The following is a 55,865-nucleotide window of genomic DNA, read 5'->3' on the forward strand; positions in this document are numbered from 1 at the left end:
CAAGCGATGCTTCATGCGCCCATTGCCCCCACGCTGGCCCGCCTGGCCTGGCCGAATATCCTGATGATGTCGGCCCAGTCCGCCACCGGCCTGATCGAAACCTGGTTCCTGGCGCGGCTGGGCACATCGGTGCTGGCGGGCGTGGCGCTGGTCGTGCCGGTGCTGTTCCTGATGGGCAATATGTCGCAAGGCGCGATGGGCGGCGGCATCTCGGCCGCCGTGGCGCGCGCGCTGGGCGGTGGGCGCCAGGAAGAGGCCAACCAGTTGGTGCTGCACGCCGTCGTACTGAACGCGCTGCTGGGCCTGCTGTTCTGTGTACTGTTGCTGGTCTTCGGCCCGCAACTGTATCGCGCACTGGGCGCGCAGGGCGAAGCGCTGGACGCGGCGCTGGCGTATTCCAATGTCATCTTCGGCGGCATCATCCTGATGTGGTTGATGAACGCCTTTGCCAGCGTCATACGCGGCACCGGCAACATGCTGGTGCCGGGCGCGGTGATCTGCGGCGGCGCGCTGTTGCTGGTGCCCTTGTCGCCCTGCCTGATCTTCGGATGGGGGCCGTTTCCCGCGCTGGGCGTGGCGGGTGGCGGCTGGGCGCTGGTCATCTACTACGGCGTGGGCGCGCTGATCCTGGGCGTCTACTGCGCCAGCGGCCGCAACCCCGCGCGGCTGGTCATCAGCCGATTGCACCTGTCCCTGATGCGCAGCATTCTTAACGTGGGCGCGCTGGCCACGTTGAATCCACTGCTGACAAACGCCCAGGTAGCGCTGATTGCCGCGTTGGTCGGCGCCTATGCCGGCACGGCGGCGGTGGCCGGCTACGGCATTGCCGTGCGGCTGGAATACCTGCTGATGCCCATCGCGTTCGGGCTGGGCGCGCCCATGGTGGCGATGGTGGCCTCCAACATCGGCGCGGGGCAGCCCGAGCGCGCCGTGCGCATCGCGTTGACGGGCGGTGCGATGGCGTTCGTGCTGGCCGAATCCATCGGCCTGGCAGCGGCGTTTTTTCCGGAAGCCTGGCTGCGATTGTTCGGCGCCGAAGACCACATGCTGCAAGCCGGCGCCCTTTACCTGCAAACGGTCGGGCCGGTGTATGGATTCTTTGCGTTGGGATTTTCGATGTACTTTGCCTCGCAGGGCGCGGGCCGGTTGAAGTGGCCGCTGTTGGCCGGTTGCCTGCGCCTGGTCACCGCCGTGGGCGCGGGCGGCCTCGCGCTGCACCTGACGGGGTCACTGACGGTTTTCTTCCTGGTGGCGGCCGTGGCAATGTGCCTGTACGGGCTGATCATCCTGGTCGCGATCGCGTCAGGCTCGTGGTTTCAGCGCGGCCATCTGCCAAAGGCTCGCCCGCTGGCGGGGTCTTGACCGGCGCATCGCGCAACGCGTAGGACACCAGCGCATCCGCGTACGCCGGCAGGGTGTCGCGCACGCACAGCACCAGATCGCGCGTGGCCCAATCGTCCGCCAGCGCCACGCGTTGCACGCCGGCCGTCCTGCCCAGGCGCACGGCGGCGGCCCGCGGCACGATGGCAATGCCCACGCCCCACCCCACCATCTTGCACACGTCGTCAACGCCGCGCAGGCGCACGCGGTACGACAGCATCTTGCCGCCACGGCGCGCGTGATGCGCCAAATGTTCTTGCAGCGCGCTGCCTTCAATCAGCCCCACGAAATCCGCGTCAGCCACCTCGGCCAGCGTGACCGAACGCCGGTTCGCCAGCGCATGGCCGCGCGGCACCACCAGGGTCAGCGGATCGTGGCGGAAGACGCGCGTGTGCAGGCCCTGCAAGTCAGCCGAATCGGCCAGCACGCCGATGTCGCAAGCGCCCGCGCGCAGCGCATCGGCAATTTCCACGCTGGTGCGTTCTTGCAGGTCCACCGAGACACGCGGATGGTCGCGCAGAAAATCGCCCAGCACCGGCGGCAGGTGCTCGGTAAGCGCCGTGGTATTGCACAGCACGCGCACGTGCCCTTTCAAGCCCTGGCCGTAGTGGTCAAGTTCGCCCCGCATGCGGTCGATTTGCCCCAGCACGACACGCGCGTGATGCGCCAGCGTGCGTCCGGCGGGCGTGGACTCGACCCCGCGATGCGCGCGCAGCAACAGGGCGACGCCCAACGTGCCTTCCATGCCACGAATGCGCTCGCTGGCCGACGCCAGCGTCATATGCGTACGCTGCGCGCCGGCGGTAATGGAGCCGGTTTCGTATACGTTCAGGAATAGACGAAGGTCGGTCAGGTCGAATCGCATTCGGGCAGCGTAGCACGCGCTGGCTATGGGGCAGCCATAGGCAGGCTATGCAATTTCCCGATCGCGTGGCGGTACGTGGCGGCGCAAAATCGAAGCCTGCTTACCTGCGCCACTTACGCTGCCTTCGACTCCAATGCCGACCGTTACACCATGACTTCCCGCCGTATCAATCGCCTCGTTCCAGCGTCCCCGCCCGCGTGTTTCTTCTCGGCTGATCGGAGGCTGCGCATCCGGGCCAGCCATGGCCATGGCCATGGCCATAGCCACAGTCATAGCCATAGTCATAGCCATAGCCATAGCCATAGCCACAGCCATAGGACCAGCCATAGCCTGGACGCCAATGGAGCAACGCCATGAACGCCGCCGACCTGGTGCCCGGCGGCACCCCGGCGATGCTGACCGCCGTCATCGCGGTGTTTGTCCTGGCCGGCGTGGTGAAGGGCGTCGTGGGCTTGGGCCTGCCCACCATTTCGATGGCGATGCTGGCATTGGTGATGGCGCCGGCGCAGGCGGCCGCCTTGCTGATCGTGCCGTCACTGGTGACCAATCTTTGGCAAGCGCGCCCCTGGCCCACACTGCCGCACAGCTTGCGCCGCATCGGCGCCATGCAGGTCGGCATCTGCGTGGGTACGGTGGCCGGCTCGCTGTGGCTGGGCGCGCCCAGCGGGCAGTGGGCCGGCGTCGCCCTGGGGCTGGCGCTGATCGCCTATGCCGCGTGGGGCCTGTTCGGCTCGCCGCCCAGCGTGCCACGCCGCCACGAGCACGCGCTGGGCGCGCTGGTGGGCGCGGTGACCGGCGTCATCACGGCGGCTACCGGCGTGTTCGTCATCCCGGCCGTGCCGTTCCTGCAAGCATTGAACCTGGGCAAGGACGGGCTGATCCAGGCCATGGGCATCTCTTTCACGGTGTCCACCGTGGCGTTGGCGCTTGGCCTGTGGATCAACGGCGGCTATAGCCCGAACGCGGCCGGGTCGTCGGTAATGATGCTGTTGCCCGCGCTGGCGGGCATGGCGCTGGGGCAGTGGCTGCGCAACAAACTGTCGGCGCGGATGTTCAAGCTGTGCTTCATGATCAGCCTTGCCGTGCTGGGCGCCTGGCAGGTTGCGCGCGGCTGGGGCGGATGACGGGTACGCGAACGGGCGGGCAATCAAGTCCGCCTTGCCGCCGCAGCGCTCATGCGGCCAGACGCCGTTCGTCGACAAAGCCGATGGACACCGACATCTCGCGCCATCGCGCCAGTTCCTGCTGCACCGACTGGATCTTGCCGCGCGCTTGATCGAAGGCGTCGCGGCCCAGGAACAGGTGCAGCGGCGCGTATTGCGCGTGGGCCGCCTGGATCAGCGCCTGCGCGGCCTTGGCCACGTCGCCCCCCTCTTGCGCGTGCGCCCCACGCGCGGCACGTTCCGGCGAACCGCCGCCGTCTTGCGGCGAGCCCGCCCGCATCGCGCCCGGGTACACCAGCGACACGCGCACGCCCCACGCGGCAGCCTCGGCGGCCAGCGCCTCGGTCAGGCCACATACCGCGAACTTCGCCGCGCTGTATGCGCCCCATTCGGCATGGCCACCGTCAAAGCCCAGAATCGACGACACGTTGATAATGTGGCCGCCTGCCTGCGCCCGCATGCGCGGCAGCACGGCGCGTATCACGTTCAGCGTGCCGAAGACGTTGATGTCGAAGGCGGCCCGCACCTGCGCATCGGACAGCTCGGCCAACGACCCCGGGCAGGCCGCCCGCGCATTGTTCACCACCACATCAACGCGGCCAAACGCGGCCACCGTCGCGTCCACCGCGCGGCGCACATTGCGATCGTTGGCCAGATCCACCGTCAACGGCAGGAACTGGCCCTCAAGCTTGGCCCCGACCGCATCCAACAACGCATCGCCATCGCGCGACGTTGCCGCCACCTTGTGACCTTGGCCCAGCAGCATCTTCACCAACACCAGGCCCAAGCCCGTGGATGCGCCCGTCACCAGCCAGATTTTTTCGGAGTTCATGCGATTTTCTTCCCTTGCTTGCGTGCTTGCTTGCGTGCTTGCGGCCCCCGGCAAGATGCCTGGCGGCCGGCTCCGAGCGCCGCGCTTTCCGTGAAAAGCACCGCCCCTTAGCCTGAAGAGAATGTTAGAAATCGAGCGCCCGTGCGTACAGGCTCGTTCTTGCGTGAAACCTGCCTATTTCTACGTTGATGACCTGTCCGGCCGCATCGGGCGGCCTGCGCCCTGTGACATCGCCTTCCGCTCGCCGCGCCCGGCTCGCTGCGCTTGCAGCAGCCCCAGGAAGGCCCGGTCTGGGCATCCCGACGCGGAATGTCGGATAATTCGGGTGTTTCCCGCCGCTGCATGCGGCGGATTTTTGTGGGCGCGCGTCGCCCGCCAGCATTCGGAGTCAACTATGCATCGCGGTATTCAGGCGATTGAACAATTCATGGAATCCATCGGCCTGACCTGGCGCCCCGGCTCGACAGAAAGCGCCGAGCTGCGCGTCAGCTACCGCATTGGCAACACGCGTCCGCTGGGCATCGACCGCACGCTGGTTGAATTCCACTGCGACGCCAAGCGCCCCAAAGTCTGGGTGCCCGAGTTCTCGCGCACCAGCTTTCACCAATGGTTTGAAGTGCCGTTTCAGGAATTCGAGTTCACCCCCGGCGGCTCGATGCTGAAGATCAAAGCCCCCGCCCGCGGCAACGCGCCCCCGTACAGCGTGGGTATCAAGCCGCTGGCTTGATGGCATAACGTCCCTGCCTGCGGTAAGCGGCCAGGCTAGCGGGCCAGATTTGACTCGACCGGGTCAAATCTGGCCCGTTTTTATTGTGGACCTTCTTGCGTTTCTACCGCGATTGGGCTGACAGGTACCGCAGCGACCTTGCCAGCCCAAAAGGGAAGCGGTGGGCGCCATTGTGAGCGCCCGCAAAAATCCTCTGGTCGGTCTTGATAGGGATCCCCGAAAGCCTCGCCGAATTCATCGAATACAACGTGCCCTACACCTCATTCCCCAAAGAGATCGACGAACTCCGCGGCTTTGCCGAGCCCGTCAAACCCGCTTGTACATGATCGTTGTCGCGTCCAGCTTGCCCGGATCGTGCGGGTCGCGGCTGAAGCCGGGGATCTGGCCTACCGTGGCGTAGCCCAGCGATGCGTATAGCGGTTCGGCGTTGTCGCCGCTGCGGGTGTCCAGGGTAAGCAGGGTGCGGCCCAGGTGGATGGCATGGGCTTCCGCGGCTCGCATCAGGTCGCGGGCGATGCCGCGGCGGCGGAAGTCGGGGTGGACCAGCAGTTTGCGGATCTCGGCGCGGTGCGGTTGGTTGGGCGGGGTGTCGGTATCCAGTTGCACCGATCCGGCGATGCGGCCGTTCTGGCGGGCGACCCACAGCGACAGACGGCCGCCTTCTACCGCCGGCAGCACCTTGTTGCGCCAGAATGCTTGGGCGTCGTCGGTGGAATACGGCAGGACGAAGCTGACGCTGGCGCCGCCGTGCACGCAGGCATGCAGCACGTCGCCCAGCTCGTTCAGGCAGGCGCGGGCGGCGTCAGCGGTCAACAGGGTTACGTCGGCATTGGCGCGGTCTAGTGTCATGGGTGACATGGGTGGCATGGGTGGCATGGGTGGCATGGACTTCATGGTGGGCTCAGACGATGAACAACAGGTAGCGGGCGCCGCGTTGCGGCGGGGTCACGAACAGGCTGGCGCCGAACAGTTGGTAGCGCAGGCAGTCGCCCGGCGCCAACGTGTACGTTTGCCCGTCGACGGTGATGGTCAGTTCGCCCTCCAGCATCAACAGGTGGTGCTCCAGGCCGGGCCGGGGCGATCGGTCGTAGGCGATGCGGGCGCCGGGCGCCAGTTCGCAGGCCAGCACTTCGCCGGCCAGTTGCTGCGCGGGCGGGGACACCGAGCGCCGGCGAAATCCCGCGCTGTCGTCCACCCACACGGCTTGAGCGCTTTCTGGGACGAGCGGCGCGAAGTCGTCTTCCACCATCATCATCAGGCGCGACATGGTCATGCCGTGCGCGGCGCACAGCTTGCCCAGCACAGACGCCGTGGGGCTGACCTCGGCGTTTTCCAGGCGTGAGAGCGTGGCGCGGCTGACGCCCGCCAGGCCGGCAAGCTCGTCCAGCGACCAGCCGCGTTCCTGCCTCAGTGCGCGCAGCCGGTGGGCGATGCGGCGGTCCAGATCAAGATCGTTGCTTGCATTTTCCATATTCGGGAATTTATCTCAGATACGGAAACCCCACAAGGCGCCGATGGCGCGAGGAAATTCGGCACAATACGGCATGCTTTTGGCCCGAACCCTACTCATGCCCCTCCTTTGCCTATCGTTTCTGGGTGGTTGCAGCCTGCCCCCGCTGGACAAGCGCCATGAATCACAGGCGCTGACGCCCGAGGACGCAGCGGCCACCGCGCTGGGCCGTGGCATCACGCCGCTGGCCGCCGCGCACCCCGGCAAGTCGGGCATCCACCCCTTGGGCGATGCGCATGACGCTTTCGCCGCCCGGATGATGCTGGCCCGCGCCGCCGAGCGCAGCCTGGATGTGCAGTACTACATCTGGCACAACGACATGACGGGCACCATGCTGCTGGAAGCGCTGCACGCCGCGGCAGACCGGGGCGTGCGCGTGCGCCTGCTGCTGGACGACAACGGCACGGCCGGGCTGGACAAAGTGTTGGCCGCGCTGGACGCCCACCCAATGATCGAGGTGCGGCTGTACAACCCGTTTGTGTTGCGCTGGCCCAAGCCATTGGGCTACGTCACGGATTTCAGCCGCCTGAACCGGCGCATGCACAACAAGTCGTTTACCGCCGACAACCAGGCCACCATCATCGGCGGCCGCAACATCGGCGACGAGTACTTTGGGGCCACCAGCGGCGTGCTGTTCACCGATCTGGACGTGTTGGCAATCGGCGCGGCGGTGAACGACGTGTCCAAGGATTTTGACCGCTACTGGAGCAGCGATTCGGCTTACCCGGTCGACCGGATACTGAAACCGGCCGGCCCCGGCGAGCTGGACGCGCTGGAAGAGCAGGCCAGCAAAGTCGAGGGCTCGCCCGAGGCCGCGGCGTACGCGCGTGCCATGAAGCGGCTGCCTTTCATCCGGCAGTTGCTGGCCGGCGATCTGACGCTGGAATGGGCCGATACCCGGATGGTCAGCGACGACCCGCGCAAGACACTGGGCACCGCGCCACCCGAAGCCATGCTGCCGCATCAGTTGCACGACATCATCGGCGCGCCCACGCAGGATCTGTACTTGGTGTCGCCCTACTTCGTGCCCACCGCCCGTGGCACGGAGGCATTCGGAAAGCTGGCGCAAAGCGGGGTCAAGGTGCAGGTGCTGACCAACGCGCTGGAAGCGACCGACGTGGCGGTGGTGCATTCCGGTTATGCCCGGCGCCGCAAGGACTTGCTGGCCAGTGGTGTGGAACTGTTCGAGATGAAGCGGCAGGCGCGCGGCGCGGATCGCAACAAAAGCTTGGGGCCCTTTGGCAGCTCGGGTTCCAGCTTGCATGCCAAGACCTTTGCCGTGGACGGCCGGCGCGTGTTCGTCGGATCGTTCAACTTTGATCCACGATCCGCCACCCTGAATACCGAGCTGGGCTTTGTCATCGACAGCCCCACGCTCGCGGCCGGCATCGCCAACGCCTTCCAGCAAGAGTTGCCCAAGCTGGCCTACCGCGTATGCCTGAACGAGCAGGGCGACGTGATCTGGGAGGAGCAACGCGATGGCAAGACGGTGCGCCACGATACCGAGCCCGGCACGTCGGCGTGGAAGCGGTTCTCGGTATGGTTCGTTTCCCTGCTGCCATTGGAATCGCTGCTGTGACGGGTGACTTGCGGCGGCGATTGGTGGCTGTAGCCCCGCGCCCTGGCACGCTGCCCTGGCACGCTGCCTTTGCACGCTGCCTTTGCACGCTGCCTTTGCACGCTGCCTTTGCACGCTGCCTTTGCACGCTGCCTTTGCACGCTGCCTTTGCCCGCTGCCCCCGGCCCGCTCCCGTGGCACGCGGCTGTGGCAGGTCTTGAGACGCGCTGCTATAACGTTCGTAATGTCCCATTTGCCGGGCTTATCGCCATCGCAACAAGCGGAGTTCGCCGCCACCCCTGCCGGACGTAGATTCACCGTTTTGTTTCACCGCACTTGCCGATCGCCATGGATGCCCCGCCCTGCCCCGCTTTTCCCGACCTGGACTGGACCGCCATCACGCACTCGTTGGACGCGCACGGCAATGCCATCGTGCCCGGCCTGTTGACGCCCGCGCAATGCGACGACTTCGCAAACCGGTACGACGAACCCGACCGCTACCGCAGCCGTATCGTGATGGCGCGGCATGGCTTCGGGCGGGGCGAATACAAGTATTTTTCCTACCCTTTGCCGCCCTTGCTGCATGAGCTGCGTACCGCGCTGTATCCGCGCCTGGCTCCCATTGCCAACCGCTGGAACCGGCAGTTGGGCATTGCGGTGCAATACCCAGACGACCACGCCGCCTTCCTGCAACGTTGCCACGACGCCGGCCAGCGCCGCCCCACGCCGTTGATCCTGCAATACGGCCCGGGCGACTACAACTGCTTGCATCAGGACCTGTATGGCGAACACGTGTTCCCGCTGCAAGTGGCCATCCTGTTGTCGCGCCCCGGCCACGATTTCACGGGCGGAGAATTCGTCATGCAGGAGACCAGCAGCCGCGAGCAACGCATCGACGTGCTGCCCTTGCAACAGGGCGACGCGCTGATCTTCACCGTCAACCTGCGTCCCGTGCCGGGCGTGCGCGGCTGGCGCAAGACGGCAATGCGGCACGGCGTCAGCGCGCTGCACACGGGCCGACGCCACACGCTGGGGCTGATCTTTCATGACGCACAATAGGCCGCCGCACGATAGGCCGCCGCACCATGGGTCGCCGCACAACAGGCCGCCGCACCATTGGCCACCGCACAATAGGCCGCAACACAATAGGCCCACCGCGAATTAGGCCCGCCACACGATAGGCCCCGCCATGACCCTGAACCTGTTCGACGACGAAGACACCGCGCAGCACGGCCGGGACCAGATCGGCCCTCAGTCTTATGTGCTTCGCGGCTTTGCGCTGGCGCACGCCGACGCGCTGCTGCAAGGCGTGGACACCGTGACCGCGCAGTCGCCCTTTCGCCACATGCGCACGCCGGGCGGCTACACCATGTCGGTAGCGCTGACCAATTGCGGCGAATGGGGGTGGACGACGGACGCGCACGGGTACCGCTATACGCGCATTGATCCCCTGTCCGGCCAACCCTGGCCGGCGCTGCCCGCCGCGTTTTTGCAACTGGCGCAAGCCGCCGCGCTGGAAGCCGGCTTTCCCGGCTTTACGCCCGACGCCTGCCTGGTAAACCGCTACGAACCGGGGTCTCGCTTGTCCTTGCACCAGGACAAGAATGAACGCGATTTCGACGCGCCTATCGTGTCGGTGTCGTTGGGCATGCCCGCGCTGTTCCTGTTCGGCGGCAACGACCGCGCCGACAAGGCGGCGCGCGTGCCCTTGTTTCATGGCGACGTGGTGGTGTGGGGCGGCGTGGATCGCCTGCGCTATCACGGCGTGATGCCGATGAAGGAAGCGCCGCACCCCCGGCTGGGCAGCCGACGCATCAACTTCACGCTGCGCAAGGCGGGCTGACAGCGCTAGCTGTGCAGCCGCGAGCCGACACTAGGGTTGACCGCGTCTGGCCGTGTCCGAACGGCCGCCCTACACTTTCGCACCCCTGCCCGCGCCCCCATCGGGCGCACTTCGCCCCCGCCCTATTGCGCCCCTTGCGCCTTCTTGCGCCTATGCCGCCGACAATCATGCGTACCCGCCTTCGCCCGCTACTTGCCCGCCTGCTGTCACCCCGCCTGCTGTCACCCTGTCTGCTGTCACCCTGCCTGCCCGTTGCCGTCCTGTGCCTGGCCGGCGCGGCGCTGTCCTTGCCCGCACCGGCGGCTGAGCCGCCCGCGCTGCTCGTCAATTCGCTAGACATGACATTCGTGGCCATACCCGCCGGGACGTTCCAGATGGGCAGCGACGAATCGGCCGAGACGCTCGCCCGTGACTACCCCCAATATCCCAAAGACCGTTTCACCCAGCTGTTCGACGAAGCGCCCGTGCACACGGTGCGCATCACCCGGCCCTTCTACCTGGAACGCACCGAGGTCACGGTCGGGCAGTTCAGACGTTTTATCGAGGCATCCGGCTACGTGCCCGAGTCCGAGGCGGACGGCACGGGAGGCTACGGCTACAACGCCGCGTATGACCCCGACAAATCCGAACGCGGCGATGCCTTTGAAGGCCGCGACCGCCGCTATTCCTGGCGCAATCCCGGCTTTGTGCAGACCGACGAGCACCCGGTGGTGAACATCAGCTGGAACGACGCCACCGCCCTGGCGCGCTGGCTGACCCAGCAAGAAGGCCACGTCTACCGCCTGCCCACCGAAGCGGAATGGGAATACGCCTGCCGCGCCGGCACCCGCACGCGCTATCAGAATGGCGACGACCCGGCCGGCATGGCGGACGTGGGCAACGGCTTTGACGCCGACACCGCGCCCCTGTGGCCAAAATGGCACGCATTTTCCACCCCGCGCCACGACGGCAACACCTTTACCGCGCCGGTGGCCAGCTATGCGCCCAACGCCTTCGGCTTGTATGACATGCACGGCAACGCCTGGGAATGGGTGTCGGACTGGTATGGCGAAGACTATTACGCGCAGTCGCCCACCGACGACCCCACCGGCCCGGCCAGCGGCAACGTACGCGTGCGCCGGGGCGGGTCCTGGCATACCTGGGCGCTGTACACGCGCTCGTCGTATCGCAACTGGAATACGCAGGAAACGCGCTACCCCCTGGTCGGCCTGCGGCTGGTGCGCGAGGCCGATTAAACAAAAAAGGGGCCTGGGCGGGTTAGCATAGCCGCACGCTTAACCTCAAAGAGAGTCCTGACATGCATTCGCTGGGCCGTCTCGTCCTTCTCGTGAACGACTACGACACCGCCATTTCCTTCTATCAAGACAAGCTGGGCATGGAGGTATTCGCAGATATGCCCGTGGGCCAGCAGCGCTATGTGCACCTGCGCCTGCCCGCCCAACCGGCGGTGGGTGTCTGGCTGCTGCAAGCGCTGACGCAGGCGCAACGCGACCGCGTCGGCGACCAGACCGGCGGCCAGCCGGTGGGCGTGTTCTACACCGACGACGTCATGCGCGACCACGGCAGCTTTGTCGCGCGCGGCGTGCGCTTCACCAAAGAACCCGTCCATGACGACAGCACCGTCTACGCCCACTTCATCGACCTGTACGGCAACGAGTTCGTACTGGTGCAGGTGAAGGCGTAACCCGTACCCCCTGGGGCAGCGCATGCGGCTCCGCTAGCGGGCGGCGACAAAAGCTCTGCCAATCTGGAAAACCCGCACAAGCCCGCCGAACCCGCGAAACCTGCAAGAACTTACAAGACGCGGGGTTCGGCGCGGCTCTAAGCTTGCGGCATCACCCTCCATCCAGGTTTGAAAAATGCCCCCGGCCTCCCCTACCGATATTTCTCCCACCCCTATTCCCGCCATCAACATTGCCGGCAAGCTTGCCCTGTTCAACGAACACTGGCGGCCCAAGGTCATCGCGCAGATGAACGACTACCAGTTCAAGGTGGTCAAGGTGCAAGGCGAATTCGTCTGGCACAGCCATGCCGACACCGACGAAACCTTCATCGTGATCAGCGGCCGCCTGCGCATCGACCTGCGTGATGGGCAGACCGACCTGGGCCACATCGACCTGGGTCCGGGCGACATGACCGTCATCCCCAAAGGCGTGGAGCACAAACCCTGCGCCACCGAAGAGGCCCACCTGATGCTGGTGGAACCCTGTGGCGTACCCAATACCGGCGACCACGGCGGCGAGCGCAGCGCGCCCAACGACGTCTGGATTTGACGCCCCCGGTTCTGCTACCGTGAATCGCATCCAGGAGAACACCATGCCGAAAGTCATACTCGTTACCGGCGGCAGCCGGGGTATCGGCGCCGCCGTCGCCAAGCTGGCCGCGCGCCGGGGTTACGCGGTAGGCATCAATTACCGCACCCATTCCGACGCCGCCGACGCCGTGGTGGCCGACATCCAGCAAGACGGCGGCACCGCGCTGGCCATCCAGGCGGACGTGTCGCAAGAGGATGACGTGCTGCACATGTTCCGCACGCTGGACGAGCGCCTGGGCCGCATCGATGCGCTGGTCAACAACGCGGGCATTCTGGAAACGCAGATGCGGCTGGACGAAATGGAAGCCGACCGCCTGCTGCGCGTGCTGTCCACGAACGTCATCGGCGCTTTTCTGTGCGCGCGCGAAGCCGTGCGCAGGATGTCGACGCGGCACGGCGGCCAGGGCGGCGCCATCGTCAACGTGTCCTCGGCCGCCGCGCGCTTGGGCTCGCCCAACGAATACGTGGACTACGCGGCATCCAAGGGCGCGCTGGACACGATGACCATCGGCCTGTCCAAGGAAGTGGCGCCCGAAGGCATCCGCGTCAATGGCGTGCGCCCGGGCACTATCTACACCGACATGCACGCCAGCGGCGGCGAACCCGGCCGCGTCGACCGGCTGAAAAGCGTCATCCCGCTACGGCGCGGCGGCTCGGTGGAGGAAGTAGCCGGCGCCGTCATGTGGCTGTGTTCCGAAGAAGCCGGCTACACCAGCGGCTCGTTCATCGACGTGTCCGGCGGCAGCTGAACGCCGTTGTTCAACCGTTGTTCAAACGTTACGCGCCGGCTTGTCGTCGGTGGCGATCACGCTGTTTTGTTCCTTGCGTTCCCAGATGCGGGCCTCGACGCGGCGCAGCACGGCCAGGACGAACAGCGCCAGCAAGGTGCTGACCAGCGCCGTGGCCTCGCGCCCCATCCCCGCCGCCACGCCGATGGCCGCCGTCATCCAGATGCTGGCAGAGGTGGTCAACCCATGGATTTCTCGTTCATCGCTTAGCTTGATGATGGCGCCCGCGCCCAGGAAGCCGATGCCGGCGATCACGCCTTGCAGCACCCGGCTGATGTCGCCCACTTCCATGCCGCCTTGCAAGGGCACCAGCACGAAGATTGCCGCGCCCAGCGCCACCAGCATGTGCGTGCGCAGGCCCGCGGCCTTGCCGCTGCGTTCGCGTTCATAGCCCAGCAGCCCGCCCAGAAACACCGCCATCCCCAAGCGCAGCACAATGCGCGTGGCTTCGCCGACGTCGGGGATATCCGCGAATTCGCTGCGTACCGTGGACCAGATTTCCAGCCAGACTTGCGCCATCTTTCGCTTCCTGCAAGACAAGGGTGAAGCAGCATAGCAGGCGCGCCGGTGCCCGCGCCATGCTGCGTTTTCTTACTGGTTTGGCCCACGCAACTGGTTTACAACCATGGCTTGCGCCACGTGTGCGGGCGCGAATTCACAGGAGGCAGACATGGACTTGCAGCTGGCCGGAAAACGCGTGCTGATCACGGGCGCGTCAAAGGGTATCGGCCTGGCGTGCGCCGTGGCGTTCGCGCGCGAAGGCGCGGACCCCATCCTGGTGGCGCGCGACGATGCGGCGCTGCATGCGGCCACCGCGTCCATCCGCGAGCAGACCGGGCGCGCGGCCCAGGCCGTGACGCTGGACCTGGCACAGCCCGGCGCGGCGCAACGGCTGGCGCAAGACACCGGCCCCATCGACATCCTGGTGAACAACGCGGGCGCGGTGCCCGGCGGCGCGCTGGACCAGGTGCAGGACGAACGCTGGCGCGCGGGCTGGGAATTGAAGGTGCATGGCTATATCAGCCTGGCGCGCTGCTATTACCCGCACATGCGCGAGGCGGGCGCGGGGGTCATCGCCAACATCATCGGCATGGCGGGCGCCGCGCCGCGTGCCGACTACATCTGCGGCGCGGCGGCCAATGCGTCGCTGATCGCCTTTACCCGCGCGCTGGGCGGTGAAGCGCCGCGCCACGGGGTGCGAGTCTTTGGCGTGAACCCGTCGCGCACGCGGACCGACCGCGTGCTGACCCTGGCGCGGCAACGCGCGCAAGCCCGCTGGGGCGACGAGGAACGGTGGCAGGAAACGCTATCGGACCTGCCGTTCAACCGGCTGATGGAGCCGGCCGAAGTGGCCGACATGATCGTGTTCGGCGCATCGCCGCGCGCGGGCTACCTGAGCGGCACCGTCATCGACCTGGACGGCGGCGAGCAGTACGCGAATTACGGGAAATAGCCGGCGCAGGCAGGACTGCGGCAAGGCCGGTCAGCGTGCCCCGGCCTGCCAGCCCGCCAGCAGCGCGGGCAACTGGTTCATGTCGGTAAACACGTGGGCCACGCCCACATTGCGCAAGGCCTCGGCGCCGCTGTGGCCGTTGGCGTCGGGGCTGTAGCCGAACACCGTGGCGCCCGCGGCCACGCCGGCCGTGGCGCCGGTGACCGTGTCTTCCACGATGGCGCAACGCTTGGGGTCCACGCCCAGCGCCTGCGCGGCGGCCAGATAGACGTCGGGAAACGGCTTGCTGCGCGGCATTTCGTGGCCACTGAAAACGCGTCCATCAAAGCAGTCCGCAATGCCGACCTTGACCAGTTGCAGCTCGACCTTGCGGCGGTCGGCGCCGGACGCCACGGCGATGCGGCCGTCCAGCGTGCGGTGCAGGGCGCGCACGGCGTCGGGCGCGCCGGGAATTTCAAGCAGGTCGCGGTCCAGCGCGGCGTTGCGACGCTGGCGGAATTCGTCAAACCATAGCGGCCCCAGCTTGGCGCCGGTGCGCGCTTCGATCAGCGGCAGCTCGTCCCGCACGGCCTTGCCGGTGAAGATGCGCATGGCTTCTTCGTGGGTGATGTCCCAGCCCAGCTCGTTCAACATCTGGGTCAGCACATGGCTGGTGATGGGTTCGGAATCGACCAGCACGCCGTCACAGTCGAACAACACGGCGTCAAAGGGAAAATCAGTCATTGCGGGCGGGATGGGGGCGGTTCATGAAGCGGGTAAGCATACTGCATGGCCCGCAAAGCAAACTTCGGCAGCAAACGTCGATAGCAAACCTTGATTGCAAACTTCGATAGCAAACTTCGGAGTGACGCCGGCCGGCGCGCGAGCCTATGCTGAGTCACGCACAAAACACCCGCCACGCCACGATGCCCGACCCGACACCGCCAGAACGCTTCACCGACGCCCGGCCCGACACCCGACCTGATAGCCGGCAAGCCCTGCACCGCGCCCTGGACCACACGGACTGGGACCAGGTATTCCGGGACCTGGACGCGCAAGGCTGGGCGCTGTTGCCCGGCTTGTTCGCGCCGGACGCCGCGCGTCGGCTGGGCGGCGCCACAGTGCCCCCCGCGCTGGCTGCCATGCGGCCGGTTCTGTACCGGCATCTGCTGCCCATCGCGCGCGCGTGGGCAGCCGCCTTGCAGTTGCCCGCTGCCGACCCCGACGTCCACCCCAACGTCCAACCCAACGTCCAACCCAACGTCCAACCCGACGCCTACCCCGACGACTTCACGGCATGGACCCAGCGCAACCGCGACGCGGGCCAGACGCGGCCGCTGTCCGCCGTGCGCACGCTGACGCAGGGCGACTATCAAGCGTTGACGCATCACGACAACGGGCAAGCCGTGTTCGGGCTGCAACTGGTCGCGCTATTGTCCGAGCCCGATGTGGATTTCACGGGCGGGGAATTCGTGATGACCGAGCAGCGCCCGCGCATGCAGTCCCGCCCCATGGTGCTGCCCTTGAAGTTGGGCGACGCGGCGGTGATCGCGGTGTCGCACCGGCCGGTACAAGGGGCGCAAGGGGTCTACCGCGTGACAGCCCGGCACGCCATCAGCCGGGTGCGGTCGGGACAGCGCGTGGGGTTGGAACTGCTGCTGCACGACGCGAGCCAGGGCTAGTTGTCCGCCGTGATATTGCCGTCCGCCACCACCTTGGCGAACACCGCTGTCTGCGCCTTGATGAAGGCGCGGAATTCGTCCTGACTCATCGGCTGCACCTCGCCGCCCAGGTCGCGGATGCTGGCCACGAATTTTTCGTCACGCAGGCTGCGGTCGATGGCGGCGGCCAACTTCTGCTGCACGGCTGGCGGGGTGCCGGCCGCCACGAACACGCCGAACCAGTTTTCCAGCGCATAGTCCTTCAGAGATGGCGTTTCAGCCACGGCCGGAATGTCCGGCGCGAACGAGGCCCGCTTGGCCGACGTGACGGCCAGCGGCTTGACCTTGCCGCTCTTGATGAAAGGCAAGGCGCCCGCCAGGCTGACAAACGTCAGGTCGACGCTGCCGGCCGCCACGTCCACCAGCTGTGCCGACGCGCCCTTGTACGGCACGTGCACCATCTTGATTCCGGCCAGCGATTGCAGCAGTTCACCGTTCAGGTGCTGCGGATTGCCTACGCCGCTGGTGGCGTACGTCAGCTTGTCGGGATGCGCACGGCCATACGCGACCAGCTGCTCCACATTACTGACGGGCAGCTTGGGGTTGGCCACCAGCACATTGGGCACCCGCGCGATCAGCGCAATCGGCACCAGATCCTTTTCCGGCTGATATTGCATCTTGCTCTTGAACACCAGCGGGTTGATGGCGGTTTCGCCCGCCGACCCCAGCAGCAAGGTGGTGCCGTCCGGGGCGGAACGCACCACCGTCTGCGCGCCCAGCATGCCGCTGGCGCCGGGCTTGTTTTCCACCACGACGCCCTGCGGCATTTCGCTGCGCAGGCGTTCGGCCAGCAAACGGCCCATGCCGTCGACGCCGCCCCCTGCCGCAAACGGCACGATCAAGCTGATGGGCCGGCCGGTATCGGCCGCCACGGCCGAGGCGGCGGGCAGGACGGCGGCGCCCAGGCCGAAGGCCACGGGCAGCAAGAGCGCCGGCCGCAAAGCCGTCCGTAAAGCTGCCCGTAAAGCCGTCCGCAAAGTCAGCCTCAAAGGCAGACGCAATGGCAGACGCAATGGCAGACGCAATGGCAGATGCAAAGGCAGCCGCAATGGCAGGGCGCGCGCCGTCGCGGCGGCGGGCAGTCGGATCGGGGGCATGGCAAGTCTCCTGTTTGGCCTTCCGCTTGCTGGGCGTTCGGCCGTTTCGGCCTGTTCGAAACGACGGCCGGGTTTTTACTTAATTGCATTTTATATGTGCAATATGCAAAACTTGCAGCTATGGAAAACACCAATGCCTTGCCGCCGCGCCACGTTCGCTTCACGCTGAACGGCGTCGCGCACACCTGCCTGGACCTGCCCGCGATGGTCGGCGCGGATTACTGGCGCTTGCCCGTGGTGCTGCGCCTGCTGCTGGAAAACGCGCTGCGCAACATGCAGGGCAACGAACGCGACGCCGCCGTGTCCGCCCTGCTGCGCTGGCTGGACCAGGGCACCAGCGATGCCGAGATTGCCTTTCAGCCCGGCCGCGTACTGATGCACGACACCACCAGCACCCCCGCGCTGGTCGACATCGCCGCCATGCGCGACGCCTTGGCCGAAGCCGGCACCGACCCCGCCGTGCTCAACCCCGTGCTGCCCGTGGACGTGTCGGTGGACCATTCGCTGGCCGTCGAGGCCTATGCGCGGGCGGACGCCGCCGCGCTGAACCTGGACCTGGAATTGCGCCGCAACGCCGAGCGCTACCGCTTTCTGCGCTGGGCGTCCAAGGCCTTGTCCAACGTGCGCATCCACCCGCCGGGCACCGGCATCATGCACACCATCAACCTGGAACAGCTGGCCACCGTGGTCTGCCAGGGCGATGACGGCCTGCTGTTTCCGGACATGATGATCGGCACCGACAGCCACACGCCCATGATCAACGGCATCGGCGTGCTGGGCTGGGGCGTGGGCGGGCTGGAGGCGCAGACAGTGATGTTCGGCATGCCGACATTGCTGCGCATTCCCGATGTGATCGGCGTGCGCCTGACCGGCGCGCTGGCCCCCGGCGTTACCGCCACCGATCTGGCCCTGACCGTAACGCAACGGCTGCGCGCCATCGAGGTGTCGGGCGAATTCGTGGAATTCTTCGGCCCGGGCGTCAGCGGCCTGTCGGCGGGCAGCCGCTGCGTGGTGGCCAACATGGCGCCCGAATACGGCGCCACCACCGGCTACTTTCCCATCGATGCCGCCACGCTGGACTACCTGCGCCAGACCGGCCGCACCGAGGCCCACATCGCGCGCGTGGCCGCCTACGCCGAACACGCCGGCATCGCGCTGGACCCGCACGCCAGTCCGCGCTACACGCGCGTGATCGAGATCGCGCTGGACCAGGTCGGCATGCACGTGGCCGGCCCGAAGCGGCCGCAGGACCTGCACCCTTACGGCCACACCAAGCCCATCCTGGCCGCGCTGAATTTCCAGCCCGCGGCGCCCGCCGTGGGCGGCTTGCCGCGCTACCCGGTCGCCATCGCGGCCATCACCAGTTGCACCAACACGTCCGACCCGCGCCTGTTGATGGCGGCCGGGCTGCTGGCCCGCAAGGCGCGCCAGGCCGGCCTGCGCGTGCCGGCCTGGGTGAAGACGTCGCTGGGCCCGGGCTCGCCCGCCGCCGCCGACTACCTGGCGCGCGCCGGCCTGCTGGACGATCTGGCGGCGGTGGGTTTTGACATCGTGGGGTATGGCTGCACCACCTGCATCGGCAATTCCGGGTCGCTGCCCGGCCCGGTGCGCGACGCCATGGCCGTCGGCGCGGTCCACCCCGTTGCCGTGCTGTCGGGCAATCGCAACTTCACCGGCCGCATCCACCCGGACCTGGACCTGGGCTTCCTGATGTCGCCACCGCTGGTCATTGCCTTTGCGCTGGCCGGCGATGCCGAACGCGACCTGTCGCAAGAGCCCGTACAGACCGCAGCGGACGGGCGCCCCGTGCCCTTGCACGAGCTTTGGCCCAGCGATGCCGACATCGACGCCGCGATGGCGCGGGGTTTGCAGCCGGACGACTACCGCGCCGCGTTCAAGATCGCCAGCGCCAACCCGGCGTGGCAGGCGCTGCAATCGCCGGACACGGCGCGTTTTCCGTGGGACCCCGCGTCGACCGCGCTGCGCCGCCCGCCCTTTGCCGCAACCGAACAGGCCGGGCAGTTGGGCCACTACGTCGCCCACCCGCTGCTGGTGCTGGGCGACGACATCACCACCGACCACCTGTCGCCCGCCAGTGCCATCCCGCCCGACAGCCTGGTGGCCGACTTCCTGGTGGCGCGCGGCGACAACCGCCACGACCTGAACGTGTTCGCCTCGCGCCGGGGCAATTGGGAAGTGATGATGCGCGCGGCGTTCTACAGCAAAAGCCTGGTCAACCGGCTATGCCCGGATGCCCCCGTCGGCCACACGCGCCACGCGCCCAGCGGGCGCGTCGAACCCATCTGGGAAGCGGCCGAACACTACCGCCAGGACGGGCAGCCCGTGGTGCTGTTGGCCGGCGCGCGCTTTGGCACGGGCTCATCGCGCGACTGGGCCGCCAAGGGCCAGCGGCTGCTGGGCATCCGCGCCGTGCTGGCCGTGAGTTTTGAACGCATCCACCGGTCCAACCTGATCGGCATGGGCATCCTGCCGCTGCGGCTTGCCGGACGGGGTGACGCCGGACACGCTGGCCATGCAGTCCGGCGACCGGATTGAAATCGATGCGCCGGCCGCCAGGCTGGCCCCGCGCCTGTCGGTGCTGGTGCGCATCTTGCGCGCCAATGGCGCCGTGCAAGCGTTGCACGCCACGGCGGCCGTCGAGACCCAGTTGGACGTGCGTTTGTTGCGGATGGGCGGCGTCATTCCCGCTATCCTAGCGGACACACTCCGACCCGCCACGACCCCATGAGCGCGCAAACCAATACCGTCACCAAAATTCTTGAAGTCATCCGGCAAGACCGCCTGCCGGGCGGCGCGCACCTGACCGCGCAAAAGCTGGCCGACCGGCTGCGCCTGTCGCGTTCGCCCGTCAACGACGCGCTGGGCGTGCTGGAGCGCCACGGCATCGTGGCGCGCAAACCCAACCGTGGTTACTTCTTGCAGCAGGACTTCGACGCCCTGCCCGACGACCCGGACCATCTGGCCGAACTGGCGCCGCCCTCGGCTAACGACATCGTCACGCAAAGCTATTTCAAGCTGGCCGATGACCTGTTGCGTGGCCAGTTGCCCATGCAATGCAGCGAAGCGCAGTTGCGGGTGCGCTATGCGCTGACCAACGCGCAAACGCAGGCGTTGCTGGCGCGCGTGTCGCAAGAAGGCTGGGCGCAGCGCCGGCCCGGCTATGGCTGGGAATTCTCGTCCATGATGACCACGCCGGACAGCCTGTTGCAGTCGTACCGCTTGCGTCTTGCGCTGGAACCGGCCGCGTTGCTGGAGCCCACGTTCCGTATCGAAAAAAGTGTCATCGAACGCTGCCGCGCCGCCGAGAAACACCTGCTGGACGGCGGCATCGCCACCGACACGGCCGACCAGCTGCACGAGCGCGGCGTGCGCTTTCATGAATCGCTGGTTGAAGCCTCGGGCAACCCGTTCTTTATCGACACCATCAAGCGCGTGAACCGCGTGCGCCGCTTGCTGTCGTACCGGTCCATGCAGGACCGCAGCCGCTACCAACAGCACTGCGATCAGCACCTGGCCATACTTGATTTGCTGGAACGCGAGCGCAACGATGAAGCCGCCGCCGCGCTGTCCAGCCACCTGCGCAGCACGCTGGACAACCTGTCGCGCATCAGCGGCATCCTGACTTCCCCGGCCTGACGCGCGATGACGTGCCCGGCCGCCTGTTTTTTTGTAAAGAAGGCAAGCCCATGCACGTCTATATCGGCTCGCGCACCACGCGCGAACGCAATGCCCGCGGCGATGGCATCAGCGTCTTTGACTACGCCCGCGACACCGGCGCCTTGACGTTGACACAGGTAGTGGGGGGACTGCTGAACCCCTCTTATCTGCTGCCGCATCCCGCGCTGCCCGTGCTCTACACCGTGCACGGCGACAGCCACGAAGTCAGCGCGCTGCATCGCGACCCGCATCAAGGCGCGCTGACCCCCTGGCACCAGCAGGACTGCCAGGGCCGCAACCCCGTGCACCTGGCGCTGGCGCCGTCGGGCCGCTTCCTGATGGTGTCCAACCACCTGAGCGGCACGCTGGCCGTGTTGCCCGTGGCGGATGACGGCGCCCTGGGTCCGGTGGCGCAACGCATCTCCATGCCCGGCCAGCCCGGCCCGCACCGCAAAGAGCAGCCCTTTGCCAAGCCGCACTACAACGTGGTCGATCCGTCGGGACACTTCGTTGCCGTGCCCGACAAGGGGCTGGATCGCGTGTTCGTCTTCGCGCTGGACCAACACGGCGCGGGCGATGCGCCCCACAGCGTGGCCGATACGCGCGAAGGCGCCGGCCCGCGGCATGCCGCGTTTCATCCCACCGGTCGCTGGCTGTATGTGGTGAACGAGCTGGACAACACCGTGGCCGCCTACACGGTCACGGCAGGCGCGTTGCAGCCCTTTCAGGTGCTGCCGTCATTGCCAGACACCTGTACCGGCAACAGCCGCGCCGCCGGCATTGCCGTGGACGCCCACGGCCGCCACCTGTACGTGTCCAACCGGGGCGACGACAGCATCGCCGTGTTTCGGGTGGACCCGTCCAGTGGCCGCCTGACGCCCGTGCAGCACGTGCCGTCCGGCGGCAAGACGCCCCGCTTCTTTACGCTATCGCCCGACGGCCGCTTCTGCTTCGTGCTGAACGAAGACAGCGACACGCTGGTGCGCATGCGCGTCAACGCGCATGACGGCACGCTGGCGCACGACGGCTACGAAGTGCGCGTGGGCAGCCCGGTGTGCATGGTGTTCGCGCGCAGCCGGGCTTGAGGCTTGAGGCCAGCAGCAGCCGGCATGCGCGGGCAGGAACGCGCCTGCTCCGCGCATGGGCCTTACTGTGGGCCCGCCGATCTGTGGACACGCCGATCAGAAATCCATCGACGCCGACAGCATCAGCGTGCGCGGCACGCCTTGCGAAATCGTGCCATAGGACGCCACGCCGGACCAGTACGCGCGGTTGGTCACGTTGACCACATTGGCGCGCAACGTCACGTCCTTGCCCTGCACGCGCATCGCGTAACGCGCGCCCACGTCGAACGTGGTCCACGACGGCACTGACTGCGTGTTGGCCTGATTGATGTATTCGCGCCCGGTATAGACCATGCCGCCGGTCAGCGTCAGCCCGGCGACCCACGGCGTGTCCCATTCCGCGCCCAGGTTGGCCGAGAATGTCGGCACGCCCACCGGCCGGTTGCCGACCGTGGCGGCGCTGTTGGTGCGCGTCAGCTCGGCGTCCAGCCAGGTCACCCCGCCCAACAGGCGCAAGCCGCGCAGCGGTTCGCCGGACAGGCCCAGCTCCAGTCCGCGATTGCGTTGTTCGCTGTCCGCGCCGTACACGCCGTTGGTCAACTGGCCGCTGGGCTTGGTGATTTCAAACGCGCTCAAGGTCAGCATCGCGTTGTCCAGCTCCACCTTTACGCCCACTTCCTTTTGCTTGGCCTTGTAGGGCTTGAACACCTGCCCGGCGTTGGACGCAGTGGCCGGCGCCACGTCGCCTTTGCTCAAGCCTTCAATGTAGTTGGCATACAGCGACACGTTGCTCCACGGTTTCACGACCAGGCCCGCCAGCGGCGTGGTGGCGCTTTCGTCATAGCTGACGGTGCGCACGCCGGTCGTGGCGTTGAAGTTGCGCGATTCGATGCGCTGCTGGCGCACGCCCAGCGTCAACTGCGCGCGCTCGTCCAGGATGCTCATCGTGTCGGCCAGAGCCAGCCCGGTCAGGTCCGACGAGGACACCTTGGGCACGTTGCGCGGCGCGGGTATGTTCTGCTCGGGGCGTGTGATGGGGTGATAGATGTTGGACGTCAGCGGGGTGCCCGACACGCTGGCCTGAAGGTTGCGGTCGCTGTACAGGCTGCCCATGAAGCTGATGGCGTGGCGCACCGGCCCGGTGTCCAGCTTGGCGCGCAGGCCCGCGTTATAGGTGCTGCGTTCAACCTTGAAACGGAAGTTGTTGGGCGTGACCAGCGTGTCGCCCGCGCTGTTGACGATGGTGGGCGTCTGGTCGGACAGGCGCGACACGTCGGTGTCCGATCCGCCCGCATCGGCGAACACGGTCAGGCGGTCGCTGATGTCGTATTCCACTCGCAGCAGCGCGGATTGGCCATCGGACTTCCACCAGCCCCAGGGCTGCGTGGCGTTGCGGCGGCCATCGGCGGCATGCGGCACGTCGATGCCGGAAGCCACCAGGAACGGGCGCGTGGGCGCGTCGACTTTTTCATGTTGGGTCAACAGGTCCAGCGAGGCGCGCAGGCGTTCGCCCTGATAGTCCAGCGACAAGGCGCCGATGTCGGTGCGCGATGACAGGTTGTCCAGCGGCGTGTCGCCCTGGCGATGCATGCCGTTGACACGCACGCCCCATTCGCCGTCATTGCCGAAGCGGCGGCTCAGGTCCACGCGGCCGCCAAACTGCGAATCGCCAACGTAGTCGGCCGACAGGCGCGTCAGGTCCTGCGGCAACGAGCGCTTGGGCACCATGTTGATCACGCCCCCCACGCCGCTATTGGGCGACATGCCGTACAGCAGCGCGGCCGGGCCTTTCAACACTTCGACGCGTTCGATGTAGTCGGTGAAGACGTGATAGTTGGGGGCCACGCCGTACACGCCGTCGAACGCGATTTCGCCCAGGTTGCCTTCGCCGATGGGAAAGCCGCGGATATAAAAAGAATCGGTCACGCCGCCGATCTGCCCGGTAAAGCGTACCGAGGGCTCGGCGTTCAGCGCGTCGGCCAGCGTGACGGACTGGCGGTTGGTCAACATTTCAGAGGTGTAGCTGGTGACGTTGAACGGCGTGTCCATGACGTCGCGATTGCCCAGCAGGCCCATGCGCGCGCCGCGTGCCACCTGGCCGCCCGCGAACTCGGGCGGCAGGGCCGACGGGGTCACGCCCGATCCGGCCACGGTGATGCTGGGCAGCAGCGTCGCCGCGCCGGCGTCGCCGGCCGGCAGCTTGCGCAGCGAATAGGCGCCCGCGCCCTGCTCGGCCACGGTATAGCCGGACCCGTCCAGCAAGCGCGCAAAGCCTTCGCGCACGGTGTAGGCGCCCACGATGCCGCGGCTTTGCTGTCCGGCCAGCAAGGTCGAGTCAAACGACAGCGGCACGCCCGCCGCCGCCGCGTACTGCGCCAGCACGTCGCCCAGCGGACCGGCGCCAATGGCGTAAGACTGGCGCAGCGCCGGAGCGGCTGCGGAAGGCGCGGCGGCGCCCGACGCAGCGGCGCTTGCCTCCGGCGCTGCCGTGGCGGCCACTGGCGCGCCCGCCACGGCCAGCAGCATCAGGCCCGTACCGGTGGTTTGCCTCATCGTCGCCCAGGACGACGGGGTGGCGATGCCACGGGGCAGGCGCGGCGTACGGGTATTTCGGAAAACCATGAAACGATCCTTCGTAAGGGACGGGGTGGCGCTCGCGTGTCGCGACGATTCACCCGGTACACCGGACGAAGCGAAAAAAAGGCTCAGCCAAAACGCAATTAGTTTGTAACGTCGGGGCGGCCGGCCACCGTGATCCAGAACGGCGTGACGCGGCTGATGCGCACCGGCAGGGTTTTTTCCAGCAGGCGCAGGCTGCCGTCGGTATCGGCCAAGGAAAAGGCGCCCGATACTCGCAGCCCCGCCACGGCCGGATCGCAACGCAACACGCCGCGCCGGTACCGGCCCAGTTCGTCCACCAGATCGGCCAGGCGCCAGTCGCGCACCGTCAACATGCCCCGTTCCCAAGAGGCGGACGCGGTATCGGCGGCGGACGCGGGCGCCACGTCGTCGGCAGTGAACACGGTTTGCTGCCCCGCGTGCAAAAGCATCGAAGCCGGCTCCGAATGCCCGCCGCGACCTTGCGGCTGTATCCGCACCGAGCCATCGAACACCGCCACGCGTATGCCCGCGCCGTCATCGCGCACCATGAAGCGCGTGCCCAGCGCGCGTATCGTCCCCTGCGCCGTGCGCACGATAAAAGGGCGGTACACGGGCGACGGATCGCGCCCGGTGGTCAGCAGGATTTCGCCGGCGCGCAGCCACAGCACGCGCTCATCGGCCGTGTACTGGATGTCGACGGCGGTGGCCGTGTTCAACACCAGTTGCGTCCCGTCGGCCAGGTCCAGCCGGCGGCGTTCGCCCGTGGCGGTGCGCGCATCGGCCACCCATTCGCGCCAGGACAGACCGCGCCAGGGCAGGCCGCGCCAACCGGCCACGGCAGCCGGGCCCAGCACCAGCAGCGCGCCCAGCGCGCGTATCGCCTGGCGTCGGCCGGGCCGGTCCAGTCGGCGCAGCGTGTGGCTGCCAATGGCGGGCGGCACCTGGCCGAAACCGCGCAACATGTCCTCCACCCGCGCCCAGGCCGCGCGATGCGATGCGCTGCGGTCGCGCCACCGATCAAAGGCGGCGCGGTCAGCGGCGGACAGGGTTTCGGACTGCAAGCGCACCAGCCAGCCGGCGGCTTCTTGCAGGATGGCGGGATCGATGGCGCCGCCCGTGTTGCCGCCTGCGTTGCCGCGTGCGTTGCCGCCCGTGTTGCCTCCCGCGTTGCCGCCCGTGTTGCTTCCCGTGTTGCCGCCCACGACGCCGCTCATGGCGCGTGCCCGGCAAAGGCGATCAGGCAGGCCGTCAGCGCGCGCTGCATGTGGCGTTTGACGGTGGCCAGCGACACGCGCTCGCGCGTGGCGATGTCGGCATACGTCATGCCATCGAATTGCGACAACAAAAAAACCTCGCGGGTCTTGACCGGCAAGGTGCGTAGCGTGGTGTCGATGGCGTGCAGCGTTTCAAGGATCTGCGCGCTCTGCTCCGGCGATGGCGCCTCGCGCGGGGGCAGTTGCGCCACCACGGCCAGGTAGGCGTCCTCGATCGCGCGGCGGCGCCAGTGGTCCACGACCAGGCCCTTGGCAATGTGCGTCAACAGCGCGCGCGGCTCGGGACCGGCGCCGTCATGGCGGCGCCCCGACATCAAGCGCACAAAGGTGTCGTGCGCCAGATCGGCCGCGTCAAAGGAATTGCCGAGCTTTTTGCGCAGCCACATTGACAGCCAGCCGTGATGATCACGATAGAGCTTCGTGACGTTGTCAAAGGTGGATAAATGGGAAGCAGGCAAGGCGCACCTGATGCGATATCGCAAATGGGAACGATTTTTATTTTATATCAATCGCCGTTGTACCGCGCACGCGACTACCGGAAATGGGGTGCGCGAACTTTGATATTGAGCAAGGCGCGCGGCTTAACTTCACCCATGCCGTCAGATAGAATCAAGCACCCGTTCTCTCGCCAATACCACCATGCAGAACCTTCCGACGTTCCCCTCTTTTCTTGCCGGCGGCGGCGAGATGGGCAGGAAGGTGGCTGACTTCGATTGGGCCGCCACGCCGCTTGGCCCCATCAGCGAATGGCCCACGGCGCTGCGTGTGGCGGCGGGCATGGTGCTGTCGTCCCGCTTTCCGTCATGCCTGGTCTGGGGCCGGGAACTCATCACCATCTACAACGACGCGTTCCGGCCCATCCTGGGCGCCAAGCCCGAGGCGCTGGGCCGCTCGTTCAGCGATGTCTGGAGCGAAGCCTGGGCCATGATCGGCCCCATTGCCGACCGCGCCTTCGCCGGCGAAGCCACCTTTATCGAAGATTACCCGCTGGTCATCGAACGATTCGACCAGGCCGAGGAAGCCGCCTTCACCTTCTGCTACAGCCCCGTTCGCGACGAAACCGGCGCGGTGGTCGGCATGATCGACACCGTGATCGAAACCACGTCGCGGGTACAGGCCGAACGCGCGCAGGCCGAAGCCCTGCGGCAAGCTGAAGACACCTTGCGCCAAAGCCAGAAGATGGAAGCCGTGGGCCAACTGGCCGGCGGACTGGCGCACGATTTCAACAATTTGCTGATGGGCATCGCGGGCAGCCTGGAGCTGATCAGCCTGCGGCTGGCGCAGCAACGGTTGGGCGAGCTTGAACGCCACATTGAAGTGGCGCAGCGTGGCACCGAACGGGCCGCCGCGCTGACGCACCGGCTGCTGGTGTTTTCGCGCAACCAGCCCCTGTCGCCGCAAGCGGTGGATGTGAACCACCTGGTGCGCGGCATGGAAGACTTGATCCGCCGCAGCGTGGGCCCCGGCATCGCGCTGGACCTGGCGTGCGAGCCCAAGCTGTGGGCCGCCTGGGTTGACCCGCACCAGTTTGAAAACGCGCTGCTGAACCTGTGCCTGAACGCGCGCGACGCCATGGAAGGGCAAGGCCGGCTGGGCATCGAAACGGCCAAGGTCACGCTGACCGAGCAGACCTCGCGCGAACGCGGGCTGCCCATGGGCGACTACCTGCGCCTGACGGTCACGGACACCGGCTGCGGCATGACGCCGCAAACCATGCAGCGCATTTTTGAACCGTTCTACACCACCAAGTCGCCCGGCCAGGGCACGGGGCTGGGCCTGTCGATGCTGTATGGCTTCGTGCGGCAATCCGGCGGTCAGGTGCAAGTCAATTCGCGGCCGGGCCAAGGCACGGCCATGAGCCTGTACTTCCCGCGTTTTGACGGGGCGCTGGCGCCCGTCGAAATGTCCGCGCGCCTGGAACCGCCGCGCGCCTCCACCGGCGCGACCGTGCTGGTCGCCGAGGACGACGTCTCGGTGCGCGCCGTGGTCGTGGAAACGCTGTCCGAACTGGGCTACGCCGTGATCCAGGCCAACGACGGTTCCAGCGCGTTGCGCGCGCTATCGGCGCCGGGCCAGATCGATCTGCTGATTTGCGACCTGGGCCTGCCCGGCCGCATGGACGGGCGCCAGGTGGTGGACGCCGGCCGAATGTTGCGGCCCGGCCTGAAGGTGCTTTTCATCACCGGTTCGGGTTCACAGACGCTGGCCGAATCCGGCGCTCCCACGCTGGCGAAACCTTTTGCGCTGGATGAGCTGGCGCGCAAGGTTCATGCATTGATGGGGGCCTAGCGCCGGCCGCCGGAGCGCCGGCCGCCGGATCGCCGGCCGCCAGTCCTGACCGGGTTCCCTTACAGCTTGGGCGCGTAGCGGAACGTCAGCATGACGTTGCGCGGCTGGCCGTAGTAGTTGTTGCTATTCAACGTGTTGTAGGACGGCACGTAGTATTTCTTGTCGAACACGTTATTGACGTTCAGGCCGATGCTCATTTCCGGCGTGGCCTGATAACCCACGCGCGCATTCCAGATGGTGAAGCCGGCCAGCTTGAAGGCGCGGTCCGAACTGACGGTGTCGGTCTGCGTGTTGACGCCCGCGCCCACGCTCAGGCGGTTCATCATGCCTGGCAGCTTGTAGTTGGCCCACAGGCGCAGCATGTGCTTGGGCGTCCACGTGTTGAAGACCTGACCCTTGTTGTCGGGGTCTTCCAGGTACTTGGTGGTGTTGTAGGTGTACCCCGCATACAGCTCCAGCCCGCGCAGCACTTCACCCGACACCTCTGCTTCCACGCCCTGACTGCGCACCTTGCCCGACGCGCGCGAGCAGTACCAGCCGTCGCACGCGAAGCCGGCAGCGTAATCGTTGACGGCGCGGTTCTTGTGGTCGTAGCGGAATAGCGCCAGCAGCGTGTTGATGCGGCCGTCCGCCAGTTCGCCCTTGATGCCGACTTCGTAGTTGTTGCCTTCGATGGGCTTGAGCAGGCTGCCTTCCTGCGTGCGCTGCGTCTGCGGTTCGAACACCGTGGTGTAGCTGGTGTAGGCGGACCAGTTATCCGTCAGCGAATAGACGATGCCGGCGTACGGGATGAATTTGCCGGATGTGCTGGATGTTGTGGTGCCGCCGCCGCCGCTGTAGGAATAGTCATACCAGCCGACGCGGCCGCCGCCGATCAGCGCCAGCGACTCGGTGGGCTTGACGCGCCAGGTGCCATAGATGCCCTTTTGGCGGATGTCGTAGCTGCTGCGCGAGTCATAGCCGCTGGCCGCCGCGATCGAATCGATGTCCTGCCAGGGGCGATGGTGGTCCAGGTCGAAGATATTGCCGTTCTCTTCCCACACCCGCGTGAAGCGGTCGTTCGTGGTCAGCTTGGAATAGTTGGCGCCCAGCACCACTTCCTGCTCCATGCCCAGCGCGTTGAAGCTGCCGCTGATGGACATGTCCGCGCCGCGCTGCTTGCTGTTGAAGTCCACGCCGAAATCGCCATACGACAAGCCACTGCCGTCGCGCTGCACGGCGTCGGCCACGCGCTGGTGCACCGTGGTGTTCTTTTCATTCATGGCCACGCCGGCAAGCTTGAAACGCCAGGCGTCGTTGAAGCGATGCGTGAGGTCGGCGTTGAAGATCGTCTGGTCGTTCTTGGCGCGGTTCCAGGTGGATCCCGTGAACGTCGAACGCGGCAGATCGATGGCGCCGCCGTCCTGGTAGCGCGGGTAGCCCACAATCATCGGACGCGAGCGGCTGTAGCGGTTGCTGATGCCGATGCCGACCGTGGTGTCCTCGGTCACGTCGACGTCCAACGCGGCGTACAGGTTGCGCGTCTTGTCCCACACGTAGTCGATATACGAATGGCTTTGGTCTTCGTCCACCACCACGCGGCCGCGCAGCGTGCCCGCGGCGTTCAGCGGCCCGCCCGCATCCAGCGTCAGGCCGTAGTGGTCCCACGAGCCGGCCTTGCCGGACAGCACCACCGACGGCTCGGCGTCGCCGCGCTTGCGCACCAGGTTGATCGCCCCGCCCGGGCTGCCCGCGCCTTGCAGCAGGCCGGCCGCGCCGCGCAGGATCTCCACGCGGTCGTAGAACACCAGCGAGTCCTGCTCCCAGTTGCCCAGGCTGTAGCTGTTGCGCAGCAGGGACACACCGTCGTATTGCAGCAGGTCGACCGGAAAGCCCCGCGAATTGATCGCCACGCCCGCCCCCACGCCTTGCACGCCGACCATGCCGGCTGTGTTGTTGATGGCGTCCGGCAGGCTGGTCATCACCTGGTCGTCCATGCGCTGGCGGGTCAACACGGTGATGGACTGCGGAATGTCCTTGAGCGCCTGTGTGGTTTTGCCGATGGTGACGGCGGGCGTGGTGTACGACCCCGTGCCGTCCGTCGTGGGGTTGTAGCTGCCCGTCACCGTCACGGGCGCCAGCGTTGCCGCCTGCCCGGCGGCCGGCGCGGGTTGCAGACGGTAGCCGCCGCCGGCGCGGCCCACGGCCTGCAAACCGGTGCCCGCCAGCAGTTCGGACAACGCCGTGTCCACGGCAAGCGTGCCAGACACGCCGCGTGTACGGGCGTTGGCGGTCAGCGCCGGGTCCGAGGCCACCATCACGCCCGCCTGCACGCCAAACGCGCCCAACGCCGTGCTTAACGGTCCGGCCGGTATGTTGAGGTTCACGGTGCGCGGCTTCGACGCCGACGCGTCCTGCGCGTCCTGCGCATACACCGCGGATGGCCACGGAGCCGCAAGCGCGATGGCGGGCAACGCCAGATGCAGGGCAACGCTGAGACGAGTGCGCGGCAAACGTTGGCGACGCGGCGTGGACAAGTGGGCGGCGGTGGCCACGCGGGCAGGACGAGAAGACATGAAGGGGGATTCCTGGCTCATGAAGGACGGGCGCAGCGTGCCGCGCGAGAGCGCGATGGGGCTGCTTTCCTTACATGACGCGCGGGAGGATGCGTTACGCCGTTCCGGTTACAACTTTCTATGCCAAGCCCACCGACACCCAATAACGGGTATAGCGGCGCACGCGCACGGGCAGCACGTCTTGCAGCATGTCCAGCACGCGCTCGGTGTCGGCCAGCGGAAACGCGCCAACCACGCGCAGCGCGGCCGCCTCGGTCGAGCAGGCCAGCCGACCCGGGCGATAGCGGCCAAGCTCTTGCAGGAACTGCGCCAGCGGCAGTTCGTCGGCGATCAGCATGCCGTGGGTCCAGGCCGATGCCGCCGCTTCAAGCGGGCGCGGCGCATAGCCGCCCGCCGTTGAAAATTCTGCCTGGTTGCCCGCCTGCACGCGACGCGGCGCATCGGCGGCGTTCAGGCTGCGCACATCGACCGCGCCTTGCAGCACCGCCACGCGCAGCGCGCGGCCATCGTCCAGATCGCGCACGACAAAGCGTGTGCCGACCGGCGTGAGGATGCCGCTGCGCGTGCGCACCTGAAACGGCCGGCCCTTTGCGTCTTGCGCCGTCGTCACCAGGATTTCGCCTTCGTGCAGCACGACCTCGCGCAAGGTCGCGGTGTAGCGCAGGTCCACCGCGCTGGCCGTGTTCAGTTCCAGCCGCGTGCCGTCGGGCAAAGTCAGCGCGCGGCGTTCGCCGGTGCCGGTGGAAAGGTCGGCCGTTATCCGGCGCACCGTGCCGGCCTCGCCCATGGCCCACGCGCCCAGCCCCACCCCCGCCGCCGTCACCATCCAGCGAATGGCGTTGCGGCGCGACTGGATCAAGGGCGCCTGGCGCAGCGTGTGGGCGGCCACATCATGGCCGGCCTGCGCCACGCCCGAGGCCACATCGCGCGTCAACGCGGTCAAGCGTTGCCAGGCCAGTTCATGCGCGGGCTGCGCGCGCCGCCATTGTTCGAAGCGCGCGCGGTCGGCATCGCTGGCGTCTTCGCGCAACCGCGTCCACCAGTCGGCCGCTTGCCGCAAGACCTTGGGATCGACACGCCCGGCCTCGGGCGCGTGCGGGCGCAGCAGCTTGGCGCCGTCCATCACGCCTCGGCTCATCCGTAGACCGTCGTGTAGCAATGCACCAATGCGCGCGCCAGCGACTTTTGCACGGCATTGGGCGTCAGGCCCAATTGCTGCGCGATCTCGGCATACGACAAGCCATCCACCTGCGCCATCAGGAAGATGCGGCGGCTGTTCATGGGCAGCGTGTCCAGCAGTTCGCAGAGTTGTTCCAGCGCTTCCAGGATCAGCGCACGATGCTCCACCGACGGTTCGACCGCCACGGGTTGCAGCGCCAGGGATTCGGCATAGGCGGCTTCGAGTGCGGCGCGGCGCGCACGCCCGATGACCAGGCGCGTGGCGATGGTGCGCAGATAGGCGCGCGGCTCGGACAAGGGTTCGCGCACATTGGCGCGGATCAGGCGTTCAAACGTATCGTGCGCCACATCCGCCGCGTCGCACGCATTGCCCAGCTTGCGCTGGAGCACATTGCGCAACCACTGGTGGTGAGCCTGGTAGACCGATTGCACTTCGGCGTGGGCCGCGAAGGAAGAGGATGGCATGGCGGAGCGCCCCGGCGTCGCCGCCAGATCCTAAACAAAATGAAAATGATTCGCAATTATAAATATCTTTGAATCGTTTTCAAGACGGGATTTGCCGGGGCCCCCGATCAGAACTTGGCGGTCAGGTTGACGAACACGCTGCGGGGTTCGCCGTAATACACCTGGCTGGCGACGCCGCCCATATAGTATTTTTTGTCGAACAGGTTGTTCACGTTCAACTGCGCCGACAAGGCCGAGCTGAAGTCGTAGCGCGCCATCAGGTTGTAGATGGCGTAGGCCTTCTGCTTGGCCGTCACGGTATCGTCGCCCGCGCTGACCTGGCTATAGGTCGAGATCTGCCAGTTGACGCCGCCGCCCACGGTCAGGCGGCTCCAGTCGCCCGGCAAGCGGTACGTGGTGAACAGCTTGGCCATGGCGCGTGGCCGTTCGGTGTTGACGGACACCCCTTCGGCATCGCGGCTGGTGTAGTACGTGCCGCCTGCGTAGGCGTTCCAGCCCGGCGCCAACTGGCCACTGACTTCCAGTTCCACGCCCTTGGTCGTGACGCCGTCGGCCGTGGTGTAGGCCTGGTCCATCGAGCCCGGCACCAGCGCGTCGCCATCCAGCACCGCCAGCTTGCTTTGCTTGACCTTGAACAGCGCAATCGACGTGTTCAAGCGGCCGTCCAGGTATTCGCCCTTGACGCCCACTTCGTAGTTCTTGCCTTGCACCGGGTCCAGGTAGTTGCCGTTGCGGTCGCGGTTATCCTGCGGCTGAAAGATGTCGGTGTAGCTGACGTAGGTGGAATACGTGTCGTTGATGTCGTAGACCACGCCCGCGTAGGGAATGAACTGCGAGTCCTTCTGGTCGCACGTGTCGGACTTGGATTCCCACGTGGCGTAGCGGCCGCCCGTGATGGCGGTCAGGCGGTCGGTCAGCGACCAGCGCGCCGCGGCGTACGCGCCCTGCTGATGCGTGACCGTGTCGCGCAACGTGGCGTCCGTCCAGGTCGGCTGCGCGAATGAACCGTCCCATTGATAGAAGTTGCCGGTGCTGGCCAGCGACGCGCTTTCAAATCCGTAGCGATAGAAGTCTTCGCCATAACGGCTGCGCATGGCGCCCACCACCACTTCGTGCTTGCGGCCCAGCAAAGTGAACGGCCCCTTGGCCTGCACATCCAGCGAGGTCTGGTCGGCGTACGAATTCCAGTAGCCCGGCAACGCGCGCAGGCCCGTGCCGGTTTCGCGGTCCAGGTCGCCATACAGGTACAGCAGCTTGGCGTCGTACTTGCTCTTGCGATGGGACCAGTCGGCGCGCACTTCCCAGTCGTTCTGGAAGCGGTGCGACAGCGTGGCGAACATGGTTTCGTTGGTGGTGTGCCAATACGTCCAGTCGGCCGCCGTGGTCTTGGAGCGCCGCCAGTTCGTGTCCGTGCCGTCGCTGAACACCACGGGCAGGCTGCCCCAGGTGGAGCCGCGCGGACGCTTGTCCTGATAGTCGGCCCCGATGCTCAAGGTGGTGTTGGGCGTGAGGTCGGCGTCGATCACGCCGTAGAACACCTTCTTGTTGGCGTGGTACAGGTCGATATAGGAATCGCGGCCCTGGTACACGGCGACCATGCGGGCGCGCACCGTGCCGGCTTCGTTTAACGGCGTGGACATATCCAGCGTGCCGCGATACTGGTTCCACGAGCCAAAGCCCGCGCTGACCGAACCGGTAAAGGTCTTGCTGTTGGCGTGCTTGCGCACCAGGTTGATGGAGGCGCCGGGATTGCCCGCGCCCGACATCAGGCCGGTGGCGCCGCGCACAACCTCAATGCGGTCATAGATGAAGGAATCGTTATCGGATTCGCCATACATGGACAGGCCGATAGTGGTGGGCACGCCGTCGTATTGCAGGCTGTCGATGTAGAACCCGCGCGACCAGAAATCGGTGCGGTCGGAATCCTCGCTGACCACCTGCACACCGACCACGTTGCCCATCACTTCGTCCAGCGACCGCAGGTTCTGGTCGTCGATGCGCTGGCGCGTCACCACGCTGACGGACTGCGGCGTTTCGCGCAGCGACAGCGTCAGCCCGGTTGCCGCCGCGGATGCGGGCGTGGTGTAGGAGCCCGTGCCTTCGGTTACGGCCGGGTCCGAATTGCCCAGCACGGTCACGGGCGCCAGGCTGGCCACGCCGCCATCACGCGTCAGGATGATGCTGTCGCCCTGCCAGCGGTACACCACGCCCGTACCTTGCAGCAAACCGCGCAGCGCTTCTTCGGGTGTCATGCTGCCGGAGAAACCACGGGTGGACAGGCCGGCCACCACGTCGGGCGCGTAGAACACGCGCACCTTGGTCTGCGCCGCCCATTGCAGCAGCGCATCGCCCAGCGGCTGGGCGCCGATGTTGATCGACACGCCGGCGTTCTGGGCGCGCACCGCGCCGGGCGCGGCGGCCAGACTCAAAGCCACACCCAGGGCCAGGCCCATGGCCAGCGTCAAGGAAGAAGGCGTGAAGCGCGGGGTGGCGCGGGCGCGGCGCGATGCCGGCAATGAATTTCGGTGTGCGAAGAAGGTCACGACTACCTGCTGTTTCGGTTCGACGAGGGGGGTGGCAAGGGCCGGGCTATGAAGCTCGGCCCAACGCCTTCCTTCGTAGAACGTTTCAAACGCAGATAAACCTGAATCTCATTCCCATTTATTTTGTAACGGCGCCCGCCGCGTCCGCCCGCGTGTAGATGTCGATGGGGCCGCCGGGGCGTGGCGCAAGGCGCACGGGCGCAATGGCAGGCAAGGCATCGATCAAGGCTTCGGGGCGGTCAAGCGGGAACGAGGCGGACACGCGCAAGCGCCCCACCTTGTCGTCGGCCAGGCGCAGCGGCGTGGCCAGATAGCGGTTCATGTCGCGCACGACGTCTGCCAGCGGCGCGTTCTTGAACACCACGCGCCCTTCCCGCCAGGCGGTCGCCCCCGACACGTCGGCGGGCGCGGGCACGCCGATGGCGCCGCTGCCGGGCACGCGGAGGCCATGGCCCGCGCGCAGCACGGCGCGGCCCAGGTTCCACCAATGCCCGCCCGACACCTGCACCGTGCCGGACTCCACCAGCACGGTCACCTGGTCGGCGTCGCGGCGTACGTCGAACACCGTGCCCGTTACGCGCACCACGCCGCTGCCGGCGTCCACGGTGAACGGGCGAGTGGCATCCGCCGCCACGGTAAAGGTGATTTCGCCGCTGTCCAACGCCACGTCACGGCGTTCGGCATACAGCTTGACCGTGGCGCGCGTGCCGCCGTTGATCTCAAGCACGGAACCGTCGGGCAGGCTCAGTTGGCGGCGTTCGCCGCGTTCGGTGCTGACCGTGGTGGTGAAGGACGGCGCGGGCACCGGCAGGTTCCACCACACGCCCAGCGCGACAACCACCGCGGCCGCACAGGCCAGCGCGACGCGCAGGGTCAAGAAGCGGTCAGGCCGTGGGAGGCGGGGCCGCGCCGGCACCGGGCCGCCCAACAGGGCATGCACCTGATCGCGCGGCAAGCCCGCCGCCGCCGCGCCCAGCTGCTGCATGCGGTCGAACTCGCGGGCGCGCTCGGGGTGGTCGCGCCGCCAGCGCGCAAACGCGCGCCGGTCACGTCGCGTGAGGTCACCCGAATGCCAGCGCGCGAACCACCACGCCGCGGTGGCGGCGTCGCGCGGATCATCGCGCGGATCATCGTGATCAGGGGTAGAAGACATCGTCATGGAGTGTATTCGCGCAGGCGGTCGCGGGCATGCTCGATGGCGCGCATGACATAGCGTTCGATCATGTTCTTGGACAGGCCCATGTGCTGGGCGACTTCCGCCTGGGTCCAGCCTTCGATGCGGTTCAGCACGAATGCCTGGCGGCACTTGGGCGGCAATTCCGCCAGCACTTTGGCCAGATCGTCGGCCAGGCGCGCGGCCCGCAACGGCGCATCGGGGTCTTGCACGATCAACTGATCGGCGTCGTTCAATTCGTCCAGCGGCACGTGTTCGGCGCGGTCCTGCCGCCGCCAACGATCGATCAAGCGATGGCTTGCCGCCTGGAACAGATACCCGCGCGCCTTCAGCGCCACGCTGGCGTCCGCCTTCAGCAAGCGTTCGACGGCGTCATGCGCCGCGTCTTCGGCGTCGTGCCGGTTGCCCGTGCGGCGGCTCCATACGCCCACCAGCTCGTCGTAATACGCGAGCCAGCCGGTGCGGGTCGGAGGTGAGCGGGACATGGGCCGAACGGATTACGCAGCAAAACAGGGTGGCGAATTTTACAAATAATTCTCATTATCGCAACTGCTGTTTTTAGCGCCCGGCCAGATGCGGCGCTTTTTGCCGCTAGTAATCCATGGGGATATGCGCCTGCGCCGCGCGCAGTTCCTGGATGTGGCGTTCGGCCTCTTGCCGTTCAGCCGCCGGCGGCAATGGCCGCCAACCCACCATGTTGCCCGGTGTTTTCACGGGCATCCAACCCAGCACGCTGTATAGCGAAATGGCGGTATCGCCCGTGTCCAGGCGCGTTTCGTAATAGCCCTGCCGATCCGGCGCGGTGTCGCCGGACGTCCAATCCAACTGCGACATCCATGTCTCCTTGTGCAAGCCTCTTGGGCAAGCGCGCCGCCCGCGTGCGGCCTTCGCTTGCCTGATCGTAAAACGGGCGTTGTACGCCGGTGCGCCGGTGCGCCGATGCGTCTACCTTGCGCCCGCTTTGCAATTCTTGACAGAGGGGAATCCCTAGGATGCCGGCCGCGCTGCGCGTTACTTGATGCCGATGAACGGCAGCGCGGCACCGGGTACCTGCGTGGCCGGCAGCACGCCGTCCCACTTTTCAACAGCGTTCAGGCTGACCAGGTTGGTGTTGGCGGCCAGCGCTTCGGCCTTGGCGCGGATGGACGCGGCTTCGGCGTCGCCGCGCATGCGGATGCCGTCGGCTTCAGCGGTGAACTGCTGGCGGCGTGCATCGGCTTCGGCCTTGGCCTTCACCACCTGGATCTCGGCGTTGATCATCGCCGTTTCCTTTTGCTGGCGCGTCGTTTCAATCTGCACCTGCGCCAACATGCGCTGTTCAATCGAATGCTCGTAGGCTTGCGAGAAACCCACTTCTTCGATCTGCACGCCCACCACTTGCACCGGCGCGCCTTCCATCGTCTTGAGCACCGCGTTGTTCACATCCAGGCCCAGCTTCTGGCGTTCCTGAATGGCGCGCACGGCGGTGTACTGGCCGAACACGTTCTTCACGGCGTCGGGCGTCTTGCGTTCCAGCACGCGCATCTGCAAATTGTTGATGGTGCCGTATTCCGAATACAGCTCGGCCACGTGCTCGGGCGGCACGCGGTACGTGACCGACACGCGCAAGTGCGCGGGCTGTTGGTCGTACGAATACGCTTCCAGCTTTTCAAACACGAACGTGTGGTCGCGCACCGACACGGTCATCACGTTGTCGATGAACGGCGTCTTGAAGTCCAGACCCGGTTCCGACACGCGCACCAGCTTGCCGTTACGCAGCACCACGCCGCGCTCGCCCTGGTCCACCTGAAACCACGAACCGAACGCCAGGAACAGGATCAGGAAAAACAGAATCACGGCCCCTGCGGCGACCTTAATGTTGCGCGGCTTAACCGCGCCGATCGTCTTGACCATCTGGATATCCGTCGGCTTCACTTTGAGTCCCTGTCTGATTTTGTACGTTTACGGTCCGAGAACACGGCCGCGATGCCACGAGCGAGCAAATAGGCGACCACGGCCGCCCCCACCAAGATCAGGAAATAACGCATCGCGAGCCCCCCCCGGGAAAGAAGCACCGGATTCTATCCCGTGATCGGAACCGAATCCGCATTCAAAGGGCCGCCATTGTTGCCAGACATTTCTGAACGTTGCCAGGCATGCAAATGGGGCGGTTTTCAGGCGCCGTAATGCCGTAAACCCAGCCGCGACAAGGCATCGGGATAGTCCCAGAACGCGTGGTCCAGGCTGTCCATTTCCTGCTGCTCGGCCTCGGTCATCGCGCCGTAGATGTCGTTCAATTCGATGACTTCGGGCGACGCCTCAAAGCGGTCGATCAGGCCGCGCATGCGCGACAGCACGGCCAGCATGTGCGTGGCGCCCAGCTTCTTTAACGCCTGCAACGCCAGCTGGCACGTGGGGTCGCCCCAGTTGCACAGAAACTGCATGAAGCCGCCATTGTTGATGTCGGCCTCCATGCGCCACAGCGCCACCAGTTCCTGTTCGATCTGCGGCAAGCGCTCAAGCGTCCAGTCGGCCGCCTGCAACGCGGCCAGCGCTTTTTCATAGCGCTGGTCCCACAGGATGTCGTACACGTTCAGCATGCCTCGCGGCGCGGGTTCCCACAGCCGCGGCCACACCAGGCCGTGGCCGTCGTCGACCAATTGCCATTGCAGGCGTTCGTCTGGCGTCGCCTTCTCAAGACGGATGTAGCGCTTGATGGGTTCAGACAGCGTCTGGCCATTGGCCAGCGTCAATTGCAGATGCGTGGGCGTGAAGGCAAGGGCCGCGATGCGGTAGTCGGGCATTGGCGAATCGGGCATTGGCGAATCGGGCATTGGCGAATCGGGCATTGGCGAATCGGGCATTGGCGAATCGGGCGTCGGCAAATCAGAAGTCGGCATGGCGGCATGTGGCGGGGAAAACGACAGGCAAAGTACTGGAACGCCGTGGCGCTGTCGAGGCACGCGCTTTCCCGTCGCATCAGGCGGCAGACTGTTACGCCATCGGTCATCGGGCATCTGCTACCGTGGCATTTCGCCCCGCCGGCATTGCGCCCGGCGCTGAAAGACGGAGACCCGAATGCCACGTCCTTCCGAGTCCACCCCCTTGATCGGCGTGATCCCCCCGTATGTGCTGGACCGCCTGGCGCAGCATACCGACGCCCGCGTCAGCATGCCCGCCGTCAAGACGTTGATCATCGACCAGCAGCAGCGCAGCCTGCGCGACATGGCTACGCAACCGCCCCGCGCCACGCTTGCGCCAAACGCGCCGCCCTCTCGCCCAGGCGCGCCGCAGCGCGCCATTCACGATGCGCACAACGACACCACGCTACCGGGCACGCTGGTGCGCACCGAAGGCCGGCCCGCCAGCGGCGACGTGGCGGTGGACGAAGCCTATGCGCATCTGGGCGCCACCTACAAACTCTTCTGGGACGTCTACAAACGCCACTCCATCGACGGCCACGGGCTGCCGCTGGTGGGCACCGTGCATTACGGCGAAGACTACGACAACGCCTTCTGGAACGGCGCGCAGATGGTGTTTGGCGATGGCGACGGCGAAGTCTTCAACCGCTTCACCGCCGCCGTCGACATCATCGGGCACGAGCTGGCGCACGGCGTCATCGATTCCGAGGCCGCCCTGCTCTATCAAGGCCAGTCCGGCGCGCTGAACGAATCGTTGTGCGACGTCTTTGGCGCGCTGGTCAAGCAATACGCCCTGGGGCAAACGGCGCGGCAGGCCGATTGGCTGGTGGGCGCCGGGCTCTTCACCGAAAAGATCAACGCCCGCGCGCTGCGTTCAATGTCGGAACCGGGCAGCGCGTACGACGACCCGGCGCTGGGCCGCGACCCGCAACCCGCGCACATGCGCGACTACGTCGATACGCCGCGCGACAACGGCGGCGTCCACATCAATTCCGGCATACCCAACCGCGCGTTCTTCCTGGCGGCCACCGCGCTGGATGGCCCCGCGTGGAAAGGCGCGGGCGGCGTCTGGTACGACACCTTGTGCGACAAGCGGCTGCGCCACGACGCCGATTTCAAAACCTTTGCCGCGTTGACGGTGACGGTCGCCGCCGAACGCTTTGACGCCGCCGTGCAGCGCGCCGTGGCGCAAGCCTGGGCGACCGTAGGAGTCCTGACATGATCGAACTGCCTTCCTTGGACCTGGCGCTGCTGGTGCGGCTGACGCGTGAAGGCGGCGTGGCCTACCTGCCCGCGCTGACGCAGCCGCGCAGTATCAACCTGGCCACCTGCCCGCCCGGCGTGCGCCAGGAAGTGTGCGACACCTTGCAACGCGCGGCGCCGCTGGCCGTGCCCGAATACGGGCAGGCGGGCGGCGACCAGCGCTACTTTCATATCGAAATCGTGCTGGACCGCGACGAAGACTCGGCGGTGACGTTCGATGTGCCGGAAGCCCAGGCGCCCGACACGCTGGTGCAACTATGGAAGACGCACGCCCAGCCGCTTGACTGACGCGCCAGCGCCATCACGCATCACGGCGCCGGCTGGGACCGGGGCATGCCGGCGCGGTAGCCGCCGATCTGAATGGCGCGGCCCGCGTACGTGCCGATGATAGCCATGGCCACGCACAGCGCCGCGCAAACGCCCAACGCCACGCCCCAGCCGCCCAGGCGGTCGTGCGTGGCGCCCACCAGCGCGGGGCCGGTGGCGGCGAACAGATAGCCGACGCATTGCGCCATGCCCGACAAGGCAGCCGCCTGCTGCGCATGACTGGCGCGCAGGCCCACGAAGGCCAGGCCCAGAATGATGCCGCCGCCCGTACCCAGGCCCAGCAACACGATCCACAACGTGGCCCAGTGCGGCGCGGCGATCAGCCCGGCAAACGCCACGAACGATGCGGCAGCCGAGCAGAACGCGGCCGCGCGCTGATCCTTCATGCGCCGCACGACGGGCGCCAGGAACAGGGCCGGACCCGCCGACATCAGTTGCAGCAGCCCATGCAATGACCCCGCGCGTTCGGCGGAATAGCCCGCGTCGCGCAAGATGGCGGGCAGCCAGCTCACGCCCACATAGAACACGAAAGAATTGATGCCCAGATACAGCGTGACCTGCCACGCCAGCGGCGAATGCCACAGCCGCCCACCGTGCGGGGCGTGCGCGGTGGTGGACGCGGGCGCGGTATGCCCGCCCAATTGCGGCAACCACAACAGCAAGCCCAGCAGCGGCACCACGAACAGGCACAGCGTTGAAAAGCGCCAGCCATCGGCCGACAGATTGGCCAGGGGAATGGCGACGGCCGACGCCGCGCCCGCCGCGATGCTCATCGTCAACACATAGGCCGACGTCAGGCCGGCCACGCGTTGCGGGAAGTCGCGCTTGACCAGGCTGGGCAGCAGTACATTGCCAATGGCGATGCCCGCGCCGATGATGGCCGTGCCCGCATACAAGCCCCAGGCCGCGCCATACGGACGCACCAGGATGCCGGCGCAAATCAGCAACAGCGCGCCGAACAGCGTGCGCTCCAGTCCGAAGCGGCGGGCCAGCGCCGCCGAGAACAGCGACACCACGGCGAATGCCAGCAGCGGCAAGGTGATCAACATGCCGGCAGCCGTGGACGACAGGCCCAACTGTTCGCGGATCATGCCAATCAGCGGCGGAACACCGGTAATGGGCGCGCGCAGCGCCATGGCAATGCAGAGGATGCCCAGGATGAGCCAGGCCGCGCGGCGGCCGGCGGGGGGAAATGCAGAGGGAATTTTCATCATGCCGACAGCTTATCCACACGCAAGCCTGCCGAATTTCGAGACAATGACAAGCTATCCTTCATTCCTGCCAAAGCGATCCGGGCGGTGTGGTCCGGGCGGTGTGGTCCGGCCAAGCCGGGTTTAACGACCCCTGTCACCCTCACCGCGCCGCCTGCCATGCGACTGAACCTGCCAGCCCCCTTCGACCTCGACTCGCCCACCCAGTGCACCTTCGCCATGCCGGTGGACCCGGCGGACCGGGACGACGAATCCCCCACCCATCGCCACCCCATGGGCCAGTTGGTGCTGGCGCTGCGAGGCGGCGTCACCTGTTCCGTGCCGCAAGGGCTGTGGATGGTGCCGCCGCAGTGCGCCGTGTGGATACCGGGCGGCATGTCGCATAGCAATCGCGTCACGGCCAACGGACTTGTGTACTTTCTGTTTGTGCCGGCCGATGTTGCCGGCCTGCCGACCAACTGCTGCACCCTGACGATCACGCCGCTGCTGCGCGAGCTGATCGTGCACCTGTCCGCGCAACCCGCCGCCGATCTGGACGCGCCCGTCAACCGCCAGCTGTCGGACGTGCTGATCGAGCAGTTGCGGCGCATGCCGGCCGAGCATCTGCACTTGCCGCTATCCGACCACCCTCGCCTGCGCGACATCGCCAGCGCGCTGAACGCCGACCCGTCCGACCGCAGCACCGTCGCGCAGTGGGGCAAGCGCGTCGCCATGAGCGAACGCACGCTGGCGCGGCTGGTGCAGCAGGAAGTCGGCATGAGCTTTGGGCGCTGGCGCCGGCAGCTGCACATCATCCTGGCGCTGCAACGCCTGTCGGCGGGCGTGTCGGTGCAGCGCACCGCCGATGACCTGGGCTACGAATCGGTCAGCGCCTTCATCACGATGTTCAAGAAAACGCTGGGCAAGACGCCCGCGCGCTACTTCGCGGACAAGTCGGCGGGTCCGGCGGCGGGGTGACGATGCGCCGCTGTTACCTCGGCTTGGGACCTGCCACGATGAACAGGCGCGGAAACGGCAGCAGCACGGTGCCATCGGCCAGCGCGGGGTAAGCCTCGGCAATCAAGGCCTGATAGCGCGCCAGGAAGCTGGCCTGTTCCGCGGCGTCCAGCTTGTCCAGGTACGGACGCAGCGCGGTGCCCTTGAACCATTCCACCACCGCCGCCGCGCCTGCCAGCGGATGGTGATAAGTGGTGCGCCACACATCCAGCACGCCGCAATGCGGCTTCAGCAATTCGTAGTACCAGGCGGCGCTGTGACGCGGCGGGTGCTTCACGTTGCCCGTCTTCGCCGCCCACGGCGCTTCGCCCGCCACCTGGCGCGCGAGGCGATGTGCGGGTTCTTCCATGTTGTCAGGCGTTTGCACGGCCAGCAGGCCGCCCGGCGCCAGCTTGCCCACCAGGCGCGGATACAGCGTGGCGTGGTCGGGCACCCATTGCAGCGCGGCGTTCGCCAGGATGACGTCGTATTGCTCGGGGGGATTCCAGGTGGCGATGTCGGCCAGGTCGAATTGCAGGGCGGGCAAGCGCTTGCGCGCGGCATCCACCATGTCTTGCGAGCTGTCCATGCCGGTAACGACGGCGTCGGGGTAGCGCTGGGCCAGCACCTCGGTGGAATTGCCCGGGCCGCAACCCAGGTCCACCGCCCGTTGCACCGCCTGGTCAGGCAGGGCGGCGACCAGATCGCGCACGGGGCGGGTGCGTTCGTTTTCAAACGCGGAATATTGCTTGGCGGACCAACTGTTGTTGCTCATGGCGGCTCCTGGTAGCGGCATAACGGCGCATAACGCGTCCATAACGTTCACATACGGCCGACTCTACGCCCGGGAACGCCATATTACAAATAGGGAAATTTGCAGATTTTCATATCGGCGACGTATCGCAACGACGAAAAAAACCCGCCGGGCTAACCGGCGGGTTTTTGCTGGAACGGCGCGATTACTGCGTCGACATCGTGTCCGAGCGGGTTTTCCACAAGGAGAACAACACGCCGCCCAGGATCAGGCTGAACGTCACGCCCAGCGATACTGCCGCCGGCACCTTGCCGATGAAGCCGACCAGGAAAATCTTCGTGCCGATAAACACCAGAACCAGGGCCAACGCGTACTTCAGGTAATGGAAGCGATGGATCATGGCGGCCAGGGCAAAGTACAACGCACGCAAGCCCAGGATGGCGAAAATGTTGCTGGTGTAGACAATGAACGGGTCGGTCGTGATGGCGAAAATGGCAGGCACCGAATCCACCGCGAACACCAGGTCAACGAACTCGATCAGTACCAGGGCCAAGAGCAGCGGCGTGGCATAACGCACCTTCTTGGACGTGGCCGGATCCGTCTCGGTCACCATGAACGCATTGCCGCGCAGGCCTTCCGTGACACGCATGTGGCGCTTCAGGAACTTCAGGATCGGGTTGGTGGCGATGTCCGGCGTCTGGTCGGCAATCATCCACATCTTGATGCCCGTGAACACCAGGAACGCGCCGAACAAATACAGCAGCCAACCAAAATTACTGACCAGCGCGGCGCCCAGGCCAATCATGATGGCGCGCAACACGATCACGCCCAGGATGCCCCAGAACAACACGCGATGCTGGTACTGGCGCGGAATCGCGAAGAAGCTGAAGATCAGCGCAATCACGAACACGTTATCCATGGACAACGATTTTTCGATCATGAAGCCCGTGTAATAGGCCATGCCGCTGGTCGCGCCCATTTGCCACCACACCCAGCCGCCGAACAGCAGCGCCGCGGTGATGTAGCCGGCCGACAACAGCAGGCTTTCACGCACACCGATCTCGCGGTCTTCCTTGTGCAGCACGCCCAGGTCAAAGGCCAGCAGGCTGACGACGATGCCAACGAACAGCAACCAGCTCCAGGTCGGTGTCCCTAAAAAATCGTTGGTGAAGAATGTGATCAAAGTGTCCATGATTGCCCCGCTGTGTTCGAAGGTGCCCATCATCCGGATATGAGACCAACCGAGAAATCAGCCTGAAAGTGAGTTAAGGTTCGAAAAAACCGAAGAGTCCAAGCGCATGCTGAATTACCGTCACCTGTATTACTTCTGGATGGTCGCCAAGGAAGGCGGCTTTTCGCGCGCCGCCGAACGGCTCGACATGGCCATCCAGACCATCAGCGCGCAGGTGCGCGAACTGGAAAAAAACCTGGGCCACCAACTGCTCAAACCGGCCGGCCGGGGGGTGGCGCTGACGGACGCCGGCAAGGCCGCCTTCGCGCGCGCCGAAGAAATCTTCCAGATCGGCCATACCTTGCCGCAGGAAGTGCGCGCGGCCGCCACCAAGCCGGTCATCCGGCTGTCGGTCGGCCTGTCGGACGGCATTTCCAAGCTTGCCGCGCACGCGCTGCTGGGCCCGGTGCTGGAAACGCCCGACCTGCGGCTGACCTGCCACGAAGGCGAAGTTCAAGAGCTGCTGGGCGAACTGGCCCAACACCATCTGGACCTGGTGCTGGCCGGCCAGGGCGCACCCGCCAACCCCAACCTGCGCCTGACCAGCGATCGGCTGGTGTCTTCGCCCGTGGACTGGTACGGCCCGGCCCGCCTGGTGCGCAAGGCCGACACGCTGGACTTTCCGCGCTGCCTGGCGCGGCTGCCCGTGCTGCTGCCCACCGGCCATTCCGTGCTGCGCCAGACGCTGGACCGCTGGTTCAGCGAACAGGGCGTGCTGCCCAACGTCGTCGGCGAATTCGAAGACAGCGCGCTGATGTCGGTGTTTGCCGCGCGCGGCCTGGGCGTGTTCCCGCTAAGCCGCCTGGGCGGCGATGACATCGGCCTGCTGCGCGGACTGCGTCCGCTGGCCCGCTGCGACGATGTCCATGAAGAAATCCACGCCATTCGCAATCGGCGCGGCCAGCATCATCCGCTGGTCCAGGCGGTGCTGGCGCATGCCAAGACTTCGGTTTTTTCGTAATGTTTGTCACACGCACTCTGGTTTTTTAGAAATAGAATCCGCTTTATCGTGGCCCCTCTTTTGAATCGGAGTACCACTGCAATGAAGAAAATCATCTGGCTCACCTTCGCCGTCCTGGCCGCGCTTTGGACGGGGCTGGTGGCGCTGACCCTGCAACTGACCGACTGGGTGTTGGCCACCATCGCCACCGCGCAGGTGCCGGGCACGGCGCTGGACACGTCCCAATGGGTGGCGCCGGCGTGGGCGGCGGGCTGGCTGGACCCGGCCTGGTTGCAGACGCTGCAAGGCGGTCTGGTGTGGGCCGCGCAGGGCCTGAACCAGGTCTTGCCCGTGGCGGGCAGCCTGGGCACGCTGATCGCGGTGGTCGGCTGGATCTTCTGGGGCTTCATCATCGCCGGCCTGCTGGTGTTGGCGTTGATCCTGCACTGGCTCGCGGGCAAGCGTCAGCAAGCCAATGCGGCCCAAAGCCGTCAAGTGGTGTAATAAGCGCGGCAACGCGCCGCCCGGCACGCTGCCTTTCATGAGGAGCGTGCCGTGCCCACCCGATCGGTCCCACCCGTCTCACCCTCGAACAAGCCAGGCCTGCCTGGCTTGTCCGCCTGGTTGGCCGTGGTTTGCCTGCTGCCAGCCGTGGCGCTGGCCGACGCCGCCGCGCCGCCCAAGCCGAACCCGCTGGGCGTGGACGTCTGCATCACCACCGGCACCTCGGGCCAATACAGCGTGCGCGTGCGCAATGTGGGCGATGCCCCGCTGGTGCGCGTGGATGTCTCCGGCGTGCGCCTGGACGCGGCGGGCCACGCGACCGAGCCGCTCAATCTCAGCCTGGCCGACATCGCGCCCGGCAAATACAAAACCGCCATCCTGGCGCGGCACGACGAATCGGCCGCGCTGGACCGCATCGTCACCTACACCCTGGTCGACGGCAAACCCAAGCCGCAACACGAGCTGTTCGCGGGCAAGGTGGCCCACGTATCGCCGGGCTCGGCCCTGCAATACACCTTGGCGCCACTGGCCGTGCGCGGTTGGACGGTGGCATATGGGTCGCCCGCCTCGGCGCGGCTGGAAGCCGGCAGCGCGGTGATCCTGGGCTATCCGGTCAGGCAAAGCGGCAAGCCGGCCACGCGCCCCGAAGCGGGCCGCTCTCCGTCGGCGGTGGTGTCGCTGGCGCCGTGCAAGGCGTCTTGATCAGGCGTGGTGATCAGGCGTCTTGATCAGGTGCCGCTGAGCAGGTCGCGCTCGTTCAGCAGCGCGTAGACAATTTCCGGTTTGTTGTCGAAGCCGCGCCGGATGGCGGCGGGCAGCGCGGTGCGCGTCTTGCGGCACAGCCCGGGCGCCTCTTGCAGCTGGATAGAGATCCCGCGTGACGTACGCACCTCGTTATCGCTGGGCGTGATGACGATCACGATGCCCAGCTGCGCCTGGATACGTCCCTGCATGGCACGCAGGTCTTCCAGGCTGGTGATGTTTTCCAGGCGCGCGACCAGGCGTTTCTCTTCTTCCTTGGTCAGCCGCAGGATGCGGATATCGGCCGCCGGGTCCGCCAACAGCGCGTCGCGGTCGCACATACAGGCGCCCGGCGGACATTCTTGGCGGATGGGAAAGGCAACTTTCATGGCGGACAGGCACGCGTGGGCCGATAAGACCGGCAGCAACTCCAGACGGTCAATTCTACTCAAGATGGCAAGCCGGCTTGCGCCGCGCGGTGATCGTTTTCCCGCACGGTGCTGCGGTATATTCCCCCCCTTGTTCCAGGTGGGGAGAGGCGAGTGAAACGGATTTTGCTGGCGGCCTCACTGGCCACGATGGCGGTACAGCCGCAGGCCGGGGCCTGGGCACAGACCCAGGTTCAGGACCAAACGCATACCCAGCCTCAGATTCTTGCCCAGGCCGCGTCCGCGACTTCTTCCCCGGCCGCCCGGCAAGACTATCCCATTGTCATCCAGCCCGGGCTGGCGGCCGTGATCACCCTGGGCAATGGCGATACGCAGCAAGCGAGCGTACGCGTGGGCGACGGCCCCCTCCAGCCGCTGGCGACCTTCGATGACGACACCGTGGACCAGGTGCAGGCCGTGGACATCAACCACGACGGCTACCGCGACCTGATCCTGGGGCAAAGCGGCGGCAGCACGCAGCTTTTCGCCCGCCTGTTCCTGTACCAGCCGGATCGCCGCGGCTACCAGGAAATTGCCCACCCCGACAACGCCAGCCCCTGCAAAGGCTTCGTCAACCCGGTCATTGACGACAAGCAGCCTGTGATTCACGTGGCCTGCCGCTACGGCGCCGCCAGCAATGGCTTTGAAGACTACGTGCTGCGCCCCGACGGCACCCTGCGCGCCACATCGTGGGGCACCCAGGCGCTGTTCGCGCTGGAGAGCGAGGCTGCCGAACTGACCTACCGTTTTCGCGAAGACGGCGCCATCGACCGCATCGACATCGAGGGCGAAGGATCGCCGCTGGAGGGCGGCACGGTGCCGGTCAGCCGGCTGGACCTGTACGACACGCCGGACGTCAACGCCCGGCCCGGCACGACCGCCGCTGAAGGCGAACACCTGGACGTCGTCGCGCTGCGCCCGCCCGACTGGCTGCAAGTGCGCTACGCCGACAAGACGGCGGGCACGGTGCTGAAATGGGTGCGCTACGGCGATCTGCGCGTCGACAAGCATCGGCTGGCAACGCCGTCGCCGAAAGACAGGCTGACGCTTGAGCTTGCCGACACGCTGGCCGATTGGAATGGCGAAGACGGCGGGCAGTTCATGGTCAGCGTGGCCAACCATGGCGACGGGCCCGTTGCCCTGAACGCGCCGCGCGTGTGGCTGCTTTTGACCAACGCGCAGGGCGAGCGCATCGTGCACCCGCTGTACCAACGTGAGGGCGACACGCTGCACCCCGCCAACCCGCTGGGCTTGGCGCGCGACCCGGTCGTGTGGGCTGCCGGTGAAGATGGAAAACCGACTTATCAGGTGAACGACAACGGCTATAGCAGCGTGCCGTTCCTGCCCGTGCTTGCGCCCGGCAAGTACCGCGCCGCCGCCGTCCTGACCGACCCGGGCAATCTTGCCGCGCCCATCGTGTCCAACGACGTCCGCTTTGATTACCCGTTGCCGAAACTGTCGCCCGCCGCGCAGTAGCCGCGCGTTCATCATCCACCACACAGCGTCCCGACTCGTGACCTTTCCTCGCGCTGATCGCGGCCATTCGGGCGATAAGCCGGCCCCGGCTTCGGACCGGACTTCGAAGCCGGCAATGCGCCGCCGCGCCGGCCGCGTGGCCGTCTTATTGCTTGCCGTCGTTCTGCTTGCCACCGTTCTGCTGGCCGCCGCCCTGGCCGCAACCGGCCTGCTGACGGGCCTGTCCACCCAAGCCCGCCCCGCCGACGTCGCCATCGTGCTGGGCAACACCGTGCTGCCCAACGGCCAGCCCTCGCCACGGCTAGCGGCCCGACTGGATCGCGCCTATGACTGCTACGCGGCCAAGCAATGCCACACCCTGTTCGTCAGCGGTGGCATAGACCCGGCCGGGGCCGACGAGGCCGCCGTGATGCGCGGCTACCTGTTGGCACGCGGCGTGCCCGGCGACCGCATCGTGACGGACAGCGCGGGAAACAATTCCTGGGCCACCGCGCGCCATGCCGGCGCCTACATGCGCGAACACGGCTATACCCGCGCGCTGGTCGTGACGCAGTATTTCCACGTCCCCCGCACCATGCTGGCCTTGCGCCGCCATGGCGTGGCGGACGTCAGCGGCGGCTATCCGCGCTTCTTCGAATGGCGCGATATTTATTCCCTATTTCGAGAACTGCCGGCCGTGGCGTGGTATGCGCTGCGCCCGCTATAGTGACAACCGCCACCTGTCATTGCCCGCCATTCAAGGACCGACCCCGTGCTGATTTTCCACAACCCCGTCCACGACCAACACGCCGGTCGCCACGAAATGTTCCGGGGCAAGCTGGTGCCCTGCCACGAAACGCCGGCCCGGCTGACCTTTGTGCTGGACGCGCTGCGCCAGCGTGGCATCGGCGAACTGCGTGCGCCGTCCGCGCCCGACATGGAGCTGATCAAGCGCGTGCACACGCCGCGCTACGTGGATTTTCTAGCCCGAGCCTGGCAAGACTGGGTGGCGCTGGATCCGGCCAACGCGGACATCGACATCCTGCCTTCCGTCTGGCCGGTGCGCGGCTTTCGCCACGACATCGAACCGACCAATTTCGCCGCCCGCGTCGGGCTGTTTTCGTTTGATAGCGGGTGCCCGTTGACGGCGGGCACCTGGGTGGCGGCCACCGCCGGTGCGGCTTGCGCCATCGACGCCGCGCGCGCCGTCACCCCCGCTGGCGGCCCGCGTGCCGCCATGGCCTTGACGCGCCCGCCCGGCCACCATGCCGGCGCTGATTTCTTCGGCGGTTACTGCTTCCTGAACAACGCCGCACTGGCCGCGCAAGCCCTGCGCGAAGCGGGCGCCGCGCGCGTGGCGATTCTGGATGTGGACTACCACCACGGCAACGGCACGCAAAGCATCTTCTACGAACGCGGCGACGTGTTGACGGTGTCGATCCATGGCGACCCAACCACCGAATACCCCTTCTTTCTGGGCTATGCCGACGAAGCAGGCGAAGGCTCGGGCTTTGGGGCCAACCTGAATTTGCCGCTGCCCGCGGGCACCGACTTCGCCACCTGGACGCAAGCGCTGCAACAAGGGCTGGCCGCCGTGCAAGCGTTCAAGGCCGACGCGGTCGTGGTCGCGCTAGGCGTGGACACCTACGAAGGTGATCCGATCTCGACATTCAAGCTGAAAAGCGCGGACTATCTGGCCGTCGGGCAGGCGCTGGCCAGCCTGGGCCTGCCAACCGTTTTCACGATGGAAGGCGGCTATGCCGTGGCCGACGTAGGCATCAACGTGGCGAACGTGCTGGAAGGATTCGGGGGCTGAAAAAAGCCCCCGGCCGAAGGATCAATCCCGCGTTTCCAGCACCTTGTTGATGCGCAATGCCAGCAAGGTGCATGCCGCGCCCGACAGCAGGTAGACGCTGACGGCCACCAGGCCGAAGCGGGCCGACAAGCCCAGCGCAACCACCGGCGCGAATGCCGCGCCGACCAGCCACGCCATGTCCGACGTAAGCGCCGCGCCCGTGTAGCGGAAGCGGCGCGTGAAGTTGGCCGTGACGGTGCCGGACGCCTGTCCATACGACAAGCCCAGCAACGCGAAGCCGATCAGGATGAAGGCGTCCTGCCCCACCGGCCCGCCGCCCAGCAGCCACGGCGCGAACAGTGCAAAGATGCCGATCGCCACCGCCAGCATGCCCAGCGTGGTGCGCCGGCCGATGCGGTCGGCCAACCAGCCGGAAGCCACCGTGCCCAGGATGCCCAGCACCGCGCCAAAGATCTGCACAATCAGCACGTCGGTAATCTGTTGCGTGGCGCTGATCGCAATCCACGACAGCGGGAACACGGTGACAAGGTGGAACAGCGCATAGCTGGCCAGCGCCGCGAACGCGCCGATGAACAGGTTGTAGCCTTGTGAACGCAGCATCTCGGTAATGCTGATGGGTTCCAGTTCGCCTTCTTCAAGCAGCTGCGTGTATTCCTCGGTGACGACCAGGCGCAGCCGCGCGAACAGCGCCACCACGTTGATGGCGAACGCCACGAAGAACGGATAGCGCCAGCCCCATTCGATGAAGTCGGCCTGCGTCAGCGTGACGTGCAAATACAGGAACAACGCGCTGGCGACCAGGAAGCCGACCGGTGCGCCCAACTGCCCCATCATCGAATACCAGCCACGCCGATTGGGCGGCGCGTTCAACGCCAGCAACGACGGCAACCCATCCCATGAGCCACCGAACGCCAACCCTTGCAGGCAGCGAAATACGGCAAGCAAGGTGATGGCGTGCGCGCCGATGGTTTCGTAGCTGGGCAGAAACGCCATGCCTACCGTGGCCGTGCCCAACACAAACAGCGCAACCGTCAATTTTGTGGCGCGGCCCCAACGCCGCTGCACCGCCATCGACAGCGCCGTGCCGATGGGCCGCATGATGAACGCAAACGAGAAGATCACGAAGGACCACAGCGTGCCTTCAAGCGGTGCTTCAAAGGGGAAGAAGACTCGGGGAAAGACCAGCACGCAAGCGATGCCGAACACGAAAAAATCGAAGTATTCGGATGCGCGCCCCACCACCACGCCGACGGCGATTTCGCCAGGAGCCACCTTGGCATGGCTGGCCCCGCCGGACGGTGCCCCCGGGCCGGGAACGGAAGGGGCATGACCGGGATACTGCGTGGAGGTCGACATGGATGTGCTCACTGTAGGAAGTTCGAAACCGCCTTGTCTACGATCTTGCAACATGCCAGTGCAACGCAACGTTGCTGCCCGCCAAGCCGCGCCCGCATTGGGATAGCGCCCTGCCGCACACGCCTTGCCGCGCACACTTTTGTTCTTTTTACCCTAGATTTTTCGCGGCTTCCAGCGTAGTGTTGCGTTTACCTCCCACGGTTACGTTTCGAGGTATGGCTATGTTGTCCATCACCAGGCTCCGCGGATTGATCCTGATTACCGCCCTGCCATTGCTCGCTGGATGCAATGCAGTGCTGCTGTCGCCCTCGGGCGATGTCGCGCTTCAACAGCGTAATCTGATCATCATTTCAACCGGCTTGATGCTGCTGATCATCGTGCCGGTGATCTTCCTGACCTTTCTGTTTGCGTGGCGCTATCGGGCCAGCAACAAAGAGGCTCACTACGATCCGGAATGGAACCACTCCACCATGCTGGAGCTTCTGATCTGGGCGGCGCCGCTGCTCATCATCATCGCGCTGGGCGCGTTGACCTGGGTCAGTACCCACCAGCTGGATCCCTACCGCCCGCTTGCCCGCCTGTCCGAAGGCCGCGAGGTGCCCACGGGCACCAAGCCGCTGGTGGTCGAAGTGGTGGCGCTGGACTGGAAGTGGCTGTTCCTGTACCCCGAACAAGGCATCGCCGCCGTCAACGAAATGGCGGCGCCCGTTGACCGCCCCATCCAGTTCAAGATCACCTCGTCGTCGGTGATGAATTCCTTCTTCGTGCCCGCGCTGGCCGGCCAGATCTACGCCATGCCCGGCATGCAGACGACCTTGCACGCGGTCATCAACCACCCCGGCGAATACGAAGGGCTGTCGGCCAACTACAGCGGCTCGGGCTTCTCGGGCATGCGCTTCAAGTTCCATGGGCTGGACCAGCAGGGCTTTGACAAGTGGGTGGCCGACACGCGCGCCTCTACCCAGCGGCTGACGCGCGATGCCTACCTGAAGCTTGAGCAGCCCAGCGAACGCAACCCGATCCAACACTACGCCTCGGTCGCCCCCGGCCTGTTCGACGCCATTGTGAACCGCTGCGTCGAAGGCAACCGCATGTGCATGAAAGACGCCATGGCCATCGACGCGCAAGGCGGCATGGGCATACCGGGCGCGCTCAACGTCACCACGCTGGACGCGCAAACGCGCGAACGGCTGGGCCTGACCGACACCAAGCCGCGCAAGTATGTGGGCGCCATGTGCACGTCCACCGAAGGGCTGGTGTTGTAGCGGCATGCGCGCGGTCCGCGCCGTCCGCACCGCACATCGGATGACGCAGGGTTTCATGAAATCGTGGTTTTTACGCTGGAATCAAGATGCCTGATCAACCAGACCTCACCAAGCTGATCTTCGGTCGCCTGACCTGGGACGCCATCCCCTACCACGAGCCCATCCTGATCGCCACGTTTTTCATGGTGGCCATCGTGGGCATCGTGGTGCTCGGGTCCATCACCTACTACAAGAAGTGGGGCTACCTGTGGCATGAATGGTTCACCAGCATCGACCACAAGAAAATCGGGATCATGTATGTGATCCTGGGCATCGTCATGCTGCTGCGCGGCTTTGCCGACGCCATCATGATGCGCTTGCAGCAGGCTGTGGCGTTCGGCGATTCCACCGGTTATCTGCCGCCGCACCACTACGACCAGATCTTTACCGCGCACGGCGTGATCATGATTTTCTTCGTGGCCATGCCGCTGGTCACGGGATTGATGAACTACATCGTGCCGCTACAGATCGGCGCGCGCGACGTGGCTTTTCCGTTCTTGAACAACTTCAGTTTCTGGATGACGACGGGCGGCGTGATCCTGGTGATGATGTCGCTGTTCGTGGGCGAATTCGCGCGCACCGGCTGGCTGGCGTATCCACCACTGTCAGGCATATTGCACAGCCCCGACGTCGGGGTCGACTACTACATATGGGCGTTGCAGATTGCCGGGGTGGGAACCCTGCTATCCGGCGTGAACCTGCTGGTCACCATCGTGAAAATGCGCGCGCCCGGCATGAAGATGATGCGCATGCCCATCTTCACGTGGACCGCGCTGTGCACCAACGTGCTGATCGTGGCGGCCTTCCCCGTGCTGACGGCGGTGCTGGCGCTGCTGTCCATGGACCGCTACGTGGGCACCAACTTTTTCACGGCGGACTTCGGCGGCAACGCCATGATGTACGTGAACCTGATCTGGATCTGGGGCCACCCCGAGGTCTACATCCTGATCCTGCCGGCTTTCGGCATCTTCTCTGAAGTGGTGGCCACGTTCTGCCGCAAGCGCCTGTTCGGCTATGCGTCCATGGTGTACGCCACCGTCGTGATCACGGTGCTGTCGTACCTGGTTTGGCTGCACCACTTCTTCACCATGGGGTCCGGGGCCAGCGTGAACTCGTTCTTCGGGATCACCACCATGATCATCTCGATCCCGACCGGGGCCAAGATCTTCAACTGGCTGTTCACCATGTATCGCGGCCGCATCCGCTTCGAAGTCCCCATGCTTTGGACGCTGGGCTTCATGGTCACCTTCGTGATCGGCGGCATGACGGGCGTGCTGCTGGCGGTGCCGCCCGCCGACTTCGCGCTGCACAACAGCCTGTTCCTGATCGCGCACTTTCATAACGTGATCATCGGCGGCGTGCTGTTCGGCTTGATGGCCGGCATTACCTACTGGTTCCCGAAAGCCTTCGGCTACAAGCTGGACCCGTTCTGGGGCAAGTGCTCGTTCTGGTTCTGGCTGGTGGGCTTCTACGTAGCCTTCATGCCGCTGTATGTGCTGGGCCTGATGGGGGTGACGCGCCGCGTGAATCACTTTGAAGACATGTCGCTGCAAATCTGGTTTCAGATCGCGGCGGTCGGCGCCTTGCTCATTGCCTGCGGCATCGCCAGCTTCATCATCCAGCTGATCGTCAGCTATCGCCGCCGCGACCAACTGCGCGACTTCACCGGCGACCCCTGGGACGGCCGCACGCTGGAATGGTCCACGTCGTCGCCGCCGCCGCAATACAACTTTGCCTTCACACCGCGCGTGCATGACCTGGACGCCTGGTGGCAGATGAAACAGCACGGCTACGAACGGCCGCAGCAAGGCTTCATCCCCATCCACATGCCCAAGAACACCTGGGCCGGCATCGTGCTGGCGGGCATCAGCGTGGTGATGGGCTTTGCGCTGATCTGGCACATGTGGCCGCTGGCCGTGCTGTCTTTCGTGGCGCTGATCCTGGTGTCCATCATTCATACCTTCAACTACAAGCGCGACTACTACGTGCCGGCCGATGAGGTCGTGCGCGAAGAGGCCGCCCGCACGAGGTTGTTAGCGAATCATGTCTGATACCTTGGCCCCCACCCTGCAAGGCGGCGCCGCGCCGCCGCAAGAGCCCGTGTTCTACGTGCCGGGCGAACATCATCCCAAGAACGGCACGCTGCTTGGGTTCTGGGTCTACCTGATGAGCGATTGCCTCATCTTCGCGTGCCTCTTCGCCACGTACGGCGTGCTGGGGCGCAGCTACGCGGCGGGGCCATCCGGCGCCGACCTGTTCGACCTGCCGCTGGTGGCGGTGAACACCTCGCTGCTGCTGTTGTCGTCCATTACCTACGGCTTTGCCATGCTGGAGATGCGGCGCAACCGCATCGGCGCCACGCAGCTGTGGCTGGCGGTGACGGGCCTGCTCGGGCTGGGCTTTCTGTCGCTGGAAATCTACGAATTCGCGCACCTGATCCACCAGGGCGCGGGGCCGCAGCGCAGCGCCTTCCTGTCGGCGTTCTTCACACTGGTGGGCACGCACGGGCTGCACGTCACGTTCGGCATCGTGTGGCTGGTGACGATGATGATCCAGGTGCGGATGCATGGCCTGATCCCCGAGAACCGCCGCCGCCTGATGTGCCTGT

At 66.2% G+C, this 55,865-nt stretch carries 51 protein-coding genes and 1 pseudogene (1 of these 52 running past the window's edge); 28 read left to right on the top strand and 24 right to left on the bottom strand.

Translation table 11 applies throughout. The annotated features are described in order from the left end of the window. Positions 1–6 precede the first annotated feature (6 nt). A complete protein-coding gene (locus YH64_RS23685) occupies positions 7–1,362 on the top strand; it encodes an MATE family efflux transporter (RefSeq protein WP_082134607.1) in 1,356 nt (451 codons plus the stop codon). On the opposite strand, the gene YH64_RS23690 is transcribed toward YH64_RS23685, so the two are convergent. After that, positions 1,283–2,245 carry a LysR substrate-binding domain-containing protein gene (locus tag YH64_RS23690; protein ID WP_046806754.1) on the bottom strand — a complete coding sequence of 321 codons (963 nt, stop codon included), beginning with the start codon at positions 2,243–2,245 and terminating at the stop codon, positions 1,283–1,285. The genes YH64_RS23685 and YH64_RS23690 overlap by 80 nt on opposite strands. A 353-nt stretch (positions 2,246–2,598) precedes the next feature. On the opposite strand from YH64_RS23690, the gene YH64_RS23700 reads away from it, so the two are divergent. Beyond that, positions 2,599–3,369, top strand: a complete 771-nt coding sequence (locus YH64_RS23700) for a sulfite exporter TauE/SafE family protein (protein WP_046806755.1) — start codon at positions 2,599–2,601, stop codon at positions 3,367–3,369. Positions 3,370–3,418: 49 nt separating this feature from the next. Here YH64_RS23700 and YH64_RS23705 read toward each other — a convergent pair whose 3' ends face one another. Beyond that, complete coding sequence (locus YH64_RS23705) at positions 3,419–4,240, bottom strand: SDR family oxidoreductase (RefSeq protein WP_046806756.1); 822 nt, start codon at positions 4,238–4,240, stop codon at positions 3,419–3,421. Positions 4,241–4,634: 394 nt separating this feature from the next. Between YH64_RS23705 and YH64_RS23710 the strand changes: the two genes are divergently transcribed. After that, positions 4,635–4,967, top strand: coding sequence for a hypothetical protein (locus tag YH64_RS23710; RefSeq protein WP_006221349.1), 333 nt, complete (start codon positions 4,635–4,637; stop codon positions 4,965–4,967). 306 nt (positions 4,968–5,273) lie between these two features. Here the strand turns inward: YH64_RS23710 and YH64_RS23715 are convergent, their stop codons facing one another. Both YH64_RS23715 and YH64_RS23720 read right to left on the bottom strand, forming a co-directional pair. Beyond that, complete coding sequence (locus tag YH64_RS23715; RefSeq protein WP_046806800.1) at positions 5,274–5,816, bottom strand: GNAT family N-acetyltransferase; 543 nt, start codon at positions 5,814–5,816, stop codon at positions 5,274–5,276. Between the two features lie 52 nt (positions 5,817–5,868). Beyond that, positions 5,869–6,438, bottom strand: coding sequence for a helix-turn-helix domain-containing protein (locus YH64_RS23720; protein ID WP_046806757.1), 570 nt, complete (start codon positions 6,436–6,438; stop codon positions 5,869–5,871). Between the two features lie 73 nt (positions 6,439–6,511). Here YH64_RS23720 and YH64_RS23725 point away from each other — a divergent pair, with 73 nt between their 5' ends. The 7 genes from YH64_RS23725 to YH64_RS23755 all read left to right on the top strand — a co-directional run bounded on the left by YH64_RS23725 (position 6,512) and on the right by YH64_RS23755 (position 12,941). After that, the gene (locus YH64_RS23725; protein WP_046806758.1) at positions 6,512–8,056 is read left to right on the top strand and encodes a phospholipase D family protein; all 1,545 of its coding nucleotides are present in this window, start codon (positions 6,512–6,514) and stop codon (positions 8,054–8,056) included. A gap of 327 nt (positions 8,057–8,383) precedes the next feature. Continuing rightward, on the top strand, positions 8,384–9,094 hold the full coding sequence (locus YH64_RS23730; protein ID WP_046806759.1) for a 2OG-Fe(II) oxygenase: 711 nt from the start codon (positions 8,384–8,386) through the stop codon (positions 9,092–9,094). Positions 9,095–9,224: 130 nt separating this feature from the next. Next, positions 9,225–9,878, top strand: coding sequence for a DNA oxidative demethylase AlkB (gene alkB / locus YH64_RS23735; RefSeq protein WP_046806760.1), 654 nt, complete (start codon positions 9,225–9,227; stop codon positions 9,876–9,878). A gap of 167 nt (positions 9,879–10,045) precedes the next feature. Beyond that, the gene (locus tag YH64_RS23740; protein WP_082134612.1) at positions 10,046–11,113 is read left to right on the top strand and encodes a formylglycine-generating enzyme family protein; all 1,068 of its coding nucleotides are present in this window, start codon (positions 10,046–10,048) and stop codon (positions 11,111–11,113) included. 62 nt (positions 11,114–11,175) lie between these two features. Beyond that, positions 11,176–11,562 (top strand): VOC family protein, encoded by a 387-nt coding sequence (locus YH64_RS23745; protein ID WP_046806761.1) that lies wholly within the window; start codon positions 11,176–11,178, stop codon positions 11,560–11,562. 175 nt (positions 11,563–11,737) lie between these two features. After that, positions 11,738–12,151 carry a cupin domain-containing protein gene (locus tag YH64_RS23750; protein ID WP_143215510.1) on the top strand — a complete coding sequence of 138 codons (414 nt, stop codon included), beginning with the start codon at positions 11,738–11,740 and terminating at the stop codon, positions 12,149–12,151. A gap of 43 nt (positions 12,152–12,194) precedes the next feature. Then, on the top strand, positions 12,195–12,941 hold the full coding sequence (locus YH64_RS23755) for an SDR family oxidoreductase (RefSeq protein WP_046806762.1): 747 nt from the start codon (positions 12,195–12,197) through the stop codon (positions 12,939–12,941). Between the two features lie 21 nt (positions 12,942–12,962). On the opposite strand, the gene YH64_RS23760 is transcribed toward YH64_RS23755, so the two are convergent. After that, positions 12,963–13,499, bottom strand: coding sequence for an MgtC/SapB family protein (locus tag YH64_RS23760; protein ID WP_046806763.1), 537 nt, complete (start codon positions 13,497–13,499; stop codon positions 12,963–12,965). A 151-nt stretch (positions 13,500–13,650) separates the two neighbouring features. On the opposite strand from YH64_RS23760, the gene YH64_RS23765 reads away from it, so the two are divergent. Continuing rightward, positions 13,651–14,433 carry an SDR family oxidoreductase gene (locus YH64_RS23765; RefSeq protein ID WP_046806764.1) on the top strand — a complete coding sequence of 261 codons (783 nt, stop codon included), beginning with the start codon at positions 13,651–13,653 and terminating at the stop codon, positions 14,431–14,433. Positions 14,434–14,463: 30 nt separating this feature from the next. Here the strand turns inward: YH64_RS23765 and YH64_RS23770 are convergent, their stop codons facing one another. Continuing rightward, positions 14,464–15,156, bottom strand: coding sequence for an HAD family phosphatase (locus YH64_RS23770; RefSeq protein WP_046806765.1), 693 nt, complete (start codon positions 15,154–15,156; stop codon positions 14,464–14,466). Between the two features lie 146 nt (positions 15,157–15,302). Here YH64_RS23770 and YH64_RS23775 point away from each other — a divergent pair, with 146 nt between their 5' ends. Further along, positions 15,303–16,094 (top strand): 2OG-Fe(II) oxygenase, encoded by a 792-nt coding sequence (locus YH64_RS23775; RefSeq protein ID WP_082134609.1) that lies wholly within the window; start codon positions 15,303–15,305, stop codon positions 16,092–16,094. Here YH64_RS23775 and YH64_RS23780 read toward each other — a convergent pair. Then, entirely contained in the window at positions 16,091–17,059 is a 969-nt protein-coding gene (locus tag YH64_RS23780; protein ID WP_255444699.1) for a tripartite tricarboxylate transporter substrate binding protein, read from the bottom strand. The two genes, YH64_RS23775 and YH64_RS23780, sit on opposite strands and share 4 nt — an antisense overlap. Positions 17,060–17,350: 291 nt before the next feature. On the opposite strand from YH64_RS23780, the pseudogene acnA reads away from it, so the two are divergent. From acnA to YH64_RS23795, 3 genes and pseudogenes are all read left to right on the top strand, one after another. Beyond that, a pseudogene (gene acnA, locus YH64_RS23785) lies at positions 17,351–19,979 on the top strand (aconitate hydratase AcnA). Continuing rightward, positions 19,976–20,887 carry a GntR family transcriptional regulator gene (locus YH64_RS23790; protein WP_046806766.1) on the top strand — a complete coding sequence of 304 codons (912 nt, stop codon included), beginning with the start codon at positions 19,976–19,978 and terminating at the stop codon, positions 20,885–20,887. Before acnA ends, YH64_RS23790 begins: the two are co-directional and overlap by 4 nt. 50 nt (positions 20,888–20,937) lie before the next feature. Continuing rightward, positions 20,938–21,993, top strand: a complete 1,056-nt coding sequence (locus tag YH64_RS23795; protein WP_046806767.1) for a lactonase family protein — start codon at positions 20,938–20,940, stop codon at positions 21,991–21,993. 96 nt (positions 21,994–22,089) lie between these two features. Here YH64_RS23795 and YH64_RS23800 read toward each other — a convergent pair whose 3' ends face one another. The 3 genes from YH64_RS23800 to YH64_RS23810 all read right to left on the bottom strand — a co-directional run bounded on the left by YH64_RS23800 (position 22,090) and on the right by YH64_RS23810 (position 26,305). Continuing rightward, positions 22,090–24,594, bottom strand: coding sequence for a TonB-dependent receptor (locus tag YH64_RS23800; protein ID WP_046806768.1), 2,505 nt, complete (start codon positions 24,592–24,594; stop codon positions 22,090–22,092). Positions 24,595–24,692: 98 nt separating this feature from the next. Next, positions 24,693–25,787 (bottom strand): FecR domain-containing protein, encoded by a 1,095-nt coding sequence (locus tag YH64_RS23805; protein ID WP_082134610.1) that lies wholly within the window; start codon positions 25,785–25,787, stop codon positions 24,693–24,695. Continuing rightward, on the bottom strand, positions 25,784–26,305 hold the full coding sequence (locus tag YH64_RS23810) for a sigma-70 family RNA polymerase sigma factor (RefSeq protein ID WP_046806770.1): 522 nt from the start codon (positions 26,303–26,305) through the stop codon (positions 25,784–25,786). Before YH64_RS23810 ends, YH64_RS23805 begins: the two co-directional genes overlap by 4 nt. Before the next feature lie 181 nt (positions 26,306–26,486). On the opposite strand from YH64_RS23810, the gene YH64_RS23815 reads away from it, so the two are divergent. Beyond that, positions 26,487–28,136, top strand: a complete 1,650-nt coding sequence (locus YH64_RS23815) for an ATP-binding protein (RefSeq protein ID WP_255444701.1) — start codon at positions 26,487–26,489, stop codon at positions 28,134–28,136. Positions 28,137–28,195: 59 nt separating this feature from the next. On the opposite strand, the gene YH64_RS23820 is transcribed toward YH64_RS23815, so the two are convergent. The 9 genes from YH64_RS23820 to YH64_RS23860 form a co-directional block, all read right to left on the bottom strand. Next, complete coding sequence (locus tag YH64_RS23820) at positions 28,196–30,691, bottom strand: TonB-dependent siderophore receptor (RefSeq protein WP_046806771.1); 2,496 nt, start codon at positions 30,689–30,691, stop codon at positions 28,196–28,198. Between the two features lie 118 nt (positions 30,692–30,809). Continuing rightward, positions 30,810–31,829, bottom strand: a complete 1,020-nt coding sequence (locus tag YH64_RS23825) for a FecR domain-containing protein (RefSeq protein ID WP_255444702.1) — start codon at positions 31,827–31,829, stop codon at positions 30,810–30,812. After that, entirely contained in the window at positions 31,826–32,335 is a 510-nt protein-coding gene (locus tag YH64_RS23830) for a sigma-70 family RNA polymerase sigma factor (protein WP_046806773.1), read from the bottom strand. Before YH64_RS23830 ends, YH64_RS23825 begins: the two co-directional genes overlap by 4 nt. Positions 32,336–32,442: 107 nt before the next feature. Then, positions 32,443–34,788 carry a ferric-rhodotorulic acid/ferric-coprogen receptor FhuE gene (gene fhuE / locus YH64_RS23835; RefSeq protein ID WP_370512774.1) on the bottom strand — a complete coding sequence of 782 codons (2,346 nt, stop codon included), beginning with the start codon at positions 34,786–34,788 and terminating at the stop codon, positions 32,443–32,445. A gap of 208 nt (positions 34,789–34,996) precedes the next feature. After that, positions 34,997–36,037, bottom strand: a complete 1,041-nt coding sequence (locus YH64_RS23840) for a FecR domain-containing protein (RefSeq protein WP_046806775.1) — start codon at positions 36,035–36,037, stop codon at positions 34,997–34,999. Beyond that, positions 36,034–36,537, bottom strand: coding sequence for an RNA polymerase sigma factor (locus YH64_RS23845; protein ID WP_046806776.1), 504 nt, complete (start codon positions 36,535–36,537; stop codon positions 36,034–36,036). Before YH64_RS23845 ends, YH64_RS23840 begins: the two co-directional genes overlap by 4 nt. Before the next feature lie 106 nt (positions 36,538–36,643). Further along, complete coding sequence (locus YH64_RS23850; RefSeq protein WP_046806777.1) at positions 36,644–36,886, bottom strand: hypothetical protein; 243 nt, start codon at positions 36,884–36,886, stop codon at positions 36,644–36,646. Between the two features lie 177 nt (positions 36,887–37,063). Further along, positions 37,064–37,945 carry a prohibitin family protein gene (locus YH64_RS23855; RefSeq protein ID WP_046806778.1) on the bottom strand — a complete coding sequence of 294 codons (882 nt, stop codon included), beginning with the start codon at positions 37,943–37,945 and terminating at the stop codon, positions 37,064–37,066. A gap of 260 nt (positions 37,946–38,205) precedes the next feature. Then, on the bottom strand, positions 38,206–38,850 hold the full coding sequence (locus YH64_RS23860; protein ID WP_255444704.1) for a DUF4375 domain-containing protein: 645 nt from the start codon (positions 38,848–38,850) through the stop codon (positions 38,206–38,208). A gap of 259 nt (positions 38,851–39,109) precedes the next feature. On the opposite strand from YH64_RS23860, the gene YH64_RS23870 reads away from it, so the two are divergent. Together YH64_RS23870 and YH64_RS23875 are read left to right on the top strand one after the other, a co-directional pair. Beyond that, entirely contained in the window at positions 39,110–40,174 is a 1,065-nt protein-coding gene (locus YH64_RS23870) for a M4 family metallopeptidase (protein WP_046806780.1), read from the top strand. Further along, on the top strand, positions 40,171–40,503 hold the full coding sequence (locus YH64_RS23875) for a protealysin inhibitor emfourin (RefSeq protein ID WP_046806781.1): 333 nt from the start codon (positions 40,171–40,173) through the stop codon (positions 40,501–40,503). Before YH64_RS23870 ends, YH64_RS23875 begins: the two co-directional genes overlap by 4 nt. 20 nt (positions 40,504–40,523) lie before the next feature. Here the strand turns inward: YH64_RS23875 and YH64_RS23880 are convergent, their stop codons facing one another. Beyond that, complete coding sequence (locus tag YH64_RS23880; RefSeq protein WP_143215512.1) at positions 40,524–41,753, bottom strand: MFS transporter; 1,230 nt, start codon at positions 41,751–41,753, stop codon at positions 40,524–40,526. Positions 41,754–41,912: 159 nt separating this feature from the next. Here YH64_RS23880 and YH64_RS23885 point away from each other — a divergent pair, with 159 nt between their 5' ends. Continuing rightward, positions 41,913–42,710 (top strand): helix-turn-helix domain-containing protein, encoded by a 798-nt coding sequence (locus YH64_RS23885; RefSeq protein ID WP_046806783.1) that lies wholly within the window; start codon positions 41,913–41,915, stop codon positions 42,708–42,710. A gap of 13 nt (positions 42,711–42,723) precedes the next feature. On the opposite strand, the gene tam is transcribed toward YH64_RS23885, so the two are convergent. Both tam and YH64_RS23895 read right to left on the bottom strand, forming a co-directional pair. After that, positions 42,724–43,503: a trans-aconitate 2-methyltransferase gene (gene tam, locus YH64_RS23890; RefSeq protein WP_046806784.1), complete on the bottom strand. Its 780-nt coding sequence runs from the start codon at positions 43,501–43,503 to the stop codon at positions 42,724–42,726. Positions 43,504–43,687: 184 nt separating this feature from the next. Beyond that, positions 43,688–44,674, bottom strand: coding sequence for a TerC family protein (locus YH64_RS23895; RefSeq protein WP_046806807.1), 987 nt, complete (start codon positions 44,672–44,674; stop codon positions 43,688–43,690). Between the two features lie 106 nt (positions 44,675–44,780). On the opposite strand from YH64_RS23895, the gene YH64_RS23900 reads away from it, so the two are divergent. The 3 genes from YH64_RS23900 to YH64_RS23910 all read left to right on the top strand — a co-directional run bounded on the left by YH64_RS23900 (position 44,781) and on the right by YH64_RS23910 (position 46,859). Beyond that, positions 44,781–45,674: a LysR substrate-binding domain-containing protein gene (locus YH64_RS23900; RefSeq protein WP_046806785.1), complete on the top strand. Its 894-nt coding sequence runs from the start codon at positions 44,781–44,783 to the stop codon at positions 45,672–45,674. An 81-nt stretch (positions 45,675–45,755) separates the two neighbouring features. Then, on the top strand, positions 45,756–46,157 hold the full coding sequence (locus YH64_RS23905; protein ID WP_046806786.1) for a hypothetical protein: 402 nt from the start codon (positions 45,756–45,758) through the stop codon (positions 46,155–46,157). Positions 46,158–46,208: 51 nt separating this feature from the next. Next, on the top strand, positions 46,209–46,859 hold the full coding sequence (locus YH64_RS23910) for a hypothetical protein (protein WP_370512773.1): 651 nt from the start codon (positions 46,209–46,211) through the stop codon (positions 46,857–46,859). A gap of 26 nt (positions 46,860–46,885) precedes the next feature. Here the strand turns inward: YH64_RS23910 and YH64_RS23915 are convergent, their stop codons facing one another. Beyond that, positions 46,886–47,287: a hypothetical protein gene (locus YH64_RS23915; RefSeq protein ID WP_046806808.1), complete on the bottom strand. Its 402-nt coding sequence runs from the start codon at positions 47,285–47,287 to the stop codon at positions 46,886–46,888. A gap of 153 nt (positions 47,288–47,440) precedes the next feature. Between YH64_RS23915 and YH64_RS23920 the strand changes: the two genes are divergently transcribed. The 3 genes from YH64_RS23920 (at position 47,441) to YH64_RS23930 (ending at position 50,597) form a co-directional block, all read left to right on the top strand. Then, entirely contained in the window at positions 47,441–48,802 is a 1,362-nt protein-coding gene (locus tag YH64_RS23920) for an SH3 domain-containing protein (protein WP_255444707.1), read from the top strand. 115 nt (positions 48,803–48,917) lie between these two features. Continuing rightward, a complete protein-coding gene (locus tag YH64_RS23925; RefSeq protein ID WP_046806788.1) occupies positions 48,918–49,508 on the top strand; it encodes a YdcF family protein in 591 nt (196 codons plus the stop codon). A 45-nt stretch (positions 49,509–49,553) separates the two neighbouring features. Next, a complete protein-coding gene (locus tag YH64_RS23930; protein WP_046806789.1) occupies positions 49,554–50,597 on the top strand; it encodes a histone deacetylase family protein in 1,044 nt (347 codons plus the stop codon). Between the two features lie 21 nt (positions 50,598–50,618). On the opposite strand, the gene YH64_RS23935 is transcribed toward YH64_RS23930, so the two are convergent. Beyond that, positions 50,619–51,953 (bottom strand): MFS transporter, encoded by a 1,335-nt coding sequence (locus YH64_RS23935; protein ID WP_046806790.1) that lies wholly within the window; start codon positions 51,951–51,953, stop codon positions 50,619–50,621. 221 nt (positions 51,954–52,174) lie between these two features. Between YH64_RS23935 and cyoA the strand changes: the two genes are divergently transcribed. The 3 genes from cyoA to cyoC form a co-directional block, all read left to right on the top strand. Beyond that, entirely contained in the window at positions 52,175–53,218 is a 1,044-nt protein-coding gene (gene cyoA, locus YH64_RS23940) for a ubiquinol oxidase subunit II (RefSeq protein ID WP_046806791.1), read from the top strand. Positions 53,219–53,304: 86 nt separating this feature from the next. Further along, positions 53,305–55,308 (top strand): cytochrome o ubiquinol oxidase subunit I, encoded by a 2,004-nt coding sequence (gene cyoB, locus YH64_RS23945; RefSeq protein ID WP_046806792.1) that lies wholly within the window; start codon positions 53,305–53,307, stop codon positions 55,306–55,308. Beyond that, positions 55,301–55,865, top strand: the 5' portion of a protein-coding gene (gene cyoC, locus YH64_RS23950) for a cytochrome o ubiquinol oxidase subunit III (protein ID WP_046806793.1). The gene runs 77 nt beyond the window's last position; the window shows 565 of its 642 coding nt (coding positions 1–565); the start codon lies at positions 55,301–55,303; its stop codon lies off the right edge, out of view. The genes cyoB and cyoC overlap by 8 nt, the downstream gene beginning before the upstream one ends.

Origin of the sequence: Achromobacter sp. LC458, from assembly GCF_001005835.2 — a bacterium.
In the GTDB taxonomy this organism is placed as follows: Bacteria; Pseudomonadota; Gammaproteobacteria; order Burkholderiales; family Burkholderiaceae_B; genus Achromobacter; species Achromobacter spanius_B.

What these genes read in the sequence shown, in the direction of transcription:
- YH64_RS23685 (WP_082134607.1), top strand. Translation starts at nt 7, where the DNA reads ATGCTTCATGCGCCCATTGCCCCCACGCTGGCCCGCCTGGCCTGGCCG.
- YH64_RS23690 (WP_046806754.1), bottom strand. Translation starts at nt 2,245, where the DNA reads ATGCGATTCGACCTGACCGACCTTCGTCTATTCCTGAACGTATACGAA.
- YH64_RS23700 (WP_046806755.1), top strand. Translation starts at nt 2,599, where the DNA reads ATGAACGCCGCCGACCTGGTGCCCGGCGGCACCCCGGCGATGCTGACC.
- YH64_RS23705 (WP_046806756.1), bottom strand. Translation starts at nt 4,240, where the DNA reads ATGAACTCCGAAAAAATCTGGCTGGTGACGGGCGCATCCACGGGCTTG.
- YH64_RS23710 (WP_006221349.1), top strand. Translation starts at nt 4,635, where the DNA reads ATGCATCGCGGTATTCAGGCGATTGAACAATTCATGGAATCCATCGGC.
- YH64_RS23715 (WP_046806800.1), bottom strand. Translation starts at nt 5,816, where the DNA reads ATGACACTAGACCGCGCCAATGCCGACGTAACCCTGTTGACCGCTGAC.
- YH64_RS23720 (WP_046806757.1), bottom strand. Translation starts at nt 6,438, where the DNA reads ATGGAAAATGCAAGCAACGATCTTGATCTGGACCGCCGCATCGCCCAC.
- YH64_RS23725 (WP_046806758.1), top strand. Translation starts at nt 6,512, where the DNA reads ATGCTTTTGGCCCGAACCCTACTCATGCCCCTCCTTTGCCTATCGTTT.
- YH64_RS23730 (WP_046806759.1), top strand. Translation starts at nt 8,384, where the DNA reads ATGGATGCCCCGCCCTGCCCCGCTTTTCCCGACCTGGACTGGACCGCC.
- alkB (WP_046806760.1), top strand. Translation starts at nt 9,225, where the DNA reads ATGACCCTGAACCTGTTCGACGACGAAGACACCGCGCAGCACGGCCGG.
- YH64_RS23740 (WP_082134612.1), top strand. Translation starts at nt 10,046, where the DNA reads ATGCGTACCCGCCTTCGCCCGCTACTTGCCCGCCTGCTGTCACCCCGC.
- YH64_RS23745 (WP_046806761.1), top strand. Translation starts at nt 11,176, where the DNA reads ATGCATTCGCTGGGCCGTCTCGTCCTTCTCGTGAACGACTACGACACC.
- YH64_RS23750 (WP_143215510.1), top strand. Translation starts at nt 11,738, where the DNA reads ATGCCCCCGGCCTCCCCTACCGATATTTCTCCCACCCCTATTCCCGCC.
- YH64_RS23755 (WP_046806762.1), top strand. Translation starts at nt 12,195, where the DNA reads ATGCCGAAAGTCATACTCGTTACCGGCGGCAGCCGGGGTATCGGCGCC.
- YH64_RS23760 (WP_046806763.1), bottom strand. Translation starts at nt 13,499, where the DNA reads ATGGCGCAAGTCTGGCTGGAAATCTGGTCCACGGTACGCAGCGAATTC.
- YH64_RS23765 (WP_046806764.1), top strand. Translation starts at nt 13,651, where the DNA reads ATGGACTTGCAGCTGGCCGGAAAACGCGTGCTGATCACGGGCGCGTCA.
- YH64_RS23770 (WP_046806765.1), bottom strand. Translation starts at nt 15,156, where the DNA reads ATGACTGATTTTCCCTTTGACGCCGTGTTGTTCGACTGTGACGGCGTG.
- YH64_RS23775 (WP_082134609.1), top strand. Translation starts at nt 15,303, where the DNA reads ATGCTGAGTCACGCACAAAACACCCGCCACGCCACGATGCCCGACCCG.
- YH64_RS23790 (WP_046806766.1), top strand. Translation starts at nt 19,976, where the DNA reads ATGAGCGCGCAAACCAATACCGTCACCAAAATTCTTGAAGTCATCCGG.
- YH64_RS23795 (WP_046806767.1), top strand. Translation starts at nt 20,938, where the DNA reads ATGCACGTCTATATCGGCTCGCGCACCACGCGCGAACGCAATGCCCGC.
- YH64_RS23800 (WP_046806768.1), bottom strand. Translation starts at nt 24,594, where the DNA reads ATGGTTTTCCGAAATACCCGTACGCCGCGCCTGCCCCGTGGCATCGCC.
- YH64_RS23805 (WP_082134610.1), bottom strand. Translation starts at nt 25,787, where the DNA reads ATGAGCGGCGTCGTGGGCGGCAACACGGGAAGCAACACGGGCGGCAAC.
- YH64_RS23815 (WP_255444701.1), top strand. Translation starts at nt 26,487, where the DNA reads ATGCAGAACCTTCCGACGTTCCCCTCTTTTCTTGCCGGCGGCGGCGAG.
- YH64_RS23820 (WP_046806771.1), bottom strand. Translation starts at nt 30,691, where the DNA reads ATGTCTTCTCGTCCTGCCCGCGTGGCCACCGCCGCCCACTTGTCCACG.
- YH64_RS23825 (WP_255444702.1), bottom strand. Translation starts at nt 31,829, where the DNA reads ATGAGCCGAGGCGTGATGGACGGCGCCAAGCTGCTGCGCCCGCACGCG.
- YH64_RS23830 (WP_046806773.1), bottom strand. Translation starts at nt 32,335, where the DNA reads ATGCCATCCTCTTCCTTCGCGGCCCACGCCGAAGTGCAATCGGTCTAC.
- fhuE (WP_370512774.1), bottom strand. Translation starts at nt 34,788, where the DNA reads ATGGGCCTGGCCCTGGGTGTGGCTTTGAGTCTGGCCGCCGCGCCCGGC.
- YH64_RS23840 (WP_046806775.1), bottom strand. Translation starts at nt 36,037, where the DNA reads ATGACGATGTCTTCTACCCCTGATCACGATGATCCGCGCGATGATCCG.
- YH64_RS23845 (WP_046806776.1), bottom strand. Translation starts at nt 36,537, where the DNA reads ATGTCCCGCTCACCTCCGACCCGCACCGGCTGGCTCGCGTATTACGAC.
- YH64_RS23850 (WP_046806777.1), bottom strand. Translation starts at nt 36,886, where the DNA reads ATGTCGCAGTTGGATTGGACGTCCGGCGACACCGCGCCGGATCGGCAG.
- YH64_RS23855 (WP_046806778.1), bottom strand. Translation starts at nt 37,945, where the DNA reads ATGGTCAAGACGATCGGCGCGGTTAAGCCGCGCAACATTAAGGTCGCC.
- YH64_RS23860 (WP_255444704.1), bottom strand. Translation starts at nt 38,850, where the DNA reads ATGCCCGATTCGCCAATGCCCGACTACCGCATCGCGGCCCTTGCCTTC.
- YH64_RS23870 (WP_046806780.1), top strand. Translation starts at nt 39,110, where the DNA reads ATGCCACGTCCTTCCGAGTCCACCCCCTTGATCGGCGTGATCCCCCCG.
- YH64_RS23875 (WP_046806781.1), top strand. Translation starts at nt 40,171, where the DNA reads ATGATCGAACTGCCTTCCTTGGACCTGGCGCTGCTGGTGCGGCTGACG.
- YH64_RS23880 (WP_143215512.1), bottom strand. Translation starts at nt 41,753, where the DNA reads ATGAAAATTCCCTCTGCATTTCCCCCCGCCGGCCGCCGCGCGGCCTGG.
- YH64_RS23885 (WP_046806783.1), top strand. Translation starts at nt 41,913, where the DNA reads ATGCGACTGAACCTGCCAGCCCCCTTCGACCTCGACTCGCCCACCCAG.
- tam (WP_046806784.1), bottom strand. Translation starts at nt 43,503, where the DNA reads ATGAGCAACAACAGTTGGTCCGCCAAGCAATATTCCGCGTTTGAAAAC.
- YH64_RS23895 (WP_046806807.1), bottom strand. Translation starts at nt 44,674, where the DNA reads ATGGACACTTTGATCACATTCTTCACCAACGATTTTTTAGGGACACCG.
- YH64_RS23900 (WP_046806785.1), top strand. Translation starts at nt 44,781, where the DNA reads ATGCTGAATTACCGTCACCTGTATTACTTCTGGATGGTCGCCAAGGAA.
- YH64_RS23905 (WP_046806786.1), top strand. Translation starts at nt 45,756, where the DNA reads ATGAAGAAAATCATCTGGCTCACCTTCGCCGTCCTGGCCGCGCTTTGG.
- YH64_RS23915 (WP_046806808.1), bottom strand. Translation starts at nt 47,287, where the DNA reads ATGAAAGTTGCCTTTCCCATCCGCCAAGAATGTCCGCCGGGCGCCTGT.
- YH64_RS23925 (WP_046806788.1), top strand. Translation starts at nt 48,918, where the DNA reads ATGCGCCGCCGCGCCGGCCGCGTGGCCGTCTTATTGCTTGCCGTCGTT.
- YH64_RS23935 (WP_046806790.1), bottom strand. Translation starts at nt 51,953, where the DNA reads ATGTCGACCTCCACGCAGTATCCCGGTCATGCCCCTTCCGTTCCCGGC.
- cyoA (WP_046806791.1), top strand. Translation starts at nt 52,175, where the DNA reads ATGTTGTCCATCACCAGGCTCCGCGGATTGATCCTGATTACCGCCCTG.
- cyoB (WP_046806792.1), top strand. Translation starts at nt 53,305, where the DNA reads ATGCCTGATCAACCAGACCTCACCAAGCTGATCTTCGGTCGCCTGACC.